A 54,664-nucleotide genomic window follows, 5' to 3' on the forward strand; every position below is an offset into this window, starting at 1 on the left:
CTAAGTATCATTTTAATTGCCTTTGCTGGTGGTATTTACCTTTTCTTTGGAAATACAAAGACTAGTACGTCAAGCTCACAACCAAAAAGCTCAATCAGTTCTTCATCTTCTAGTCAAGCTGACCTAGAAGCTAAAGCCCAAGAATTGTTATCAGCTGCTCAAGCCAATCCATCTGCGGAAGCTGTGACAAATGCGCAAGCGGCTATCAACAAAATCTCTGATGAAGCTAAGAAAACAGATTTTCAATCTCAACTAGATGCTGTTTCTGCTGAAGTAACAAATCAAACAAATGCTGAAAATGCCGTCAAAACTGCTGAAGACAATCAAACCAGCGACAATGTCATTGCTGCTCAAGCTGCGATTGATGTGCTAACTAACCAAGCTACTAAAGATCAACTTCAAGCACGTCTTGACGCTGTTTCTAATGCGATTGCTGCTGCCAATACAGCAACTACAGATACAGCCGCATCATCTGACAGCTCAAATAATACTACTGTTGACCAAAATAACACCTCTCGCACTCCTTCATCAGTTACAACTGATGGTACTTATACTTATTATAGCTATTAATGATATCAATTGGATTTATCTTCTCGGCAATTGGTGCAACTTGTCTAGCCATTTCATCATTTGCTAAAACGAAAAAAACTATGTTAACTTGGCAATTATCGGATTATTTCTTTACGATGATTGCTAATTTTTTACTCGGTGGTTACACTGGAGCCATCTCTATCAGCGTGTCTATCATTCGTAACACGCTAATGATTAAACATTGGGATTCCATCTACACAACCATTATTTTAGTGATAATCCAAGTTTCTGCGGGGACTTACTTTAACAACCTTGGTTTGATTGGCTTTCTTCCCTTGATTTCGTCTGTGTCTTATACCATCATTACCTTTATGACTAGCAAAGTTCAATGGCTGCGCTGGGTTACTGTTGAAAATATGCTACTGTGGTCTTTTTACGATTTCACCATCAAAGCTTATCCTGCTTTAGTTATGGATGTTGTCATCACACTAACGACCTTAATAGCCATTTCAAAATACAGTTCACTTAGTCATAAGAAAAATAAGTCTTGATTTTTCATCAATATAAAACTGCATGAGTTATACTCATGCAGTTTTATATTGACTTACACTGTTTCGTATCCTAATAAAATACCGCCATCTTCACCGTAAAAGCTGCAAAGACCTGATGCGGGGATAAAGCGAATATCAGCTTGTGGGTATTTTTCTTTGATTTTGTCACTCAATTGTTGACAAGCTTTTTCGTTATTTGCGTGAGCAATCATAACCTTGCCACCTTGATAACCTTCTTTGAACATTTCCTCAACGGTTGCTTGAACAGCTTTCTTTTGACCACGCGCTTTGTGAAGAAGTTCCAATTTTCCTTCGTCACTAGCTTTACCAACCATGCGGATATTCAAAAGTCCAACAACTTTCCCGACTAGCTTGCTCAAACGTCCATTTTTGACAAGGTTATCCACACGCGCCAAAACGAAGAGCAATTTTGTCTTTTCTTGATAAGCTGTGATAGCTTCGACCACTTCATCAAAGCTTAAGCCTTTAGCAATCAGACGATTCAATTCTTCGACGATTAAATCAATCTCACCACCTGCAGACAAAGAATCAATAACGTGAACATTGACATTTGGATGTTCCTCCAAAAGCATGTGTTTTGCAACCTGCGCACTATTGTGACTTCCTGAAAGATTACCTGTAATCGTGATGGCAATAACATTTTCAGCGCCTTGGTAAGCTTGTAAAAAAGCATCTGGGCTAGGGCAACTTGATTTTGATGAAACAGGACTTGCGTACATGGTTGTCATCATATTAGCAACGTCCAATCCTTCATCATCCACAAAAATTTCTGAACCAATTTGAATTGTTAGTGGGACATTTTGAAATTCTGTGTGTTCTGCAAGCCCTTCAATACGTCGAAGGTCACAACCTGAATCAGTCACAATTTTCCAAGTCATATCTATTTCCTCCAATCCATTCAAGATTTAAATTCATTTGACAAACAAACTATTTTCACCTAAAATTATATCATTAATGCCTTTATCTTAGTATTAAAAACAATCAGATGTCACAAGTAAGAGGGTTTTGTCATGACGGAAAAGACAATTTCAAAAAAGTCCTTGCAAAATTTGAAAGTTTCTAATAAAGAATCACGAAAATTGACACGTGAAGCGCTAGAAACTGCACTTTTGCTCCTTCTTGAAAAGAAAACCTTGAGCCAAATTACAATTTCAGAACTCGTTGCTAAAGCTGGTGTCTCACGCAACGCTTTCTACCGTAATTATAAGTCTAAAGAAGCTATTTTAGAGTCTATTCTAACCCAAATCGTTCGTCGCATTTTTCGTGGTCTCAAAGCATTTGATTTGAAAAGTCAGCTCTCCCAAGCATGGCTTTTCATTCTGAATGAAGCCAAAAAAGAGGCACAAGTTCTTGGTTTAATTTTTGAACAGCACCTTGAAAAACTCTTGACGGGCATCGTCTCTAAACGTCTAAAAGCTTACCAAAGGTTCAAGAAAAAACATGATTCACGCTACACGAATTCTTTTTGGAGTAACGCCATCATCTCAGTTCTTTCAAACTGGGTAGCTGATGACATGCGTATCCCTGCTGAGGAAGTAGCTGCAATCGGTTTGCCACTTTTCTTATAAGAAGAAAATACCGACCACATTTTGGTCGGTATTTTTATTATTTCAAGACGTAGTCGTAAATAGCCTGAGCTACTCCGGCATTGTCATTAGTTGTTGTTTCGTAGCGACAAATAGATTTGACTTCGTCTGTCGCATTTCCCATAGCAACGCTATGATAAGCAAATTCAAGCATTTCAAGGTCGTTGGCAGCATCACCAAGTGCCATGACTTGCTCTGGTGAGAAGCCAAGTTTTTCTGACAAGGCTTTAAGAGCTGTCGCTTTAGTGTAGCCTTTTGGCATAGCCTCAAAGATGTATTCTTGGCTACGGACCACACTAAATTCTTTAGCCAAAGCTACTTCTTTTGCTTCTTGGAATGGATTTAGTTGCGGAGCTTTTGCCATGTACATAGCTTGGAAGATGATTTCATCAGTTGCTTTCATCTCATCAAGACTAACCGCATGGGCTGTATCAAAGACTAAACCAGCATCGTATTGGACAAGTTCTGGAACTTCTTCACCTACAGCGTAATAATGTTTTTCACCTGTCAAGGTTAAGCAAACATCTGGGTAATTAGCAACAGCTTCATTCAATTTATCTAGCTCTTCATTTGTGACTTGAGCATGAAACACAAGTTCCCAATTTTTGGTATTGTAAATGGTACAACCATTATTCATGATGATGTATTCTTCATCATCCAAGCCCAATTTTTCAAAAAATGGAAGAATTCCTGACTTTGGACGTCCTGTACAAAGAACAATTTTTACCCCTGCTTGAGCTGCTTTTTGGATTGCTTTGACATTTTCTTCAGGAATTTTTTTATCTGAATTAAGTAATGTTCCATCTAAATCGATTGCAATTAATTTAATCATTTTTAGTGACCTTCCGTTTAATTTTTGGCAAATGCCACTGACGCCAGTAGCCTATCATACGTAAGATTGTCAGAATTAAAACTAATACATAATAGCCAGGATCATTATGAACGATTTTAAAATAAATCGCTAGCGCTGCTAAAATTGCCCAACCAGCGTATACTTCACTTCTAAGCACACTTGGTTTTCGACCAGCTAAGATATCTCGGACAATACCGCCACCAGCACCAGTCAAAACAGCGGCAACAATCACAGCGCTTAAAGGTTGATGAAGTTTAACAGCATACATAGCTCCTTGGACACTAAAAGCCGCAAGACCAATAGCATCCGTCAAGACTTCTGCTTTTCGCCAGCCTTTGTGGGTAATGATATTTGGAAATACCATAATAAATAACATGGCTGCCAAGGCAAAATAAAAACACTGACTCTGAGACCAAAGGGCGCTAATCGGCAAACCAATCAAAAGATTACGAATAGCTCCGCCACCAAAGGCAGTCACAAAACCTAGGATAAAAATCCCAAGTATATCAAAATCTTCTTCCATCGCAACAATTGCTCCAGAAAGTGCAAAGGCGATAGAGCCGATGATACTTAATAAATCCCAAACATTCACTGTCATTTTTATTCCACACTAATTTTTTCTTACTAGACTAGTTTATCATTTTTAGGCTAACAAAAAAACAGAGCAAGCCCTGTTTTTCTAAAATTTACCAAAATCCTTTATTTAATTTCTTGACCAAGTGCAAATTTTGTTCCTTTGAGAGCACGTTTTAGGAGAAATTTAAAAGGTCGACCTGTGATGGTTGCTTGTTTTTTCTCTAAATCAACTTTAACAGATTTGACACCTGGAACAGCTGACAATTTTTCAGTCACTTTTGTGACACAACCTTGACATTTCATACCTGTAACTTCATATGTTTTTTCCATGAGAAACTCCTTTATTTTAATTTAATATATTTCAAGCGAAGAGCGTTTAATACAACAGAAACTGAGCTAAATCCCATAGCAAGCCCCGCAATCATCGGATTGAGCAAAGGTCCACCAAAAAGATACAAGACTCCCATCGCAACTGGAATAGCTAGAATATTATAGATAAATGCCCAGAATAGATTTTCTTTAACTACTTTTATCGTCAAGTGGCTGATGCTTAGAGCTTTGAGAATATCTGAGATTTCTGGTTTCATCAAAATAATATCAGCGGATTCAATGGCAATGTCAGCTCCTGAACCTACCGCAATCCCAATATCAGCTACCGCTAAGGCTGGCGCATCGTTAATCCCGTCACCGACCATTGCAACCAGTTTGCCTTGGTTTTGCAAATCCTTGATAGCTTGCGATTTTTGGTCTGGAAGAACTTCGCTAATGACTGTTTTGATACCTGCCTGTTTGGCAATAGCTTGCGCTGTTTTGCTATTATCCCCTGTTAACAAAACCACATCAATGCCCTTGTTTTGTAATTTTGCGACGGTCTCTTTACTGTCTACTTTTAGCAAATCCGCCACGGTTATCACACCTAGTAGTTGTTGATTTGCCGAAATGTAAATTGGAGTCTGACCTTTTTGTGTCGCAGCCAGCACCGCAGCCTCACTTGCACTTAAGTCGACTTGCAACTCTTCCATCAATCTGCGATTACCAATATAGAAAGTTTGCCCAGCAACTTCACCTTGCAATCCTCGTCCTGTTAAAGAGGTAAAATTTTCAACTTCTGAAAAATCAAGTTTTTCAGCGACTGCTTTTTCCACAATAGCTTGACTCAGTGGATGCTCTGAGTATTTTTCAATAGAAGCAACCTTGCTAAGTAGAGATTTTTCATCACCATGGTAAGTGATAACATCAACGACTTGTGGTTTTCCTTGAGTGATAGTTCCTGTCTTGTCAAAAACCATGGTATCAATGTGGTGTGCATTTTCCAAAACGTCACCACGTTTGTAGAGGATACCATTTTCAGCGCCACGTCCTGTTCCGACCATGATGGCTGTTGGAGTGGCAAGACCAAGTGCACAAGGACAGGCAATAACGAGCACTGCAATAGCAACTTGGAGAGCAAAAACAAAACTTTCCCCCATGACAAAATACCAAAAAGCAAACGTAATCAGCGCAATCGTAATCACAACAGGAACAAAAACACCGGCGACTCTATCAGCGATTTTTGCAATTGGTGCTTTAGTCTGTTGCGCATCTTCTACCAATTTGATGATTTGAGCTAGAAGCGTCTCATCGCCGACTCTTTCAGCCTGAATCGTCAGAGAACCTTGGCCATTGATTGAAGCACCAAATACCTTATCATCTGCTATTTTCTCTACTGGAATACTTTCACCCGTCAGCATTGATTCATCGATAGCCGAATGTCCTGACACCACATAACCATCAACAGGAATTTTTTCACCCGGCTTGACCAAGATAAGGTCACCTACTTGGACCTGATCAATTGGGATTGTCTGTTCAACACCATCACGGATAAGAGTCGCCTCTTTAGCAGACAAGGTTAATAATTTTTGGATGGCATCGGATGTTCGACCTTTCGACAAGGTTTCAAAATATTTTCCCAAGGTAATCAAGGTCAAAATCACAGCAACAGACTCAAAATACAACATATGCACGTGATGAACATGACCAAGAATGATGTGGTAAGTGCTGTAAAGGCTATAAAGAAATGCTGCGCTCGTTGCAAGAGCAACTAAGGAATCCATATTAGGATGCGCTTTTAACAAAGCACGAAAGCCATTAACATAAAAACGACGTCCAAAGTACATGACCGGTAAAGTCAAGGCAAGCTGAACCAGCGCAAAAATCAAAGGATGCTCACTCATGCTAATAACCTTTGGCACCCACAAGCCCATCATGCTGCCCATAGAGAGATAAAGCAAAGGAATCGCAAAAGCCGCAGACCACAAAAACTTATGCCACATGTTATGAGTGGCTTCGCTCTGGCGTTCTGATTGGCTCTTAGCTGTTGTCGGGTCAAAGACACAAGCGCCATACCCAGCATCCACAACCGCTTTTTCAATCTCAGCTTCACTGACTAAGTCAGGATTATAGCGTACAGTCATCTTCTCTGTTGTCAGATTAACAACCGCTGAATCGACATGATCTATTTTATTGACAGCATTCTCGACGGTTAAAGCACAAGCCGCACAAGTCATGCCGTCAATGACAAAGACTTCTTCTTTTTCCATAAGTTACCTTTCTATCAGAAATCTCACAAATCAACCATTAAAGACCAAGGTGTTCTTTACAACGACATTGTCCAGGAATACAATTACACGGCACTTCATCCAAAGCTTCTTTTTCTTTAGATAATAGCAGAGCTTGTAAATCAGCAATGTCAGAACGCGTCATCGGTGTTTCTTTTAGCAGATGTTCAAGAATAGTCTTGTGCTTGCGCTGACAGAATTTGTCAAACAAATCATCAGCTTGCTGATTCATGGCCTCTTGCTCAGACAAGAGACTTGAGTAGAGAAAAGCTTTACCAGACCTTTTTCTTGTCAAATACCCTTTATCAACTAGACGTTTCAAAAAAGTCTTAACCGTTGAGGCTGTCCAGCTATTTTTTTCACCTAGAATATCAAGAATCTGGCCACTCGTTGCCGCATCTTTTGTCCAAATCACGCGCATGATCTCCCATTCTGATTTTGAAATTGACATAGCATTCCTTTCTAAATATCTTTTTAGGTTTACATTTGTAAATTCATTATATTTCTATCGTCTACATTTGTCAACTATAACTTCAAAAAAATAGCCCGAAACCTAGCATTTCGGACTTTAAACACAAATAAACTTGTGTTATGAGTAATTAGAAGAGACTTTACACCTTCATTCTAGTTCTTTACGCTAGAATTTGCAAGCGCGACTATTTCTTTTGCCAATCTTTCTTTTTTAAGCGGCCATGGTAAACCGCCATACGATCTTTATCAGCTAAAAAATGTGGAGTTGGTTGGACGACAAAATTAACAATATCATCATCACCACAAGGCAAAAACAACTCCAAATCCCCATCTTTTAGACGTGCTGCTATAGCTGTACAACGTTCTGGGTATTTACTGATAGCATCTCTGGCACTTTGATAAGGAGCTGTGTGCGGACTATGGCAATGCATAAAGACCTGATTTTTAACTTCCCATTGATAATTAGGATATGTTGATTGAAGCTGTTCTTGAATGGCTTTGGTTTTCTCATAAGTCACTTCAGGGTCATAAAAAACAAGATCCAAATCACTCGCATCTGATAAACCTGACTTTCCAGATAAGACATTCCAGACATAATTTCGAAGAGTACCCGCAGCTAACCAAGCATCTGGCAAGTCAAGATCAGCTATTATGGTTAAAATCGCCATCAACTCTTTGTCACTGGCAAATAAAGCCTTAAGATTCATTATTTTTCCTCATTTTGATAAGCTTTTACAAATTCCTGCAAAGCCTTTAAATCATCTACAAAAATGGCCTTGTCACGGTCTTCTTGTCTCAAAAATCCTGTAGTTACCATTTGGTCAAAAAGGGCTTTAAGAGGATTATAATAACCATTCAAATTAAGGAAAAGACAAGGTTTATGATGAAGTCCAATCCGCGCCCAAGAAAAAGCTTGGACAATTTCTTCAAGGGTTCCAGGACCACCTGGAAAAGCCAAAAAAAGCTCCCCGTTATCCATTAAGAGTCGCTTACGCTCATCCATATCAGCCACTAAAGTGAGCTCCGTTAAGTGCAAATGAGCTTTTTCACGCTTTTTAAAATCAAGCGGAATAATGCCATAAACCTCTCCGCCATCAGCTAAAACCGTATCTGCTAAAACGCCCATTAGACCATCTTTGCTGCCACCATAGACTAATTGATGCTTCTGCTTAGCTAGCCAATGACCTAATTCAATGATATTCTCCTTATAAATCGGGTCATTCCCAAAACTTGACCCCAAATAAACCGTAATTTTCATCTTCTCAATATTCCTCGCTAAAACACTTTCATTATATCACACCAAAAAAAGGCCTGCCAAGTGGTAGGACCTTTTCGTCTGTAAAATTTCAGCTTACAGAATATTATTTTTTAGCTTCCAAATCACGAAGCATTTGATCGATTTTATTTCCGTATTCGATTGATTCATCTTTAATGAATGTCAAATCTGGAATTTTGTACATTGTTAAGTTGCGACCAAGTTCGCGTTTGATTGTACCTTTAGCTTTTTCAAGACCAATTTGTGCTTTTTGATTATCTGATGCAAGTTCAGAGTGAATTGTGTAATACACTTTAGCCATTGAAAGGTCTCCAAGCATTTGAACATCAGTAATTGTCACATCTTGAACACGTGGGTCACGAACTTTTTTGTGTAAAATTTCATTGACTTCGCGTTTGATTTCCATACCAACACGGTCGACACGATGATTAGCCATAATTATTTCCTTTCTAATCTTTTTGAAAAAGCTAGGCTAAGCAAGCCTAGCTTTTATTCATTTATAACTGTAACGTTTAGGCAAGGCACTTTAAACTAAAGACAAAGTCTTTTTTGATACTTCCCTTAGGTGGTGTGGTCGGCAGCGACTTCCTTTCGGAATTCCATGCCTAAGTTTTGAGCCCAAAGCCTCAAAACTTCCCGGTGGCTGGGTTAAAAATGCTACAGCCACTTTCACCACAGCGGAAAGTATCCTTTTGTTGCGAGCAATGCTCGCAAATAATCCTAAAATCTAATCGCAGTAATAATAACTTGAAAATGATTTTAGCCCAAAAATAGTTTTGCCTATATTCTAGAGCACCATAGTGCTTGCCGTACAAGTATTAGTGGCTTCAGCCACAATACTTGTTAACGTTTAATTTCTTCCATAACGTAAGCTTCGATAACGTCATCAACTTTGATGTCGTTGTAGTTTTCAATCATCAAACCACCTTCTTGGCCGTTACCGATTTCTTTAACGTCATCTTTGAAGTGTTTAAGGCTGGCAAGTTTACCGTCGAAGATAACAACACCGTCACGGATGACACGTGCGCTAGCATCACGCGTAATTTTACCATTTGTAACCATGAATCCACCGATTGTACCAACTTTAGATACTTTGAATGTTTCACGGATAAGAGCTTCACCGATGATTTTTTCTTTGTATTCAGGGTCAAGCATACCTTTCATAGCATCTTCAACTTCTTCGATAACTTTGTAGATGATTGAGTGAAGACGAATATCTACTTCATCAGCTTCTGCTTGTTCGCGAGCTTGTGGTGTAGGGCGGACGTTAAATCCAATGATGAAGGCATTTGATGCTTCAGCAAGCGTAACGTCTGATTCGTTGATAGCACCTACGGCTGAGTGAACAACTGAAACTTTTACGCCTTCAACATCAATTTTAAGAAGTGAGGCTGCTAGGGCTTCAACAGAACCTTGTACGTCGGCTTTGATGATGACGTTAACAGTCTTAACTTCACCTGCTTTAAGGGTATCAAAGAGGTTTTCAAGACTAACACGTTGAGTGACTTGACGTTGTTTCATCAAAGCACGTTTAGCACGTTCTTCACCGGCTGCACGCGCAGCTTTTTCATCTTCGTAAACCGCGAAGTGGTCACCTGCCATAGGCACATCGTTCAAACCAGTGATTGATACTGGTGTTGATGGTTCTGCCACTTTAACACGGCGTCCAAGGTCATTAACCATGGCACGAACACGACCGAATGTGTTACCAACAACGATTGGATCTTGAACATGAAGAGTACCTTGTTGGACAAGAAGTGTTGCCACAGGTCCTTTACCTTTATCAAGACGAGCTTCGATAACAGTACCGATAGCGCGAACTGTTGGGTCAGCTTTCAATTCTTCCATTTCAGCAACAAGAAGAACTGTTTCTAGCAATTCATCGATGTTTTTACCAAATTTGGCTGAAATTTCAACGAATTCACAGTCACCACCCCAAGCAGTTGAGATGATTCCGTGTTCTGCCAATTCACCGATAACACGTTCTGGGTTAGCGCCTGGTTTATCAATCTTGTTGATAGCAACGATGATTGGGACACCAGCGGCTTTAGAGTGGTTAATGGCTTCGACTGTTTGAGGCATAACACCGTCATCAGCGGCAACAATCAAGATAGTGATATCTGTGATTGAGGCACCACGCGCACGCATTGATGTAAAGGCCGCGTGACCTGGTGTATCAAGGAAGGTAATTTTCTTACCATTTTCAACGATTTGGTAAGCACCGATGTGTTGAGTGATACCACCAGCTTCGCCTGTAGCGACACGTGAATTACGAAGGGTATCAAGAAGGGTTGTTTTACCGTGGTCAACGTGACCCATGATAGTTACAACAGGAGCACGTTCAACCATTTCGTCTGGGTTGAGGTAGCCTTCGTCAGCAAAGAAGCGTTCGATATCAGCTTCGTCAACTTCGACTTTTTTATGAGCTTCAATACCATAATCAACCATCAACAATTCGATTGTATCGCTGTCAAGGGATTGGTTTTGAGTAGCCATAACACCCATCAAGAAGAGTTTCTTAACGATTTCTGCTGGTTCGCGTTTAATACGTTTTGCGATTTCAGCAACAGTCATGCCTTCAGTGTATTCAAATTCTTTAGGTAATTCGTGGAACTTACGCTCTGTTACAGGTTTTGGAGCGTTGTTACGATTGTTATGTTTACCTTTTTTGTTTTTCTTGTTATTATTCCAGTTACTATTTCTTTGATTTCTCACTTGGTTATGATTATTCCAGTTTTTTCTATTCTTGCGTGGTCCATCTTCATTATCACGTTCATAATCACGTGATTTTTCAGGACGAGCTTGTTTCTTACGACGTTTATCTACAGCAGGTGCTGCTTGTTCTGCTACCACATGTTTAGGAGCAGGCGCTGCAGTTTTTGCTGTTTTTGCTTTGTGTTCTTCAGCCTTAGCTTTAGCTTCCACACGAGCTTTGTGCTCTTGTTCTTTGGCTGCTTTTGCTTTACGCTTAGCGGCTTCTTTTTCGTGAATGCGATTTTCGCTTTGGCGAGAATACTCAGCATTTTGTTCTGCTTTCAATGCAGCTGCACGTGCTTTGAAATCGATACGTGGTTTTGCTGCTTGATTGCGATCGTTTCGTTGATCTCTTTGGTGATTATCACGCTGTTGATCTCTTCGATTATGATTTTGAGAATTGCGATCGCGTTGTTTGCGATTATTTTGGGCATTCTCTTGTCTGTCACGATTAGAACGATTGTCGCGTCCTTGGTTGTTATTGCGCTTTTTATCGCCACCTTTAGCTCGTTTTTCAGCTTCGGCTTTAGCACGCGCTTCACGTTCCGCCTTGAAATTACGGCTCTGAGGTTTTGCAGGAGCTGCTTTAGGAGCTTCTGCAACTGTTTTCTCAGCTGCTTTTTCAACTTTGGCTTTTGCCGCAGCTGGTTTGGCATTTCCTGAGAATTTCGCCGCAATTCGTTTGGCATCAGATTCGTCAACGCTAGAAGAATGGCTCTTCACATCAAGTCCTAGCTCTTGAGCATAGTCAACAACTTCTTTGCTTGATTTGCCCAATTCTTTAGCGATTTCATATAATCTTTTCTTTGACAATTGATGTCCTCCTATTCTGTTAGTTCATAAGAGTCCTCATTTTCTTTGAAAATCCAGCGTCTGCTATGGCAACCACTTTACGTGGTTTACCAAGCGCAGCACTTAATTCCAGTGTGTTAAACACTGTGGAGACTTCTACTTTGTAATAATGACTTTTATCAGTTGTTTTCTTTGTCAAATTATCACCAGCATCATTTGCCAGAAAAACAAGTTTCGCTTTGCCAGATTGGATGGCCTTAATGACCAATTCTTCTCCAGAAATCACTTTTCCTGCACGCTGTGCCAGTCCAATTAAATTTGACAATCTTTGGTGGTTATTCAAGACCTAACTCTCTTCTTTTGACTTTGTGATCTACGTAAGCAATCAATTCATCATAAAATGATTCAGGAACTTCCATTGAAAAGCTACGGTTAAAGACGCGTTTTTCTTTGGCTTGAAGAGCTTCTGCATTATCAAGTTTGATGTAAGCGCCACGTCCGTTTTGCTTACCAGTTGGATCGATAAAAATCTCACCTTCCTTATTTTTAACAATGCGAAGTAAATCACGTTTATCAATCACTTCACCTGAAACAACTGATTTTCTTAAAGGTATTTTACGTGTTTTAGCCATGAAACACCTCTATCTTTCTTATTCTGCGTCGTTTGCTACAACTTCTGTATCAGCAGATTCAACAACTTCCTCAGCTGGTGCTTCTTGTGCTTCAGCTGCTTTTGCTTCGCGTTCAGCTTCAAGAGCTTCATATTCTGAAGCAGATTTAATGTCGATACGGTAGCCAGTCAAGTGTGCGGCCAAACGAACGTTTTGTCCACGACGACCGATAGCAAGTGACAATTTGTTGTCAGGAACAACAACTGTAGCGCGTTTGCTGTCTTCTTCATCGAAAAGAACCATATCAACTTCAGCTGGTGCGATAGCGTTGTAGATGAATTCAGCTGGATCTTCAACCCATTGGATAACGTCAATGTTTTCTTCAACAGGAACTTCTACGCCAGCTTTAGCATCATAACGTTTTGGATGGAATTTGCTGATAACTTTTTTAATGTTGCTTCCACCACGACCAACGATTGTACCGATAGCATCAACGTTTGGATTGTGGCTGCGAACAGCAACTTTTGTACGATCTCCAGCCTCACGTGAAACACTCATGATTTCAACAGTTCCGTCAAATACTTCAGGAATTTCTTGTTCCATGATACGTTTGATGAATTGAGGGTGGCTACGGCTTACAAAGACGTTAACACCTTTTGGATTGTTTTCAACTTTGTAAACGTAAACTTCGATACGGTCATGTGATTTCCATGTTTCACCAGGAATTTGATCTTGGTGTGACAATTGAGCTTCAAGTGAACCAAGGTTAACATAGATGAAACGTTGGTCGAAGCGTTCAACAGTACCAGTCATGATTTCGCCTTCGTGTTGTTTGTACTCATTGTAAGTCACTTCACGGATTTGACGACGCATTTTTTCCATGATTGTTTGTTTAGCTGATTGAGCAGCCACACGACCAAATTCAGCAACAGATTCTTCAAAGCGAATTTTGTCACCTAGTTCGTAAGCTGAGCTAATTTTCAATGCATCTGACAAGCTGATTTCTAGACGGCTATCAAAAACTTCTTCAACAACTTCACGAACTGTGTAGACTTTAAAGTCACCTTTTTTGTCGTCGAATTCAATAACACATGATTCAGATTGACCATAACGACGTTTATAAGCTGATTTCAAAGATTCTTTGACAGCGTCGATGATATCGTCTTTGTTAATGTGTTTTTCTTCTTCCAAAATACGGAAGGCTTCTAGCATTTCTTTGCTCATTTTTTTCATTGCCCTGCATGGCTAAGCAGGACGTAATCCTTTCGTTTATATCTAAGTAAAATCAGATTGTAGTTTGTTATAGTAGTTTGACTACAATTTCACTGCCAAACGCGCTTTTGCAACTGTTGAATATGGAATTTCAACGGTTTTCTTGCGTGTTTTGTCCAAATAATCAATAGTCAATGTTTCACCATCAAAAGCTACAAGGTCTCCTTGGAATACCTTAACTTTATCAATAGCTTTGTAAAGACTAACATTGACATAAGAACCTACAGCTTTTTCAAGAGCTTCTTTAGTCTTCAATGGACGCTCTAAACCAGGGCTAGACACTTCCAACATGTATTGTTCTGGGAATGGATCTGGTTTGATGGCATCAAGTAGAGGACTAATGATTTCAGTCAAATCAGCTGTATCATTTACGGTGATCCCTCCTGGTTTGTCAATCAAGATACTAAGGACATAATCGCTGCCCATTTTTCCATACTCAACATCAACCAATTCGAACGGATCTTTAATAGCAGGCGCAACTGCTTTGGTAACCAATTCAATGATTGTATTTGCGTTTGCGATAAGAATCCCCTCCTTCTTCTATCAATATCAAAATAGAAAGTTCATCACATTGGCTCACTTGTCGTAAAACCAACGGTATTAGTAGCATGTGTTAAAAGCTTATCCGTCAACAAAATGACTCTAAGCACACACAAGAGGCGAAGTCACAAACTCCGCCTCCTTCTACTTATTTTATATTATAGTAACATAATTTAAGGTCTTTGACAAGTCAAAAGCTTGATAGAATGGGAAATATCATCCTTTACCCGCAAGAATATCAGATGTCTTGTAAACTCCTGGAGCATAAGTACGTCCAAAAAGTTTCTTCGTCAAAGCATTGAAGGTGTAGTGGTCATCCAAAATAACAACTTCATCATAAGTTTTTAGCATGGCAATAAAATCTTTATCCGTAAAGGTGAAATCATCCCTTGCTTCAATATTTTCATTCCAAAGGTAATAACTTGTTGCGTTGTTACTGTAAGACTTCATCAATTCAAGAAATTCCTTATCTGCTTGGACAAAGTTTTCTCTGGCATCAACGTTAACGTCCCAAAGATAATAACGACTAGCATATTGTACAAAGAAACTATCCACGTGCTCCTTATCAGCTGTTACCACAAGAATTCGTTTTTTAGTCGAATCCATATTGTTACCTGTTAATTTATGGAGCTCTTTAGAAACTTTATTGGTTTCTTGGTTGTTGTTAAAGACAATGCTGTTGTTTTCAGATAATAGCATTCCCACCGCATAAATGGCTAAAACAAGCGTTGCGTATTGGTAAAGCCGTTTATTTAACAAAGTCTTATAAGACTTGGCGTTACGCTTGCTGAGGATTTGCTCATAAAGGCACTCATCCATTACCCAAGCAAGCGCCATGACCATGTAACCAAAAGCAAAGATAACCATACTTGACGCATAGCGTTCAAAACCAGCTAATTGTAGAGCCTCGTCTGTCGGCATAGCTGTCAAATACATCAACAAAATACTAATGTAATAAGTCACAATGGAAATATCAATGAAAAGCCAGGTCAACAAAACATCTTTTTTATGTTTCAAACGAATGCCAAGAATGATAAAGGCGACTAACAAAATCACATTGATGATGATAATACCTTGAGTTGATAAACTAGTCACATCAAAGACTGACTTGATAAAGAGCTTGATGATTTTTTCTGGCACCCCTCCTGAAACATGACCAGTCAAGATTTTACCCAAGTCAGCCATTGACACCGCGTGTTTAGCACTTGCTGCATTAGGAAAATTATTAGACACATGTTTTTGCCAGATGATAAACGGCAAGAAACTTGCCAAAATAGTTGTCACCATCATGATAAGCGCTTTTAGACGTGCTCTTTTACGGACTAACAAACGTACAACGCAAGCAATATAAGCAACTAAAGCTAACAGAACAAAAAAGAGTCCGCTAACTTTGACAATGCTAAGCAGTCCAAGAACAACCGCCGTATGAAGCGACATCATCCAGAAACGATTACGGTAGGCAAAGCAACCTGCTATAGCCGCCAAGGCAAGTGCTGGTAACAAGAAATCAACCAGCAAATTATTTAATCGAATGGCAACGTTAAAGGTATTAAAGACTGCAAATGAAGCAAATACCATAGCAACCATCAAGACACGACGTTCGTCACGCAAAGCGCCAAACATAGCGTATAGACAGGATGCAATAAGGAAGAATTGTCCAACTAGCATACTGCCTTCCGAAAAACCAACAATAGTCGTAAAGAAATAAATAAAGAGTGAACTACCAACAGGATAAGTATAATAACTGATAATCGTATCATACTGTGTCGGAAGAGCATTATTGATATGGAAGAATTTTACGATAGTCGCCCAGTGGGTGAAATTATCATAATGTAGAATTGGAGAATTCCAAAGGGTCATCCCAAATAAAAGCAGGTAAAAAATCATGCCAATAGAGATGTAATCCAACCTACGAACCTTAACCTTTTTCTTCCAAACCGACCATAAATAGTAAAGACTTAATAGACAGCCGACAGCAGATAAAGCGTAAACCGTCTCAAGCATCTCACCAACTAAACTACCAAGATGCAAGACCAAGGTAATAAATGCAAAAGTAAAGACCCAAGTCAATCGGCGATTCATCTTCAACCCATTACGGAAAAAGGCATCATACCCCATGGTAATAGCAAAGAACAAAAGTAATCTCAAAATAGTTATCATACTTTTTCCCTCCATTCATTTGCTAAAGCTTTAAAAGCAGGTAATTTTTCCAGAGCTGGAAGATTCACTACTTGGTAAAGTGACTCATCTCTATCAATGTCATAAGAAACAAAAGCAAGTTTAAAGAACATGTCATGATAGATAAAGTCGACAATCGGCTTTCTTCGTGGGTTTTCAAGTTGCCCAGAGAAAGTCATGTAGTAATAATTCGTCTTTCTAAGTTGACGTTTTTTGCCATCGTATAAGACCTCTTCATTCAAACGAACTTTTGGCAATGCAATCTGGTCATATGCTGAGACAGGACGTTCATTACTTTGGAAACGTCGGTTAAAGTTTTCAAATAAGTCATCCCAAGTCGTCATCCAAGAATCCTTGTGCGTTGGCAAATTGTGATTAATTCGGTCATAAATGTATTGGTAGAATTCACGGATATCAGCTGGATTAACTTCCGTAAATTGCACACCGTAGCGCCAGCATTTTTCACCAACCGCAACACGAACCACATGACCTTTAGCCTTCGCACGATAATCACGTGATTGCAAATGAAGTGTTATTTCTTTCGTCTTTGGCAAATAAAGTGGCAAATTAGTAATAAAGGAAATACCTGTTTCTGAAATATCACAAACCCTCACTTGGTAAGAATCATTATCAACCTCGATAGTCATCGGTTCATCAACAGGGAAACGTTCGCTTCCACGGTAAAGAGGACGACCAATCGCACAGAAAATGGCAAAGGTCAAGTTAACAATGTGATAAAAAAGCCAGAAACTAATGATACTACCATAGAAAAGTTCTGAACCAAATTTACCATAGTTAAAGGTCACCAAACCATACATGGCTAAAAGCCAAAGAACCGCATAAGGAATGGCATACAGATACAAGGTCCATGAAGAGTCATTACCTTTTCTGGTAACCTTAAATTTCTTTTCACTAATACCGAAAGACTCCATCATCAAAGGAATCACCAAGTAAGGTGCAAAAATGGTTTCAACAATTTCACCCCAAACTTGCGTACGATATTCTTTGGAAACCTCCCGCATGGATAGACGCGTCAAAGCATAACTTGGCAACCAGAAAAAGAAGAGCAACCAAATGTTTGACACCACCACGCGCACATGAAAGACTGTGTACAAAATCGGAGCCAAGATGTATAACAAACGTCTAAAGAATGACCACCAGTATAGATAACCGTTGATGTAAACCAAACGTTGTCCCTTGGTCAAGTTTTTATTGAAGAAGACGTTCATGTTATAACTACTCTTAATAACCCCACGTCCCCAACGAACACGCTGCTTGATAACACTCTTTAAATCTGTCGGTGTTAAACCACTAGCCATTGGACGTTTCGTTGAATAGTTGACATAACCTGCCGCATTCATTCGAACCCCAAGTTCAAAATCTTCGGTAATGGTATCTGTCGGAAATCCACCAACATCTTCAATAGCCTTACGGAAAATAACCGTGTTTGAACCAGTGTAAACCGCTGCACCACGCGCATTGTTGAAAACATTGATTTCTTTTGAAAAAAAATCTTGTTCATTAGGCAAAGTTTCTTCTGAGAACAGATTGTATTGGAAAATGTCTGCATTGTAAAAACTTTGTGGAGTTTGAATCAAGCCAATTTTTGGTTTGTCATACTTGTCACCTCTTTCATAAGCCTCAACTTGCTCAATGAAATATGGCACAGCTTCCATCAAAAATTCACGGTATGGAATCATATCCGCATCAAAAGTTGCCACAAGCGGAGCTGATGTTTTACTAAGCGCATTATTGTAGTTTCCTGATTTAGCATCTTTATTATCAGATAAACCAAAATAACCAACACCAAGTTCTTCTGCGATTTTAGCAACTGCTGGACGATTGGTATCATCACAGACAAAGATGCGAACCTTTGATTTGTCAGGATAATCTAAGTAAGTACAGGCATTAATGGTCTTGTAAAGCAAATCAGGATCTTCATTATGCGTGGCAATCAGGACATCAACATCAGGATAACGGTCATAAGGAATATCTGGTTTTTCCAGCTCGAAGTTCTTCTGCTTATTCAAAATAAGAATGTATCCTGTAATCGCCGAGACCACTTCACTAAGCCATAACAAAATCCCAAAAATCAAAGCAAACCAAGAATCATGCCATGGAATCGTCGCAAATAAACGCCAAGTCAAGTAAAAGACCGTGGTGGCAAAGGCGGCAATATATAGTAAGTTTTTAAGCTTCTTCATTTCCACCTCCACTAAAGACTAAATGTTTTTGAATAAAGTAGCTCACAAAGAAGAGCAAACCATCGACAACAATTTTAACGATTGAAATCGGAACAGCTGTCAAGGCATTTCCGACTATGGTTACCAAAAGACTTGATACCATGATTTGCACAATGACAAGAATAAAGTACTTAATGGCGCTGCTGGCTTTACCTTTCTTGAAAACAACCTTGTGATTCAAGAAATAATTCACCACTGATGAAATGGCGCGTGCCAAAACCGAAGCAAGGGTAACAGCACTAAGACTTAAGCCATTAAAGAGTGAAATCAAAATCGTAAAAGCAACAATATCTACTAAGAATGAGAATAGTGATGAAAAAATATACTTAAAGAATACCTTATAAATGCGAAGTGAATCACGAATAACATCAAAGTGTGACGATTGATTTTCATCGAGATAAATCGTTGCAATACCAACTTCACGAATTGGAATACCATCTTCCTTAGCTGCTAAAAGCATGTTCATCTCAAATTCATAACGTTCTCCTTCTACGTCAAGCATTCTTTTTAGCCAAGCCATCGGCAAAACACGAAGACCCGTTTGAGTATCAGAGACTTTCATACCCGTAAAAGCATCCAAAACATCACGCGTCAAAAGGTTACCAAATCGGCTGCGGAGCGGAACAGAGTTTTCGAATTTTCTAACCCCAAGTACCAAGCTCTCTGGATATTTTAGAAATTCATCCAAACATTTAAGTGTATCTTCATAGGTGTGCTGACCATCAGAATCAATGGTAACAATCCCTTTAGCTTGTGATAAATGCTCAAGAATGTAAGAAATAGCTGTTTTTAAAGCACGCCCTTTACCTTTATTTTCAGCGTGAGTTAATAAATGACAAGCGTATTTTTCTTTGGCTTCAGTAAATAAAGCTTTATAAGCAGCACCGCTACCATCATCAACAAGGACAATTTCAAAAGGCTTACTTTCGCGCGCTCGAATATCTCTTAACAATTCTAGCATGCGTTGATCAGGTTCAAAGGCAGGAATAACAATAACAACATCTTGATAGATCATAAGCTTTATCCTTTCTGATTTTTATCACGATACATTCTCTCATCAGCACAAGCACAAAAATCAACAAATGTCTTATGAGCTTGATAAGAATCTGTATAAGAACCGAGCGAAGCCGTTACCGGCATATCTTTTACCATCATTTCGATTTTAACCAGATTGATTAAAAAATCAGCCTGACGCATCGAAACTCCGGGGAGTAAAACAGCAAATTCATCGCCACCAAGCCGTGCAACTACAGCATTTTCTGGCATTACCTTAGTTAAAATCTCACCATACTCAATCAATATCTGGTCACCACAAGAATGACCATAAGTATCATTAGCTTCCTTAAATTTATTCAAATCAGACATGATAACCGTAATTGGATTTGTCTTATTTAACACACATTCATCAAAGGCCAGCTCAATGTAGCGACGATTATGAACTTGAGTTAAGACATCCTCATACGCCAATCTCTGCATTTCGAGTTCTTGTTTTCGTTGCTCCGTCACATCAACAACAATCGAAAAAGCGCCAATAATTCTCTTTCTTCGATTATATATCGGAGAGAACATATTTTGCCAATAAAGTGTCTTACCATCATATTCGATAGTATCTAAGGACGTAAAAGTCTCACCTTTCAGTGCTCTATCGACATTAGCTTTTAGCTCTGCTGATCTTTCAGCATCTAAATGCCGTAGCGGACAATCACCAATCTTTGGAGTGAAGTTAAAGATTTCTTGCATGAGACGAATATCATTTCGATTGATAGCCATAAAACGATAATTCAAATCAAGAGCATACATATTGATATACTCAGAACTCTCAAGGATAAAGTAGGATAACATGTGACGTCTTCGATTGAGATAAGATGCCAATAAACTCACACCTAATATAATAATTGAAATGAGTAGTTCCACAGGATTCTTATGATTAATAACAATCTCATCATAAGCCAGCTTCAACATCAAATTAAATGCTACCAAAGCCCCAAGATAGGTCAACCAGCCTTGATACTTATATAATAATTCTTTTATTCTACCTAAAAGCATACAGCCTCACTATTCTAAGCAAGTTTTCCCACATTAGGCACTTGCCGCATCACCTAAATAACGATTTATAAGGATATACCGCCATTAACTCCAGTGAGTTTTTCTTTTCATAATCTTATCCCCTTTTTTCTTATTTAATCGCTAAAACCATTAAAGAAGCAAAAAACGCCCCAAACATTCAGATTTGTTTAAAAAATCAAAGGACGTTTCTTTTTCTATTCAATTGTGTAAGGAGAGGAAGGGAATCGAACCCTAAAAGCCTAAGAATTTCTTACGCCTATCCACTAAGTACCTCTCCAACAGAAGATTAGCAAACTAACTTCTTTTTATAACATCAGCGAATCACTGAAACTGTGCTTCCACACGATAAATGACTTGACCTTTTTTAGAAAATTTCTCTTCATATTCAGTCATGACATTTCCTTCAAAATCACTAGCATGCAAATCAAGCCAAACTTGTTTTAAAATCATGCCGTATTGTGAGAAGCTTGCCAAGCTGTATTCGAACAAGCCACGGTTATCAGTTTTAAAGTGAATTTCACCGTGTTCAGGTAAGATTTGACGGTAAGTATCTAAGAATGTTTTGTAAGTCAAACGACGTTTTTCGTGACGTTTCTTAGGCCATGGATCTGAGAAATTCAAATACATCAAATCAATTTCGCCATCCGCAAAATAATTTGTCAAATCAGAACCATCAACTAGCAACAAACGAACATTTGGTGCTTGACTATCTAAAACTTTATCCAAAGCGTAGCTAAGTACTGATACTTGAATGTCAATTCCGATATAGTTAATATCTGGATTTTGCAAAGCCATTCCTGTAATGAATGCTCCTTTTCCTGAACCAACTTCGATGTGGATTGGGTTATCATTACCAAAGACTTCACGCCAATGTCCTTTTGCTTCTTCTGGATTTAAGATAACATAGTGTGGGTTATTTTCTAAGTGCTCCTCAGCACCCTTACGTTTTCTAACTCGCATTATTTCTTTTTACTAACTAACTCCCTAAATTTTCGTAAGCCGTAAATTTCTTGATTGACGTGTTCCATATCACGTTTGTCAAAACATTTCAAAATCTGTGATAGATATGAAAATTGTCCGTACCAAGCAACTTTACTGCGTACTTTTTCATTGTCTTTATAGCCATAATAATTCAACCACTCACCCCAACGTGTGTAAGGAATGTAGTGACTCAAAAGAAAGGCTACATCGTACATTCGATCCGTCAAACGAACTGAATCCCAGTCAACAAGGTAAATCATACCACTTGTTGTGATAACCCAGTTACTGTGTTTGATGTCCCCATGTACAATGGTCGCAACTTCAGAACGAAATTCTGGTAAGCTACGTTTTAGTTCTTTTACAATACCTTGCAAATACGTATTTTCACGAATTTGCAACGGTGCATTTTTTTCCCAGTCAACCAACAAATCATATGGATTTTCAATCTTATAGTTTAACTGTAACAATTGGTTAACCAATGGTCGTGACTTGTGTAAACGCAAAAGAATATGGACAATCTGTTTACTACCCATATCCTCTTTAGTCAAAATTCTTCCATCAAGCCATTCTTGTGCACTCATTGTATCGCCATTACCAGTGCGACGCACCCACAACAATTGTGGCGCAATCTGCTCTTTAGCAAGAGCTGGTAAAATTGGTGTCGTGTTAAACTTGATAAAGATTTTTTCACCATTCGGATATTGACCAATAAAGGCTTTCCCACTTTTTCCTCGAAGTGGTGTCATTGTCAATTCCTGATCTGATACTGTTGTCACCTGTCTGCCCTCCTTTTCTTTCATATATAATACGTTAATACTTTTCTTCACTTTTATTTTACTTGTTTTACAGTCCCTAGTCAATCATCTTCGCAATTTTGTAAGGAAGATACCATTCTGTAACAATTACAGTAATCAAAATCAAAAGCCCTGCAGCCTTCAAAGAAAAACATAATAACACATCAAGCAAGCAAATCATATAAGATAAAGTTCGTAGCAAAGCCTTTAAATTCGCCATTTTCTGCGCTTCTGAAATGGGGTATAAGCGTGTTAAATATTGATACTCAAAATGTTGAGCAAGTCCTAACAACTGAAACAGTAAAAGATAATTAAAAATTAAAGCAAGGCCTGCTGCTACCAGATGATTTGGAATAAACAGCAAAGCAAGAACACCTAATAAAACCAGACGCAAAGTTAAAGCAAGATAATCCGAACTACGAAGAAAGGCCCTGAGATAAAGGTTTGACCATGTTTTATCGTGACGTTTCTTAACCAAACCAAGCATCTTATCTAAGTAAATACGACGTTTGACACTTGCCGAAATTCCCTTAACCGTTGTGAAGAGGGCAAAGAATTTCAAAATAGATTGACGGCGTTTGGTTTCATAAGTAATGGCAGTTTCCCAAGAAAAATGACCATTTCTAAAAAAGACTTTTTCTTTTCTTGCCATAATCACCCACTTGATACCAAGTAAAATTAGCAAAAGTACCGCAAAAACTGGAACTGAGAAACCTAATTTAAAGAAAATAGGTGCTAGCAACAAGAAAACAGCTGTTTGTAGCACTGCCCAAACACCAAAAGACCGAACCCTAGCTTGATGAATCCAAGCCACCACTTCTTCTTCCTTCGGCAAATAAAATAGCTTATCTGGTGCCTCAATATAAGTTGCAATTTTACCAAGACTAAGAAGAGTAAGCGTCACAATGACCAAAATGACATCAATCCACCAATGTTGCTTTGGAAAATGCTTTAATAACTCACCATATTGGACCATCAAAAAGCCTGACAAGAAAAGTAAGACCAAGACAAAATGATCATTTAAGACATAACGCAAGTATTTCAGACATTGCCCTAAAAAGAGGCTACGTCGTTTTTGAAAAACTTCTTTCATTTTTACCCCTCTTTAGTTAAAGCCATGTAGATATCGTTCAAACTAGCATCTTCTTTTCCAAAAGCTTGACGCAATTCAGCTAGATTTCCCATCGCACGCACTTGACCATGATGCAAAATCACAAAACGGTCACACATTTTTTCAGCAGCATCTAACACGTGTGTTGACATTAAAATAGCTTTGCCTTTTGCTTTTTCCTGCGCTAGCAAATCCGTCAAATCAGAAATCGCCAAAGGGTCTAGTCCCAAGAATGGCTCATCAACGATAAACAAATGCGGATCAATCATAAAAGCACAGACAATCATAACCTTTTGCTTCATCCCTTTTGAAAAATTAATCGGGAACCACTCAAGCTTATCAGACAAACGGAAAATTTTTAGCAATTCCTTGGCACGCGCCATTGCTTCATCAAAATCAAGGTCATAAGCCATGGCAACTGTCTCTAAGTGTTCACGCAAAGTCAACTCTTCATACAAGCTTGGCGTTTCAGGAATAAAACCAATCTTTTTGCGGTACTCTGCTTGATTATCAGCCAAAGTCAAACCATCAAGGGTAATTTTTCCTTGATAAGGTGTCAAAAGCCCGATGACTTCATTAATGGTTGTTGACTTACCAGCACCATTTAGCCCAATCAAGCCAACCAACTCACCGTCACCAACTTCAAAAGAAATATTTTTTAAAACAGGGATATTAATGTATCCACCTGTGACATTTTCAATTTTTAACATAAGCTACCCACATTTTTTTGATATAATAATTATAACAAAATCAAAGGATTATAGGTGATTCAAATGGAAAATTGCATCTTTTGTAAAATTATCGCAGGTGACATTCCGTCATCAAAAGTTTATGAAGACGATAAAGTCTTAGCTTTCTTAGACATTTCACAAACAACTAAAGGACACACTCTCCTCATTCCAAAAGAACACGTTCGTAACGTCCTTGCTATGTCTGAAGAAACATCACAAGAACTCTTTGCGCGCTTGCCAAAAGTTGCGCGTGCTGTTCAAAAAGCGACTGGAGCTGTTGGCATGAACATCGTCAACAATAACGAAGAAGTTGCTGGACAAACAGTTTTCCACGCTCACGTTCATCTCATTCCACGTTATGCTAACGACGACGAATTCTCACTTAACTTCACAGAACACGAACCAGATTTTGAAGCTCTTGGAAAATTAGCAGAGCAAATTGTTAAAGAGGTAGAAGCATGAAATTAAGCTCTTTTATCGCCTTAGTCCTAGCTGGATGCGCTGGATTTACAGCTTACCAAGCTTACCAAAAACGCGAAGAGATTAAAGACGATATCGCTGATGCTAACGATATCAGTGACAAAATTGCTGCAGATATTACTAAAATCAACCAAGCGATTGATAATATCAACCAACAATTACCAAAACTTGAAAGCATTAGCCAAGAATTGGACTACAAACGTCGCTTATTTGAACAAGAAAGCAATAGCCGACTTGAACAAATCAAAATGACACTTTCAAAATACCAAGAATTAGAACAATAACAAAAAGTACTGGAAAATTCCAGTACTTTTTGTATGCCTCTCAAATCTAAAATGAAAAGCCGACCAAATAGTCGACTTTTTTATGTTAATATGCATAAGCACTTGCATCTTGTGAATAAGTATCGGTTGAGTAATCACTGTAGCCACTGTTGCTATAATCACTATAACCGGTGTCATAACCTGTGCTATAGCCACTATCATAACTGCTATAATCGCTACTGTAATCACTACTATAATAAGATGAAGTACCGTAAAGATTCTCAGAAAGAACTGCTGTTGTTTTTAATTCTGTGCTTTCTTCTAAACCAAGTTGTTTCTTAATACGATTTTGCACTTCAAGCAAATGATCAGAACTTACGATTTGGTAAGAAATTTCATTAATCGTTTGTCCTTCACCCTCTAACTGATACGTTTCAATATTTTTTAGAGAATCCGCATAACCAAGAAGACTTGGAATGGTACGTGATGAAATTTCAACGTTTGTTTGCATGTTCTTACTTACAGCAGATAGAATTTTCTTGTAAGATGACACACTATCAAGAGCTAAAATTTTCTTAAGCACTTTTTGGATAACTTCACGTTGACGTTGTTGACGACCGTAGTCTCCTTTTGGATCTTGGTGACGCATACGTGCGTATACCAAAGCTTGGTCACCATTAATCTTGTGAGTTCCAGGTTCAATTGATGACGTGTATTCGGGCTCTGTCTCTTCAATTGAGATTGGGAAATCAAAATCATTTGTGACTGTGATACCACCTACGGCATTAACTAAGTCAACCAAACCTTGCATGTTGATTTGCATGTAGTAATCAATCTTAATATCAAGCAAATCTTGGATGGTCATGATAGCCATTTGGGCTCCACCTGAAGCATAAGCAGCATTCAATTTAGCTTGAGCACCATTCATATTATTGTCTTCAGGTCCTGTTAATTCAATAAGAATATCACGTTCAAGACTTGTCATTGTTGTTGTCTTCGTCTTAGGGTTAACAGTTACCAAAATCATTGAGTCACTGTTACCTTCCCAAGTTGAATGACGTTCAGAATCCCCTGTATCAACCCCCATCAAGAGAATTGAGAAAGGTTTTGTCTGTTTAATAGCATTGCTACTTGAACCAGACGTCTTGTAATCCTTAAACGTTTTTGAGAGCTCACTTGTCGAGAAATTGTAAGCACTTGTAATATAAACACCTAATGCAACAACTGTTGTCACAACGATTGCTGCTATCATAAGCAGAATTTTTTTTCCGAGTTTCATTTGTTTACTTTTAGTCTATCAACCTACTCATCAAGTAGACGTCAAGAAATTCTCCATCTTTAGTTTTTGCGCCACGTTCTTTAGTAGCTTCAATCTTAAAACCGAACTTTTCATAAAGGTGAACAGCTCTGCTATTTCTAGCCTGAACCGTCAACTCCAAACGACGAATCACTGGCGTGTGGCAAGCCCAATCAAGAGCAACTTCCATAAGAAGCGAACCGAGACCATATCCCCAGTATTTTTCTTGCACAGCAATGAAAATATCGCCGATATGATTAGTTTGTGGTGAGCTAGTGCTGGATACATTTAAAACACCAGCCAACTCTTTACCAACTCTTACGACCAAGCAAATTTCATTAACAGACTCAAGATGTCGCTCCAAGAAAATCTTCATATCTTCTTGTGACAAAATCGTTTCTGCAACCACAAAATCTGTCTCTTGACTAACCTGACTAAGCAAGTCAACCAAGGCTTTGGCATCAGAGAGTTGGGCTTCTTCAACGATTACCTCTTGTTCAGCCACGTTCTATAGCCTCCGAAAGCTCCTTACTTCGTGGGCCATTAGATTGTAACTCAATGTCACGACCATCTCCTGAAGGAGTGATAATGATTTCTAAATAATCGCCAAGTAAATCTTCTTCTAAAAGTTCACCCCATTCGATGACAGCAACACCATCACCATACAAGAAATCATCCAAATCAATAGAATCTGGGTCATTTCCAATACGGTAAACATCTAAATGATAGAGCGGTAAACGCCCCTCGTATTCCCGAACAATCGTATAGGTAGGACTCTTAATCATCTGATCGATATCAAGGCCCTTTGCGATTCCTTTTGTTAATGTCGTTTTACCAGCACCAAGATTTCCAGTCAAGACCAGAACATCTCCTGCTTGTAACTTTCGACCGAGTCGATAACCGTAAGCCATCAACTCATCTTCATTATGACTATAAAACATGAGTCCATTATATCAAAAATCTGCTTACCTTCCAAGTCTCGCCAGTTTTTACAATTTTAAATTTTTATTAAAAATGTCATTAAGCTAGCACCACATTGCGCTCTAGCCTTAAAAATTCTTAAATAAATTTCTTTTCAAATTTTCGAACATTCTTTTCAAATATAGCTAAATTCGTCTTTTGAATCCCCCAGCCAATAGCTACTACCAAAATAAAAATTCCAATATCCCCTAGGAAGAAATTTCCAATTTCCCAATCAACAACATTACTACCACTGATTCCTACTCCCCAAGCAAAAATAAATTGCAAAACATACATGGTAAGTGAAACTTGACCAACTTTACTAAATAATGATATTAATTTTGGAAGTTTGCTTTCTAAATAAAGCAGGGTAGCAATAAAAATAAGACAGCCCCCAGTTCCGATTAATAATTCGAAACTTGATCCACCTTGAGGGGCATCAACAAATAACATAGTCCAATTGATTTGACCAACATTATTTGGCCAAACTGCAAAATCACTGGCTGTTTTATCATAATTTGTCATCGTTATTTTTTCTGTAATTCTGAATAATTTTGGAAGTACATATAATGCAAATGATTTTGCTGGAATTAAAATTGTTGTTCCAAAAATTAAAAGATTTTTTTGGATTTTGGGATTATTTAACTCCATACGACCTATTAAAATACCCAAACTAAAGACAGGGAGCCAAGCCACTGCAGATAGTGGACCTCCAGCAATATCTGCTAAAAGGACAGAACCTGATAAATAACTAAGTCCAATAACCATGATAATCGGACAAATAATATAACTTAATGAAATCCACAAAGTTAGCATTTCATCATCCATATCCAGAAATGGAATTGAAATTAAATAAAGTATTGCATAAGCTGGTAAAACAACTCCAAAAGGTGCATTAAGCAAAATAATACCATAGCCTATTAAATCAATGAAAACTGATCTTACCAATATTTTTACTCGAAAAACTTTTTGACTTCCTAAGTGACCATATTTCTTAAACATAAGGCTATAGGAAATTCCCGAGCACAAAACAAATAGAATCATTGTATTGCCAGATACAAAGGCATTTGTACTATTTGAAGCAAAATGCTGAATATACATACCAATAACAGCAAGTCCTCGAATAGCATCTAAAGCTAATAACCGTTTATTTGAAGGCATTTTTTTCCTCTTTCATCAGTTTTTATCAGTTGTTCAACCTGATATAGCTATTATAAAATCTTGTTATTATCTTCTTTTTCAAAAGTTGTAAAATATTTGTAAATAAAAAATAAGTAGCCATATAGCTACTTATCCTTTTGATAATAAATAATTTTTCCTGTTGCTTTATCCAGTCCCATTTCAGCGACAGTCTCTCTATTATCATTCAATACTAAATATAAGGTATCTGCCTCATCTTCTTTCACCGTTTCCTCTATAGATGCACTTGTAAATTTCACCTCTGACAATTGCCAAAAATCGGTTGCAATTTTATCGAGTTCCTCACCAGTTTTTTCAGATTCTCCACCTGTAATTTCTGCATTAAGAGTAATAATTTTTTGTGTTTCCATGTCCATTGATAGTTGATATTTTTCTTTTTCCTTGCTGACCGTTAGCATCCAGTAATTCGAATGATTCTCAATATTTGAAATATCAACTGTATAGGATTTCTGCGAGAATTTTTTATCATAAATTTTCTCAAGAACTTGAAGCATTTTTTTCTTAATAATTTCTGTCTTAATGTTGTTATTAGAAGCAATCAGTATATCATAATTTAATTCCTCATGATAAACCTTATTTAGTGCCATTGGTTGAAACATCATCATACCAAATAAAAATAGCAAAAAAACTATTGCTCCAACTATTTTCTTAAGCATGCTCAAACTCCTTTTGACGAATTTTAACTCTCGTTCCCTTATTTAACTCACTATTGATAGTAATATCAAAATCTAAAAGTTCAGCAATATCATGAACAAGACTCATTCCTAAACCAAAACCATTTTTCAAGGTAGAACGAGACTTGTCGACAGTATAAAAAGGTTCAAAAATCTTTTCTAAATCCTCTTCAGAAATACCATTTCCGTTATCACTGATGATAATTTCATTTGGCGATAGCTTAACATTAAGTAAACGTTCCTGTTTCTCACGACTTGCTTTAATACCATTATCAATAATATTCAATAAAAGTGTCCGTAAGAGAAAAGCATCTGTTTCTAGATAACATTTTTCACCCTCAACAGTAAATTGTATGTCTTCCCTTTCTATGACTTGTTTTAGACTAGCTTGAATATCTTCCATAAAACTTAAAAGTTCTATCATCTCTAGCTTAACTTCACTTTTATCAAGAGAAATTAAGCGGAATAGATTCTCTGATAACTGCTCAATGCGTTTACCATTTTGATAAATCTGAGTAAAGACGTAAGGAAGTTTATCAACGTCGTTTACCTTTTCTTGTCCCTTATACAAACTAGAATAACCAATAATTGCAGTTAAAGGAGTTCTAATTTCATGCGTTAACGCACTTATAAAACGTTCCTGCTGCTGATTTTTTAATTCTAAAGCATTTACATGGTAATTGATCTTATGTGACATATCATTTACTTGATCACTCAACGTTTGAATTTCTTCTATTTCTGAGATGGTTTCAATTTCTCCAGTGTAATCTTGTTTGGCTAAATTCTGAATTTTTTTCAATAAATCACTTAAAGGGCGGCTAATTTGGATACTTAATTTTCCAATAATAAATCCTGCCACCAACAATGAAAAGATATTAAAAATGAGTAAGTAAAAAAAGAATAAATAGCGTTGTTGATAACTACTTTCAACATTAAGATAGTAAACTAAATGATATGTTTGATTTTTTAATTCTAATTTTCTTGATAAAATCAAAAAATGATTTCCATCTTCCTTGGTAAGAAGATAAGAAATATCATTTCCTTTTGCCTTTAGCAAATCCTTGGGCACTTTGTAATTATCATTGCTCTGATAAATACTCTTCCCTTTTTGATTTAAAAATTCTAACTCTTGTTGATAACCATTTGTAGTAAGATTCAAATAACTATATGCTCTCTCACGAATGATTTCTTCTGCAGTCATGTAAGATGATTGTTTATTTTCATCATTGACATAAGCATAGATATTAGCAAATGTTTGAAAAGCGACAGTTTTATTTTGATTAAAACTATTAATAAACAAAATTTGAATCAGCAACAATGAAAAGACATTTAGCAAAACAGCAAAGAGACAAGTAATTTTTACAAAAAGATAGCGATTCAATTTCATAATTTCACCAACTTATATCCTACTTTATAGACTGTTTGTAATTCTTGACTCAAATCTAACTTATCGCGTAATTGTCTAACATGAACATCTACCGTTCGAGTGCCACCCATATAATCAAAATTCCAAACATCCTCTAACAATAAATCACGACTTAGTGCGATATTTTGATGTTGTAAAAAATAAACCAACAAATCAAATTCTTTAGCTGTTAAATCAACTAGGTGTCCATTCTTTTTAACCAAGCGCTCTTGTTGTTGAACCTCAATATCTTTGTAAATTAGAGAAGTACCTATTTCAACCTTTGGTCTTCTCCTCAAAATAACTTCAATCCGAGCTAAAAGTTCAATTGGCTCAAAAGGCTTAACAACATAATCTTCCGCCCCTAGCTTGAGTCCCATGACACGATCTTGAACAGATACTTTTGCTGTTAAAAAAAGAATTGGAATATCAATATGTTTACACTTCATCTCTTGCAACACTTGATAACCATCCTTCACAGGAAGCATGATATCAAGCAAAATTAAATCAAAATGTTCCTTTTCAATGAAATCTAATGCTTCTTGACCATCAACCGCTTCTTGAAAAGTATAATTTTCTAATTGTAAAGTCATCTTGATGACATCGCGAATTGACTGTTCATCATCAACAATTAAGATATGTGCCATAGTCTCCTCCTCGTGTTCATTTTACCAAAAGCACTTCTATTTTACACATAATTCACTCACTTTCTGCTGTCGAAAAAACTAAAATCCAGAATTGTAAAATAGTGTATCCTAAAACAAATTGCAATCCATTCTGAGGTAAAACATCAATCAACTCTTTTACAACTAATAAAGGATTACTAATGATATCCCACGAATTAAGACGCGCATAACGTCCAATGTGAATTGCAAAACTCGATAGTAACGAAAGCCCAACAAAAAAGAAAATGCGGCCTTTTCCCCAATACAGAGGGTAAAACTTCAAAAACTCTTTAATACTTTCAATGCCACAAAATACACCAAATAAAATGCTTGAAATAAAGGCAAAATAAAGAGCCAAGCAAGATGAATCTGCCAAAATATTACCAACAAATTCCATATGAACAATATCTGTTAGCATGTAAAAAGTATTTGGATAAAAGAAAAACCAACAGACAACTAAGATCCGCGCAAATACGCTCGTCTGATGTCTTATCGCATTTGCTACTAGTATAAAATAATAAGCCACTGCTGATAAAATCATATTCCACACCAAATCTGGACCATAAAAATCAATAAAGTTAATATAAAAAGCATTACCGATTAAAATAATTGGAATTAAATACCCTATTTTTAGTTTAAACAATAATATATCCTCTTCATTTCATATTTTTTAATCAAGGCAAAGGATAATATAACCAAAAGAAATACCAAACTGATTTTTAATATGTAAAAAAGTTGTAAAATATTTCGCTACACAAAAAAAGCTGAAGGCGAGAGAACGATACCTTCAGCTTTATTGAAAACTTTTATTTTATAGAATTGCCAAGCTAACAAAGTTAAGAATAAACAATGCATCTAAAACCCACATAACAGCGTGAACTTCTTTTGCTTGACCTCTTACAATTTTAACAAGTGTGTAAGTGATGAATCCAGCAGCAATACCATAAGTAATGCTGTAACTGAATCCCATAAAGATTGATGTGAAGAATGCTGGCACTGCTTCTCCAAGATCATCCCATTTAACATGTTTAAGATTTGAAAGCATCATGATACCAACAATGATAAGAATTGGAGCAGTTGCTTGTGTAGGGACGATTGAAACAAGTGGACTAAAGAAACTTGAAATAGCAAATAGTACAGCAACTGTAAGAGCAGTCAAACCTGTACGACCACCAGCTCCGATACCAGCTGCTGATTCAACGTAAGTTGTAACGTTTGAAGTACCTGCGATAGCACCCAATGTTGTACCAACTAGGTCAGAGTAAAGCGCACGGTCAAGTTTTTTAGATTCTTTATTACCACCAGTTGTTGTGATAATACCAACTTTTGCACCAGTACCAACAAGTGTACCAATTGTATCAAAGATATCTGTCAATGAGAAAGCAAGGATTGCCATCAAGACACCTGGAATACGTGAAGCATCTGAGAACAATGAACCAAGACCTTGACTACCTAGAGCAACACCAAAGATTTTTTTCAAATCATTGATTGATGCAGATAGATTAGTTGCTTCCCAGTCGACTGAACCAAGGTCAACAACACCGATTAAAATACCAATAATAGTTGTTGCTGCGATTGAAAGAATAACGCCTCCGCGAACCCCTTTAACAATAAGCAAGATTGAAATTGCAAGTCCAATCAAAGCAAGGATAACGCCTGGGTTATCAAAAGCGACCAAACCTGGCGTAGCTGATGAGTTAGCTGTAATAGATGCAAGACCTTTATCAGCTCCAGTACCAGCTACTGTGTATGTACCAGCATCAATAGAGAATTTCAAGAAACCAGCATTTTTAATTCCAACATAAGCAAGGAAAATACCGATACCAGCTGAAATAGCTGATTTCAACGCTGCTGGAATTGATTCAATAATCAATCGACGAATTTTAGTTACTGTGATAAATAGTGAAATGAGACCACAGATGAAAACCATAGCAAGTGCTTCTTGCCAAGTATATCCGAGGGCAAAAACAACTGTATATGTGAAGAAGGCGTTAAGTCCCATACCTGGTGCTTGCGCATATGGAAGATTAGCGTAGAAGGCCATCATCAATGTACCTACAACAGCACCGATAATTGTAGCAAGGAACACACCTTGTGTAGGCATTCCAGCTTGTGAAAGGATTGATGGGTTAACGAACAATACATATGACATTGCAAAGAATGTTGTTAAACCAGCAGTTACTTCTCTACGAACATTTGTACCATGTTCTTTAAGTTTAAAAAACTTTTCCATTTTTAAATGGTTTCTCCTTTTAATAAGGTTAATGATAGTCGCTTTTTCTTCTATTTCCGAACGACTTATATATTCTATCAAAAGATTGTTCAGTTTTCAATAACTTTATTTAAAATTTTCACGATCTAAAAAAATAAGACATAAAACCTGTAAAAAAGTAAAGCCAAGCACGAAATGAATAGCATTCCAGCTAATCACATTCAAGATTTCATCAATCACTAGGCCAGGTCTAGTGAAAATATCCCAAGAATTTAGCCTTGCATAACGTCCAATATGAATCGCAAAACTCGAAACAAAAGATAGAATTAAGATAAAAAACATTCGGATATAATAATTTTTCAACTTAAAAGTCACCACAATGTTCTTCACACTTTCAATGCCACATAGAACTCCAAATAAAATACTAGACACATACAACATGTACAGAATCAAGCTAGTTTTATTCCACAAGACCGAATCGGTAAAATTCATATGAACAATATCAGTTAACATGTAAAAAGTGTTCGGATAGAAAAACAACCATAAGAGACCACTTACCCATCTCATCACTTTGTGTTTTGTATAATAGGAAAGAAGTGAAAAATCAAGAGCTAGCAGCGCCAGAAACATGTTCCATACCAGATCTGGACCTTGCAAATGATAGTAATAAATGCCAAACGAAATGATTCCAAAAAAGATGTGGATCAAAACATTCTTTTTAACCATATTTTCTCCCCCTTTCTTAAGGCCTATTATAGCAAAAAAGCCCTAAAATTACCCTTTAAAACAAGTAATGGAGACGAGAATACCTCGCCTCCATTTTTCTATTAATCATTATCAAGAACAACAAACATCATGACCTGAACGACCATCAACCCAAGAATAAAAGGCATGTTAATCGTCGATAAAGCTTTCGCTGCTTCCTCAAAGATATTCAAGTGTTGGTTAATAATTACCTTCCACGTAATTCCTAATGTTCGGAGTACCTGAAAAAGTAAACTTGCAAAGAATGCTACTCCCATCACAAAGAATACTTGAATATACTGATTTAATTTCAAAGGTTTTAAAATCATTCGTAAGCTTAGTGTCCCTGCAACCAATGAAAATACTAGCACTGCCAAATAAATCATAAATGATGTCATCCCATCAGCAGACCATAAAACGGATGTCGCCCATGATCTATCTGCCACACTAAACAAAACATTTAAATTATTCGGGTAGAAAAAACACCATAAGACAAATGCTGCCACTCGTAGAACAATGTGCTTAAAATAAAAAACGAAAAATCCCATTTCCACTGTTAACAATGAAAATAGCACATCATTCATCAGCCCATTACTGTCTGCATGAAAGAAAGTAATGCTTAAAATGATCCCTAATGCAAACACATGACTCCAAAAAATTTTATACATTATCGCAACCTCATTTTTTATTAAAACCATTATATCATACCTACTTTTCTTTTTCTTTGCCACTCTTTTTTGTTATAATAACACCTATGACAAAGAAAAAAATGATTGCTCTTGATTTGGATGGCACGCTGCTACGCAGTGACAATACCATCTCAGATTATACTGTTGATACGATTAAAAAAATACAAGAAAAAGGTCACAAGGTCGTTATTGCGACAGGTCGTCCATACCGCATGGCTCTTGAGCACTACCGCCGCTTACAACTTGAAACACCTATGATTACCTTTAACGGTTCCTTGACACACCTTCCCGAAAAAAAATGGGACTTTGAACACAGCGTCACTATCGATAAACAATACCTGCTTGATGTCCTAGACATCCAAAAAAGTATCCAAGCAGACTTTATCGCTAGTGAATACCGTAAAAAATTCTTCATCAGTGCCGATAATCACGACATCATCAATCCACAACTTTTTGGTGTTGATAAAATCACCGATAAAATGACACTTGATGTAACAAAAATTACCGAAAATCCAAATGGTCTTTTGATGCAAACTCATCACGAGGACAAATACGCTCTTGCCGATGAAATGCGCAAATACTTCAACCACGAAATCGAAATTGATTCATGGGGCGGACCACTTAATATCTTGGAATTCTCACCTAAAGGCGTCAACAAAGCCTATGCTCTCAAGTACTTACTAAAAACTCTAAACATGAACCGAGAAGACTTGATTGCCTTTGGTGATGAACACAACGACACTGAAATGTTGACCTTCGCTGGGACAGGCTACGCCATGAAAAACGCTAGCGATGTTCTCCTACCATTTGCTGATAAACAAACAGACTTCACCAATGAAGAAGACGGTGTTGCGAAAGAATTAGCGAAAATTTTTCTATAAATTTCTGAAAAACTTCTTTTTAGGAAGTTTTTTCTTTTTTTCATCGTTTTCAAAACCTTTTCATGATTCTTTCAAAAAACATAGCATTTTTCCCGAACATTATTTTGCGAATTATACAATTTAATCGCTTTATTTTGCGGGTTTCTGAAAATTTTTCATGATTTCTGTTATTTTTTCTCAAAAAGCTATTGCATTTTTTGTGAAAACGTTTTACAATAATATCGTTCTTAAAATTTCCTTGGAACGGAAAAGAATTGCCGAGCTTGCTCGGAAGGAGATTATTCTTTTTTGTTTCAACGAAAAATAATCATAAGGAGGAAGAACAAGAATGGGTATCGGTATTATTATTGCCAGCCATGGTAAATTTGCTGAAGGTATTCATCAATCAGGTTCTATGATCTTTGGTGACCAAGAGAAAGTTCAAGTTGTAACTTTCATGCCAAGCGAAGGACCTGATGATTTATATGCACACTTCAACGATGCTATCGCACAATTTGATGCTGATGATGAAATCCTCGTACTAGCTGACCTTTGGAGTGGTTCTCCATTTAACCAAGCTAGTCGCGTAATGGGTGAAAATCCAGACCGCAAGATGGCTATCATTACAGGTCTTAATTTGCCAATGCTTATCCAAGCCTACACTGAGCGTATGATGGACGCAAATGCAGGTGTTGAACAAGTTGCCGCAAATATCATTAAAGAGTCTAAAGACGGTGTTAAAGCACTTCCTGAAGAACTCAACCCAGCTGAAACAGCTGCTGCAGCGCCTGCCGCACAAGCTGCTCCTCAAGGTGCTATCCCTGAAGGAACTGTCATCGGTGATGGTAAACTTAAAATCAACCTCGCTCGTATTGACACACGTCTTCTTCACGGACAAGTTGCAACAAACTGGACACCAGCTTCCAAAGCTGATCGTATCATCGTTGCATCAGACACTGTATCTAAAGATGAATTGCGTAAAGGCTTGATCAAACAAGCAGCACCAAACGGTGTTAAAGCAAACGTAGTTCCAATCAAGAAATTGATTGAAGCTTCTAAAGACCCTCGTTTTGGTAACACACACGCACTTATCTTGTTTGAAACACCTCAAGAAGCTCTTGAAGCTATCGAAGGCGGTGTGCCAATTAAAGAACTTAACGTTGGTTCAATGGCTCACTCAACAGGTAAAACAATGGTTAACAACGTATTGTCAATGGACAAAGATGACGTTGCTACATTTGAAAAATTACGTGACCTTGGCGTAACATTCGATGTTCGTAAAGTCCCTAATGATTCTAAAAAAGACTTGTTTGATCTAATCAAAAAAGCAAACGTTCAATAATTTTTGAATTGAGCTTCCAGCAGGGCAAAAAAGAAAGCGTTTCTATGAAGGGCTTTCATACGTCTTGCAAGATTCAAACTTTCCTGTTTTTATCCAAAACATGTAAGCCTTGGTTTCTGGCTTACAATTGCACATTGAAAACTTTTATAAACGAAAGGAACTAGAATAATGTCAGTTATTTCTATGATTTTAGTCGTTGTAGTTGCCTTCTTCGCTGGTCTTGAAGGTATCCTTGACGAATTCCAATTCCACCAACCACTAGTTGCCTGCACACTTATCGGTCTTGTTACTGGTAACCTTGAAGCAGGTATCATCCTTGGCGGTTCTCTACAAATGATCGCTCTTGGTTGGGCTAACATTGGTGCCGCTGTTGCGCCTGATGCTGCCCTTGCTTCTGTAGCTGCTGCTATCATCATGGTTAAAGGTGGAGACTTCACTTCTAAAGGTATCGCAGTTGCAACAGCAACAGCTATCCCTCTTGCCGTTGCAGGTCTTTTCCTTACTATGCTTGTTCGTACTGCTTCTGTTGCCCTTGTTCACGGTGCTGACGCTGCCGCTAAAGACGGTAACATCGCTGCAGTTGAACGTACTCACTTGGTAGCTCTATTCCTTCAAGGTCTTCGTATTGCTGTTCCTGCTGCTCTTCTTCTTGCAGTACCAACTTCAGCAGTACAATCTATCCTTAACGCTATGCCAGACTGGTTGTCAGGTGGTATGGCTGTCGGTGGTGGTATGGTTGTTGCCGTAGGTTACGCTATGGTTATCAACATGATGGCTACAAGCGAAGTATGGCCTTTCTTCGCTATCGGTTTTGCCGTTGCCGCTATCTCTGACCTTACTCTTATCGCCCTTGGTACAATTGGTGTTGCTCTTGCATTCATCTACCTTAACCTTTCAGAAAAAGGTGGAAATGGTGGCGGAACTGTTTCAGGTTCTGGTGACCCAATCGGCGACATCTTGGAAGACTACTAGAAAGGGGTACAAACATGGCTGAAAAACTTCAATTATCAAAATCTGATCGTCAAAAAGTTTGGTGGCGTTCTACTTTCCTACAAGGTTCTTGGAACTACGAACGTATGCAAAACTTGGGTTGGGCATACGCTTTGATCCCTGCCATCAAAAAACTTTATACATCTAAAGAAGACCGAGCTGCTGCTCTTGAACGTCACTTGGAATTCTTCAATACTCACCCATACGTTGCTGCTCCAATCATCGGTGTAACTCTTGCCCTTGAAGAAGAACGTGCAAATGGTGCTGAAATTGATGATACAGCTATCCAAGGGGTTAAAATCGGTATGATGGGACCTCTTGCTGGTGTTGGTGACCCAGTCTTCTGGTTTACAGTTCGTCCTATCCTTGGTGCCCTTGGTGCTTCACTTGCTATGGCAGGTAACATCGTTGGTCCACTTCTATTCTTCTTCGGATGGAACATCATCCGTATGGCATTCTTGTGGTACACTCAAGAACTTGGTTACAAAGCTGGTTCTGAAATCACAAAAGACCTTTCAGGTGGTATCATCCAAAAAATCACTAAAGGTGCTTCAATCCTTGGTATGTTCATCTTGGCTGTCTTGGTTGAACGTTGGGTATCAATTAACTTCACTGTTGATCTTCCTTCAACTAAACTTTCAGAAGGTGCTTATATCGAATTCCCTAAAGGAAACGTAACTGGTACTGAACTCCAAGGTATTCTTGGTAAAGTGGCTGATGGACTTAGCCTTTCACCAGAAAAAGCTAACACACTTCAAGGTCAATTGAACTCATTGATTCCTGGTTTGATGGGACTTGCTCTTACATTCCTTTGCATGTGGTTGCTTAAGAAAAAAGTTTCTCCAATCACAATCATCATCGGATTGTTCATCGTTGGTATCATCGCTCGTTTCTTCGGAATCATGTAATGAAAGAAAGGAAGGATTTCGGTCCTTCTTTTTTTATTATGTTATAATAGACTAAAAGCTAATTCAGAGGAGATTACATGGCACAATCACTTAACTCTACCGTGGAATTAACGACTACTGGTGTTTCTTACCTTGGCATGGGAGGAAAAGTTGGCAAATTCCTTCTCGGTAACAAAGGTCTTGAATTTTATAGCGACGCTAACGTCGAAGATTATATCCAAATTCCTTGGGAAAACATCGAAAAAATCGGCGCTAACGTTTCTCGTAACAAAGTCAGCCGTCACTTTGAAGTCTTCACAGACAAAGGAAAATTCCTTTTTGCTTCAAAAGACTCAGGAAAAATCTTAAAAGTGGCTCGCCAGCATATCGGAAACGACAAAGTTGTTCGTATGCTTACACTTGTTCAAGTCCTTATGAAAAAACTAACAGGATTTGTCAAAAAGAAATAAATCTAGTATAATAAGTAGTACGGATAAGTAAGAGTGGAGCTCTTTCAGAAAGTCTGCGGTTGCTGTGAGCAGATAGAGCGACAGGTCTGAAATTCTACCGTTATATCAATTAAAAATAGAAATTAAGTGCACAGGATGTGAAGCTGGATGGAACCGCGCGATTGCGCTCCAGCAGTTAACATGCTGTGCTTTTTGTTCATCTGGGCACAGCTAACCCTATGAGCGCTAAAAAAACTGGAGGAAACTTATGTTAGACATCAAACGTATTCGTAACGATTTCGACGAAGTCGCTAAAAAATTAGCTACACGTGGCGTTGCTGCTGAAAAACTTGCTGAACTTAAAGAACTTGACGACAAACGTCGTGAATTGCTTGTTAAATCTGAATCAGCTAAAGCTGAACGTAACACTGCTTCTGCAGCTATCGCTCAAGCAAAACGCAACAAAGAAGACGCTTCTGAACAAATCGCTGCAATGCAAAAATTGTCAGCAGACATCAAAGCTACTGACGCTGAACTAGCTGAAATCGATGAAAAATTATCTGAATTCACAGCAACACTTCCAAACATCCCAGCTGCTGATGTTCCTGTTGGTGCTGACGAAGACGAAAACGTTGAAGTTCGTCGTTGGGGAACACCTCGTGAATTTGACTTTGATATCAAAGCTCACTGGGATCTTGGTGAAGACCTTGACATCCTTGATTGGGAACGTGGTGCAAAAGTTACTGGTTCTCGTTTCCTATTCTACAAGGGTCTTGGAGCTCGCCTAGAACGCGCTATCTACAACTTCATGTTGGATGAACACGCAAAAGAAGGCTACACAGAAGTTATTCCTCCATACATGGTAAACCACGACTCTATGTTTGGTACTGGTCAATATCCAAAATTCAAAGAAGATACATTTGAATTGGCTGATTCTGACTACGTTCTTATCCCAACTGCTGAAGTCCCACTTACAAACTACTACCGTGGTGAAATCCTTGACGGTAAAGAACTTCCAGTTTACTTCACAGCTATGAGCCCATCATTCCGTTCAGAAGCTGGTTCAGCTGGTCGTGACACACGTGGTTTGATTCGTCTTCACCAATTCCACAAAGTTGAAATGGTTAAATTCTCTAAACCAGAAACTTCATACGATGAATTGGAAAAAATGGTTGCTAACGCTGAAAACATTCTTCAAAAACTTGGTTTGCCATACCGCGTTATCACACTATGTACTGGAGACATGGGATTCTCAGCTGCTAAAACTTACGACCTAGAAGTTTGGATTCCAGCTCAAAACACTTACCGTGAAATCTCAAGCTGTTCAAATACTGAAGACTTCCAAGCACGTCGTGCGCAAATCCGTTACCGTGACGAAGCTGATGGTAAAGTTAAACTTCTTCACACACTTAACGGTTCAGGTCTTGCAGTTGGACGTACAGTTGCTGCTATTCTTGAAAACTACCAAAACGAAGATGGTTCTGTAACAATTCCAGAAGTACTTCGTCCATACATGGGTGGAGCTGAAGTTATCTCACCTAAATAATAAACCTAAAACACCTACTAATCACTTGATTAGCAGGTGTTTTTTTGTATAAGAAAAAATCCCCTTTGAACCATCCTCAAAATCAAGAAAATGATTTCTATGACTTGAGGCTAGTACAATGTGGGATTTTTAAAATTTTCTAAAGCGTTGATAACGATTTTCAATTAATTGGTCCAAAGGAAGTTGGCTAAGCTCCTCTAGTTCAGAAATAAGATTTGTCTTAATCATCTCAACGATTTCACTTGAGAAATAACCATGTTCTGGAATCACTTTATCGATAACTCCCATATTGTAAAGTTCTCCAGCTGTTATTTTCATCAGTTCTGCTGCTTCAGTTGCACGTGAACCATCTTTCCAAAGGATTGAGGCAAAGCCTTCTGGGCTCAAAATCGCATACATGCTGTGTTCAAGCATCCAAACCTTATCAGCTACAGCGAGTGCTAAAGCACCACCAGAGCCGCCTTCTCCAATGATAATAGCAATAATCGGCACCTTAAGATCGCTCATCTCAAGCAAGTTACGCGCAATTGCTTCACCTTGTCCGCGTTCTTCCGCACCAACACCTGGATAAGCTCCAGCAGTATTGATGAAAGTAACGACAGGACGACCGAATTTTTCAGCTTGTTTCATCAAGCGAAGCGCCTTGCGGTAACCTTCTGGATTCGGTTGACCGAAATTGCGTTTTAGATTCTCCTGTAAATTTTTCCCTTTTTGAATACCAATAACTGTCACAGGACGACCTGCAAGTCGAGCAATTCCCCCAACGATTGCTCCGTCATCAGCAAAATGACGATCTCCATGAAGTTCCATAAAGTCATCAAAAATCAAATTAGCATATTCCAAGGTTGTCAAACGCCCTTGATCACGCGCTTCTTTCAAAATTCTTGATACGTCGCTACTCATTTGGCACCTCCATGAAACGCAACTAATTTAGCAATTGTGTCTGGCATTTCTGTACGTTTAACAATGGCATCCACAAAACCATGTTCCAAAAGAAACTCTGCTCTTTGGAAATCTTCAGGTAAGTTTTCGCGCACTGTTGTCTCAATAACACGACGACCGGCAAAACCAACCAAGGCTTGCGGTTCTGCTAGAATAATGTCACCTTCCATGGCAAAACTTGCTGTCACCCCTCCTGTTGTAGGGTCAGTCAAGATTGTCAAATAGAATAAACCAGCTTCAGAGTGACGTTTAACAGCAGCTGAAATTTTTGCCATTTGCATCAAACTCATGATACCTTCTTGCATACGAGCACCACCTGACGCTGTAAAGATGACAACAGGTAGTTTTTCAGTAGTCGCCATTTCAAATAAACGCGTGATTTTTTCGCCGACGACTGTTCCCATTGAAGCCATGATAAAGTTAGAATCCATGATAGCAAGCGCTACTTTTTCCCCTTTAATCATAGCTTTACCAGTCACGACAGCCTCTTCAAGACCAGTCTTTTCACGCATTTTAGCTAATTTTTCCTGATAACCAGGAAACTTAAGTGGGTCACTTGTTTCAAGCCCAGTAAAGTGTTCTTCAAAGCTCCCTTCATCTACTGTAATCGCCAAACGTTCTTTAGCAGAAATACGGAAGTTATAAGAACAAGCTGGACAAATCTTTGCAACCCCTAAGTCTTTTTGATAAATCATGTGCTTACAAGCTGGACACTTAGCAAATAATTCATCAGGAACCTCAGGAACTTCGCGAGGTTCCGCTTGTTTAATAGAGTTATTGGGAGTAATTCGGATGTACTTATCTTTTTTACTAAATAAAGCCATGAAATCTCCTAATCATTTTCCTTATTGTAGTTTGGTAAGAATGTCTCCATCAAGAATGAAGTATCATAATCCCCTGCAATCACATGCTCATCACAAATCAAATCCATTTGGAATTCAACGTTTGTTGTCACACCTTCAATTTCCAATTCATAAAGGGCACGTTGCATTTTCATCAAAGCATCAAAACGATTTTCACCATGAACGATGATTTTTGCAATCATACTGTCATAATATGGTGGAATAGTGTAGCCATGATAAACCGCAGAATCCACACGTAAGCCCACACCACCGCTTGGCAAATACAAGTCAGTGATTTTACCAGGACTTGGTGCAAAGTTAAATTTCGGATTTTCAGCATTGATACGACATTCGATAGCATGACCAGTGATTTTAATATCGTCTTGTGTCACAGACAATTCTTGCCCTGCTGCAATACGAATTTGTTCTTTGACAATATCAACACCAGTGACGAATTCTGTTACAGGGTGCTCAACTTGAACACGTGTATTCATTTCCATGAAGTAGAATTGTGATGTCTTTTCATCAAGCAAGAATTCAATCGTACCAGCATTCTCATAACCAACGGCTTTCGCTGCACGTACGGCTGCATCACCAATCTTACCACGAAGGGTTTTACCGATAGCAATGGATGGACTTTCTTCAAGCACTTTTTGGTTATTACGTTGAAGCGAACAGTCACGTTCACCAAGGTGAACCACATTACCGTGAGAGTCCCCTAAAATTTGAACCTCGATATGGCGAGCTGGGTAAACCACTTTTTCAATGTACATGGCACCATTACCAAAAGCTGCCAAAGCCTCCTGTGAAGCTGACTCAAAAGCTGGAACAAGGTCTTGAGCTGATTCAACTTTACGGATTCCTTTACCGCCTCCACCAGCTGAAGCTTTTAGCATCACTGGATAGCCAAGTTTTTCAGCAACTTCAAGCGCTTGATCTGCCGTAAAGACTTCACCGTCTGATCCAGGAATAACAGGGACATTAGCTGCGATCATTTCAGCACGGGCATTGATTTTGTCCCCCATTTTATCCATGATTTCAGCACTTGGTCCGATAAATTTGATGTGCATTTCTTCACACATAGTTGCAAATTTTGAGTTTTCACTCAAAAAACCAAATCCAGGGTGAATGGCTTCAGCACCTGTTACAATAGCAGCTGACAAGACGGCATTCATATTAAGATAAGAGTCTGTCGAACGAGCTGGACCGATACAAATTGCTTCATCAGCCAAAATCGTATGCAAAGAATTTTTATCAGCTTCAGAATAGACAGCTACCGTATTGATTCCCAATTCACGTGCCGCACGAATAATTCGCACCGCAATTTCTCCACGATTGGCAATTAATATCTTTTTAAACATACGTCTGCTTTTTCCTCCTATTTGGAATGCCTTAGCATTCCAGTCAAAATTCTTTTTTTGTCACAGTTTACGTTAAACTACTATTTCTTAACTACCAATAGCAAACGTCAATGTGCCAGAAGCTGCTAATTTCCCATCAACTTCTGCTTTTGCCTCAACCACAGCAATAGTGCCGCGGCGTTTGACAAATTTCGCTGTCATAATCAATTGGTCACCTGGAACAACTTGTTTTTTGAAACGAACTTTATCCATTCCAGCGTAAAAGACCAATTTCCCTTTATTTTCTTCTTTTGAAAGTTCTAGAACACCTGCTGTTTGAGCAAGAGCTTCCATGATGAGAACCCCTGGCATAACAGGGTATTCTGGAAAGTGACCATTGAAAAATGGTTCATTGATTGTCACATTTTTTACAGCAACAATTTCATCATCACTCACTTCAAGCACACGGTCAACCAAAAGCATTGGGTAACGGTGTGGTAGAGCTTCACGAATTTGTTTAATATCAATCATTTAATACGTACCAATCCTTGTCCAAATTCAACAACGTCTTCGTTATTTACCATCACTTCTGTCACGATACCATCTTTTGGAGCTGGAATTTCATTCATGACCTTCATAGCTTCAATGATTAACAAAGTTTGACCTTTTTTAACAGCATCACCAACTGATACAAAGGCTGGTTTATCTGGAGCTGGTGCAAGGTAAGCTACCCCAACAAGTGGGCTTGGTACTTCTTCACCTTCAGCAAAAATATCAGTATCAGCTGCTACTTCAGCCTCAGCAGGTGCTGCTGCTTGTGGTGCTTGTGCCGCAGCCACTTCAACAGGAGCTGAAACAGGTGCTGCTGCAGCAACTGGTGCTACAGGCGCAGTGTATTCATTTTTACTAAATGTTAATTCAGACTCACCTGTTTTAAATGAGAATTCACGTAGGCTTGACTGGTCAAATTGAGCCATCAAGTCTTTTACTTCAGAAATATTCACGCTTAAGCCTCCCAACGTTTAAATGCTAGAACAGCATTGTGTCCGCCAAATCCGAATGTATTTGAAATGGCATATTCTAATTCTGCTTCTTGACCTTGTCCATAAACTACATTTGCTTCGATGTCTTCTGATAATTCACGAGTACCAGCAGTCATTGGAATGTAGTTGTGACGAATAGCTTCGATAGTTGCGACAGCTTCAACAGCACCAGCAGCACCAAGAAGGTGTCCTGTGAATGATTTTGTTGAAGATACTGGAACATCTTTACCAAGGACAGTTACGATAGCTTTGCTTTCACCTTTTTCATTAGCTTGAGTTGATGTACCGTGTGCGTTAACATAGTCAACATCTTCTGGTGAAATGCCAGCTTCTTTGATAGCCAATTCAATAGCTTTTGCCGCACCAGATCCATCAGGAGTTGGTGTTGTTTGGTGGTAAGCATCACAGTTGCTACCATAACCAACAACTTCAGCAAGAATTGTTGCACCGCGTTTTTGAGCATGTTCAAGACTTTCAAGAACAAGCACACCAGCACCTTCACCCATAACAAAACCATTACGATCTTTATCAAATGGAATAGCAGAGCGAGCTGGGTCTTCCGTTGTAGAAAGGGCAGTCAAAGCATTGAAACCACCGATACCAATTTCATTAATAGTAGATTCAGCACCACCAGCAAGAATCACATCATGGTAACCGAATTTGATTTCACGGAATGCTTCACCAATAGCATCGTTAGATGAGGCACAAGCAGTTGTGATTGATTTACATACACCACGCGCACCAATACGAAGAGCAATGTTACCAGCAGCCATGTTTGACAAAGCTTTAGGGATGAACATTGGTTGAATACGTTTGATACCTTTTTCGTGCATACGAATGATTTGCTCTTGCATTTCTTGCAAACCACCGATACCAGATGATACGATAACACCAGTACGATCACGATCAACTGTATCCATATCAAGTTTTGCATTTTCAAGAGCTTCTAAAGTCGCATAAATCGCATAAAGTGAGTATTGATCCATGCGGTTTTTATCTTTCCGAACAAAATATTTATCAAAAGGAAAATCATGGATTTCCCCAGCATTATGAACTGGGATTTCAGAATTATCAAATTTAGTAATTGGTCCGATACCAATTTTACCATCATGAAGATTGTTCCAGAATTCTTCTGGTGTATTTCCGATAGGGGATGTTAAACCGTAACCTGTTACTACAACTCTATTTAATGTCATTTTTGTCTCCTTTTAAGAGAAATTATACTTCTAATTTTAAACTATTACAGCAAAGCAAACAATAGTTTACATTGCCATACCACCATCAATTGCAATGACTTGTCCAGTCAAGTATTCTTGCTCAGCTAAGAAGCTTGCTACTGTTGCCACTTCCTCAGCTTTACCGATACGTTTCATCGGAATTCCTGCCAAAATAGCTTCTTGCATTTTTTCAGGAATCGCATCTGTCATATCTGACTCGATAAATCCAGGAGCAATGGCATTGACGCGAACTCCGCGTGCTGCAACTTCACGCGCAACTGATTTTGTAAAACCAATCAAACCAGCTTTTGAAGCTGCATAGTTTGCTTGACCTACATTTCCTGTCAAACCAACAACGCTAGACAAATTAATGATAGCACCCTGACGCGCTCTCGTCATCGGTTTCAAGACTGATTGCGTCATGTTGAAAGCACCTGTCAAATTAACTTTAAGCACTGATTCAAAGTCAGCCTCAGTCATTTTCAACATCAATTTATCATTTGTGATACCAGCATTGTTAACCAAAATATCAACAGAACCAAGTTCCGCGATAGCTTCATCAACCATGCGTTTAGCATCATCAAATTGTGACACATCACCAGAAATGGCAACAACTTTCACTTGATAATCTTTAAAACTATCAATCAATTCTGCTGAAATTTCTGAACGACCGTTAAGCACAACGTTAGCCCCAAGGCTTGCAAAACGGTGGGCAATAGCTAAACCAATTCCGCGGGTTGACCCAGTTACAAAAACATTCTTATTTTTGATATCCATGACTATCTCCTATTTTTCTAGCAAAACACTTAAGCTTGCTTCGTCTTCAACACTTGCCGTTGGAATACTTCTGTCAATTTTACGAAGGAAGCCACTCAAAACTTTACCTGGACCAATTTCAATAACTTCTGTCATGCCAAGCTTACGCATTGTCTCGATAGAATCGTAAAAGCGAACTGGTTCTTTCACTTGTCTAGCAAGCAAAGCTTTGATATCGCCGTACTGCATAACTTTAGCTTCTGTATTTCCAATCAAAGGAATTTCAAAATCAGAAAAAGTCACTTTATCAAGTACTTCTGATAAACGTTTGCTAGCAGGTGCCAACAAAGCAGTGTGGAAAGGTCCTGAAACTTTTAAAGGAATCAAGCGTTTCACACCAGCTTGCTTAAGCAATTCCACAGCATAATTCACAGCTTCAGTTTCACCACCAATCACAATCTGTGCTGGTGTGTTATAGTTAGCTGGTGTCACAACACCTTTAATAGAAGCTTTTTGACAAATCTCTTCAATAAGAGACGCTTCTGTATTCATGACAGCAACCATTTTCCCAGTTCCAGCTGGAGCTGCAGTTTCCATAAATTCTCCACGTTTTGCCACCAAAGCAACAGCATCTTCAAAGTTTAAAGCTCCTGAAGCTACCAAGGCTGAATACTCACCAAGTGAAAGCCCAGCAACCATGTCTGCTTTAAAGCCCTTCTCTTGCAATAAACGATAAATCGCAACAGAAGTTGTCAAAATAGCTGGCTGTGTATAGCGTGTTTGATTTAATTTATCTTCTTCCTTATCAATTAAATCACGAAGATTATAGCCAAGAATAGAACTAGCTTGATCAAAAGTCTCCCTTACAATAGGATATTTTTCATATAAATCACTTGCCATTCCAAGTTTTTGAGCCCCTTGACCAGCAAATAAAAAGGCAGTTTTCGTCATTAAATCCTCCCAAACGGAATTTGATTTTTATTTAAATAGAAATTTTAATCTTTCTCAATATCAGCCCAACGTTTAGCTTCTTCTAAGATAACTTCTTGAGCTCCATAGTAGAGATCTTTTAAGATTTCTTCACAAGTTTCTTCTTTACGAATCAAACCTGCGATTTGTCCTGCCATGACTGAACCAGTCACAACATCACCATCAACAACAGCATTACGCAAAGCACCTGCTCCCAATACTTCGATATCTTCTTTTGTCTTGCGACCAGCCAAGAAATCTTTCTCTGCGTGGGCATATGATGTTGTCAATTTATTTTTAACGGCACGAACTGGATGTCCAACAACGGATGCAGAAATAACCGTATCAATATCTTTTGCTTTTAAGATTTTGTCTTTGAAGTTTTGGTGAGCATTAGATTCTTTGGCAACAGCAAAGCGAGTTCCCACTTGAACGGCTTCAGCACCAAGCATAAAGACAGCTGCTACACCGCGTCCATCAGCGACACCACCAGCACCAATAACTGGAATATTAACCGCATCAACAACTTGACGCACAAGAGTCATTGTTGTCAATTTACCGATGTGACCACCAGCTTCCATACCTTCAGCGATAACGGCATCCGCACCAAGTTTTTCCATACGTTTTGCAAGCGCAACACTAGGAACAACTGGAATAACAGTGATACCTGCTTCGTGGAAACGTTCCATGTATTTACCTGGGTTACCAGCACCAGTTGTGACAACTTTGACCCCTTCTTCAATCACAAGATCAACGATGTCATCAACAAATGGTGACAAAAGCATAATATTAACACCAAAAGGTTTATCAGTAATTTGTTTAACCTTATCAATATTTGCTTTAACAACTTCTTTAGGGGCATTACCACCACCGATAATACCTAAACCACCAGCGTTTGAAACGGCACCAGCCAAGTCACCATCGGCAACCCAAGCCATACCTCCTTGAAAAATTGGATATTTGATATTTAATAATTCTGTAATACGTGTTTTCATGTTAAACCTTCTTAGTCTTTACCAAATAATAATTTGATAGTCAAACTATCATAATAAGAAGAGAGGGAGTAAGATAAGTTTTCGCTTACTAGCAACCTATCCCACAGCCCTTTCTACTAAATATATAGTGGAGTTAGTTTTTAATCCCAACTCCAGCCATGTCATTATTTTGTTTTTTCTTCAACGTAAGCAACCAAGTCACCTACAGTGTTAAGACCTTCTTCAGTTTCGATTTGGATATCAAATGCATCTTCGATTTCAGAAATTACTTGGAAAACATCAAGTGAGTCAGCATCAAGTTCATCGAAAGTAGTTTCCAATTTAACTTCTTCTGCTTCTTTACCAAGTTCTTCAACGATAATTTCTTGTACTTTTTCAAATACTGCCATGATTAATTTCTCCTTAATAAATATATATAATATCTCATGCTATAATGCACAAGTTTGTAACTAGATTTTAACAATTAGACTTCCCCATGTCAAACCTCCACCGAATCCAGATAGAAGAATTGTCTGAGAACCGTCTAATTTGATAAGTCCCTTATCCACTGACTCTGATAAGAGAATTGGAATACTTGCCGCACTGGTATTACCATATTCCATCATATTTGCCAAAAATTTATCTCGGTCAATAGACATTTTTCGAGCCATTTTATCCAAGATACGAATATTAGCTTGATGCAAAAGCAAGTAGTCAAGGTCTTCAGCTGAAACCTCAGAAGTTTCAATAAGTGCCTTGATACTCTTAGCCACATCTCTGATTGCAAAATCAAAGATAGCTCTACCATCCATTTTCAAGAATTTATCATCCTCTTCTTTTTCAGAAAATGGTGAAGACAAGCCAACTTTGGCTGATGTCAAGCTAAGACCACGACTTCCATCAGTATTTAAAGATTCTGCTAGGAAATGTTTTGTTTCTGTTGCTTCAAGCAAAACGCCACCAGCTCCATCACCAAATAAAACAGAAGTACTTCTGTCTGACCAGTCTAGTGTTTTTGACAATGTTTCAGCACCAATGACAATACCACGTTTGTAAAGACCTGATTGAATAAATTTATCCGCAGTCGAAAGAGCAAACACAAAGCCACTACATGCTGCTGTCACATCCATGGCAAAGGCATTAACAGCACCGATATTTCCTTGAACACGAGCTGCTGTTGACGGCATCAGACTATCAGGGGTAATTGTTGCAACAATGATGAAATCAATATCCTCAGCTGACAAACCAGCTTTTGAAAGTAGTTGCTTGGCAACTTGCGTCCCTAAATCACTAGTTGTTTCATCTCGAGTGATATGTCGTCTTCTAATTCCCGTACGTGATGAAATCCATTCATCACTGGTGTCCATGATTTCAGACAAATCATCGTTTGTAATCACTTGTTCAGGGGCATAGGCTGCTGCCTGAGCAATTCTTGCAAATACCATTATTACATTAACTCCTCAAGAAACTTGTGAAGATTTTTAAGCCCTCTCAAAAGAGCTTCTAGTTCTTCTTCATTCATATCTTCAGCGATATGAGAAACCATATTTTTATGGAATTTATGATGAAGCCTATCTAATAATCTTCCTTTTTTTGTCAAAGTTAAATGAACCACACGACGGTCCAGTTTTGAACGTCGTCTTTCAATATAACCTTTTGCCTCAAGCTTATTTAAACTAGTGGTTATTGTACCGAGGGTCAACATCAACTCACGTGCAATATCACTTGGAGTCACATTAGAATTCTTACCAATAATTTCAATGGTATGCATTTCCTTTAATGAAACATCGTTGAATTGACTTGTTCGCAAACTAGTCTCTTCGATAACCTGAACACGATTAAAAATATCAACCAAATATTCATTAATTCTATTATAATCCAAGATTTCACCTCCTAAATAAACTTTGACAATCAAAGTATATCAAACATCAAAATATTTTGCAAGGTATTTCGGGTCAAACTGGAAAAATAATTTGAAAATCAAACTATTATTTACATTATTTTCCTGAAAATTTCGGACGGCGTTTTTCAGCAAAAGCACGAACACCTTCTTTGAAATCTTCCTTAAATGCTAATTCTTCTTGAAGTTGCAATTCAAGTTTTGTATAGTCTTCCCAGCCTTCATATTGGGCTTTCCAAGACATTTCTTTAATGGCACGGTATGAATTAATTGATCCGCGAAGCAGGCGTTTCGTTAACTGATTTGTAGTACGTTCAAGTTTTTCAGACTCACACAAACGATAAACGATTCCATAGTCGAAGGCTTTTTCAGCATTTACTCCTTCACCAGTCATAGCTAGCTGAACAGCACGCGTTGTTCCAATAGCACGACTCATCAAGAAAAGACCACCAGCATCAGGAGCAAGCCCAACTCCGACAAAAGCTTGAATAAATTTGGCTTTTTCACTTGCGACCACAAAATCCGCCGCAACAGCCATATTAGCTGCCGCACCAGCAACTGCACCATCTACGCTCATAATAACTGGCTTTGGTAATTTTTTCATGGCAAAAGAAATTTTATTAACCAAGCTTGCAATTTCAACCAGTGATTCAACATTGTCAGATTCAACAGCACGTTGCATTTCTGCTAAGTCACCACCAATTGAAAAGACTTTACCAACTGCCTTGATGACCAAAATTTTCACAGCATCATCTGCTTTTGCAAGTTCTAAAACCTCAAGGATTTCTTGACAAGTTGGAATATTAAAACCATTCGAAATATCTGGGCGATTCAGGGTCAAAGTTGCAACTTCTCCCTTTTCATAAATCACATTATCGAAAGACATCTACCTACCTCCATCAGATGTGATAAAAATAGTTTGATTATTAAACTATTTAGCACCAGCTATTTTAGCACACTATTCCTTTATAAATCAAGAAAAAATGGCATTTTAAGCAATTTACTTTGATTTTTTAATATTTTAAACATCAAACTATTATATAAAAAAAGTAGGATTAATCCTACTTTGACATCATTATTTGGATAAGTCTTCGATAACTTGAGTCAGATTATCTACCAGACGACTTGCCTTACTCTGGTTCATATCAAATAACTGATCTTCAATCGCCCAAACCTCTAAATCGGCAGAAACACCAGCCTGAATTCCTTTTTCGCTGTCTTCAATAACTAGCGTTTCGTCATTGTTAAAACCAAGTTGTTTTCTTGCCTCTTGATAAATCGCAGGATGTGGTTTTCCTTTTTCAAATTCTTCACCAGACAAAATCACTGAAAAATACTCTCTTAAGTGTGTTTCCTCAAGAGCTTTCAAAATATCATGTTTAGTTGAGCTAGAGGCAAGCCCTAAACGGTACCCCTTCTCAAAAAGCCCTTTGACCACTTCAAAAGTATCTTCAAAAATCAAGTCTTTATAAGGAAGCGGATGCGTTTTTTTGTAAATAGAATACTCTTTTTGCAGCTGATCAGTATCCCATTTGTCCAAATCATCACGCAAAATATCAGGCCAAATTTGTTTCATATTGCCGCCGATAAAGAAACTAGGTGGTAAATGCTTTATACTAATCCCTTTGTCAGCCAAAAACTTCTCACGACGACGATAATAAAAGGTTTCAGTATCGAATAAGACACCATCCATATCAAAAATAATTGCTTTAAATTTTTCCATTCCTCTATTATACTATCTTTTTATTTGAAAAACTACTGACAAATTTTCAGAATTTTGCTATAATTGTATACAAATTTTAGAAAAGTGGAGAAGGTCATGAAAGTAATCAAATTTGGTGGTAGTTCACTGGCTTCGGCTGAACAACTGAAAAAAGTTTTGAATATTGTGAAATCTGATAGCGAACGACGTTTTGTTGTAGTATCAGCACCCGGAAAACGTAACGCAGAAGATACTAAGGTAACCGATGCTCTTATTAAGTACTACAAGAACTACACCTCAGGTGATGATGTCACTGCTGCACAAGAATGGATTATCAACCGTTACCAAGCTATCGCAGATGAACTTGGTCTTAGCTCATCAATCATGAGCAAAATTGCAGGTGCGATTACAACTCTAGCGACACTTCCTATTGAATGTAACGAATTTCTATATGACACATTCCTAGCAGCTGGTGAGGATAATAACGCTAAACTCGTAGCAGAATTTTTCCGTAAAAACGGCCTCAATGCACGCTATGTTCACCCTAAAGAAGCAGGTATCATTGTTTCAAGTGAACCAGGAAATGCTCGTATTCTTCCATCAAGCTACGATAAACTCGAAGAATTACGTGATTCAGAAGAAATCCTTGTTATCCCTGGTTTCTTTGGTGTAACAGTTGATGGTCAAATCTGTACATTCTCACGTGGTGGTTCAGATATTTCAGGTTCTATCGTTGCTGCAGGTGTTAAAGCAGACTTGTACGAAAACTTTACTGATGTCGATGGTATCTTTGCAGCCCACCCAGGAGTGGTTCACAAACCTCACACAATCCAAGAATTAACATACCGTGAAATGCGTGAACTTGCTTATGCTGGATTTTCAGTGCTCCACGACGAAGCACTTATTCCTGCTTACCGTGGTAAAATTCCTCTCGTCATCAAAAATACAAACAACCCTGAGCACCCAGGAACTCGAATCACACTAAAACACAGTGGACCAACTGTTCCCGTTATTGGTATCGCAGCAGATGACGAATTTGCAAGTATCAACTTGTCTAAATACCTTATGAACCGAGAAGTCGGTTTTGGTCGCAAAGTCCTTCAAATTCTTGAAGACCTAAATATCCGTTGGGAACACATTCCAACAGGTATCGATGACATGTCAGTCATCGTTCGTGAACGTGAACTTACACCAATCAAAGAACAAGAAATCACTTCATATCTAACTCGTGAACTTGGCGTTGATGAAGTCGATATCGAGCACAACCTGTCAATCATCATGATTGTTGGTGAAGATATGAAAAACCACATTGGTGTCACTGCAACAGCAACCAAAGCACTCTCAGATAAACACATTAACTTGGAAATGATTTCTCAAGGATCAAGCGAAGTATCTGTTATGTTCGTTACTCAAACAGAACACGAAAAAGAGGCCGTTCGTGCCCTTTACAAATCCTTCTTCCGAGCAGAAGAATAGACAAAAGACCAGAATCCTCTGGTCTTTTCTTATGGTCTAAAATCTGAGAAATAGGGTTTGATGCTTTTTAAGAAGGCTTTCTTCCCTTCAAAACGTTCCCCACGAATCACTTTTTCCAACTTCTGTCGCTCTTCTCTTCCCAATGTTCTTCGTAAACGAGCTAAGCTATCCTGATAAGCCACGTAATCCGCCACTTCAAAGAAAGATACCTGGGGCACACAGTGACTAATATCACCGATTTCCTCATAAGGCATGCGATTAAATTTCCGTTTAAAGGATTCCTGATGGCGGATAGTGTCTTTAA

General features: G+C 38.3%; 59 protein-coding genes, 1 tRNA gene and 1 pseudogene (1 of these 61 running past the window's edge). 12 read left to right on the forward strand and 49 right to left on the reverse strand.

Annotation, left to right across the window (positions count from 1 at the left end; genetic code table 11):
* Together BLR83_RS08875 and BLR83_RS08880 are read left to right on the forward strand one after the other, a co-directional pair.
* On the forward strand, window positions 1-570 hold the 3' portion of the coding sequence (locus BLR83_RS08875; RefSeq protein ID WP_074561313.1) for a peptidase. The gene continues 36 nt to the left of window position 1, outside the view; the window shows 570 of its 606 coding nt (coding positions 37-606); the start codon falls outside the window, past its left edge; its stop codon occupies window positions 568-570.
* Window positions 571-572: 2 nt separating this feature from the next.
* Complete coding sequence (locus BLR83_RS08880; RefSeq protein ID WP_081341015.1) at window positions 573-1,082, forward strand: YgjV family protein; 510 nt, start codon at window positions 573-575, stop codon at window positions 1,080-1,082.
* 53 nt (window positions 1,083-1,135) lie between these two features.
* Here the strand turns inward: BLR83_RS08880 and BLR83_RS08885 are convergent, their stop codons facing one another.
* Window positions 1,136-1,981, reverse strand: a complete 846-nt coding sequence (locus BLR83_RS08885) for a DegV family protein (RefSeq protein WP_074561315.1) — start codon at window positions 1,979-1,981, stop codon at window positions 1,136-1,138.
* Between the two features lie 132 nt (window positions 1,982-2,113).
* Here BLR83_RS08885 and BLR83_RS08890 point away from each other — a divergent pair, with 132 nt between their 5' ends.
* Entirely contained in the window at window positions 2,114-2,671 is a 558-nt protein-coding gene (locus BLR83_RS08890; protein WP_039695925.1) for a TetR/AcrR family transcriptional regulator, read from the forward strand.
* Window positions 2,672-2,708: 37 nt separating this feature from the next.
* Here BLR83_RS08890 and BLR83_RS08895 read toward each other — a convergent pair whose 3' ends face one another.
* From BLR83_RS08895 to BLR83_RS08995, 22 genes are all read right to left on the reverse strand, one after another.
* Window positions 2,709-3,521 carry a Cof-type HAD-IIB family hydrolase gene (locus BLR83_RS08895; protein WP_074561316.1) on the reverse strand — a complete coding sequence of 271 codons (813 nt, stop codon included), beginning with the start codon at window positions 3,519-3,521 and terminating at the stop codon, window positions 2,709-2,711.
* Window positions 3,514-4,140, reverse strand: a complete 627-nt coding sequence (locus BLR83_RS08900) for a trimeric intracellular cation channel family protein (RefSeq protein WP_074561317.1) — start codon at window positions 4,138-4,140, stop codon at window positions 3,514-3,516. The genes BLR83_RS08895 and BLR83_RS08900 overlap by 8 nt, the downstream gene beginning before the upstream one ends.
* Window positions 4,141-4,241: 101 nt before the next feature.
* The gene (locus BLR83_RS08905; RefSeq protein WP_021141738.1) at window positions 4,242-4,448 is read right to left on the reverse strand and encodes a heavy-metal-associated domain-containing protein; all 207 of its coding nucleotides are present in this window, start codon (window positions 4,446-4,448) and stop codon (window positions 4,242-4,244) included.
* 11 nt (window positions 4,449-4,459) lie between these two features.
* On the reverse strand, window positions 4,460-6,697 hold the full coding sequence (locus BLR83_RS08910) for a heavy metal translocating P-type ATPase (protein ID WP_074561318.1): 2,238 nt from the start codon (window positions 6,695-6,697) through the stop codon (window positions 4,460-4,462).
* A 37-nt stretch (window positions 6,698-6,734) separates the two neighbouring features.
* Complete coding sequence (locus tag BLR83_RS08915; RefSeq protein WP_074561319.1) at window positions 6,735-7,166, reverse strand: CopY/TcrY family copper transport repressor; 432 nt, start codon at window positions 7,164-7,166, stop codon at window positions 6,735-6,737.
* 205 nt (window positions 7,167-7,371) lie between these two features.
* Window positions 7,372-7,893 (reverse strand): nucleotidyltransferase family protein, encoded by a 522-nt coding sequence (locus BLR83_RS08920; protein ID WP_081341013.1) that lies wholly within the window; start codon window positions 7,891-7,893, stop codon window positions 7,372-7,374.
* The gene (locus tag BLR83_RS08925; RefSeq protein WP_074561321.1) at window positions 7,893-8,444 is read right to left on the reverse strand and encodes an LOG family protein; all 552 of its coding nucleotides are present in this window, start codon (window positions 8,442-8,444) and stop codon (window positions 7,893-7,895) included. The genes BLR83_RS08920 and BLR83_RS08925 overlap by 1 nt, the downstream gene beginning before the upstream one ends.
* 103 nt (window positions 8,445-8,547) lie before the next feature.
* A complete protein-coding gene (gene rbfA / locus BLR83_RS08930) occupies window positions 8,548-8,898 on the reverse strand; it encodes a 30S ribosome-binding factor RbfA (RefSeq protein WP_003067449.1) in 351 nt (116 codons plus the stop codon).
* 407 nt (window positions 8,899-9,305) lie between these two features.
* The gene (infB, locus tag BLR83_RS08935) at window positions 9,306-12,029 is read right to left on the reverse strand and encodes a translation initiation factor IF-2 (RefSeq protein ID WP_074561322.1); all 2,724 of its coding nucleotides are present in this window, start codon (window positions 12,027-12,029) and stop codon (window positions 9,306-9,308) included.
* Window positions 12,030-12,048: 19 nt separating this feature from the next.
* On the reverse strand, window positions 12,049-12,351 hold the full coding sequence (locus BLR83_RS08940; protein ID WP_006531118.1) for a YlxQ-related RNA-binding protein: 303 nt from the start codon (window positions 12,349-12,351) through the stop codon (window positions 12,049-12,051).
* Window positions 12,344-12,640 carry an RNase P modulator RnpM gene (rnpM, locus tag BLR83_RS08945; protein ID WP_006531117.1) on the reverse strand — a complete coding sequence of 99 codons (297 nt, stop codon included), beginning with the start codon at window positions 12,638-12,640 and terminating at the stop codon, window positions 12,344-12,346. The genes BLR83_RS08940 and rnpM overlap by 8 nt, the downstream gene beginning before the upstream one ends.
* Before the next feature lie 18 nt (window positions 12,641-12,658).
* Window positions 12,659-13,843, reverse strand: coding sequence for a transcription termination factor NusA (gene nusA, locus BLR83_RS08950; RefSeq protein ID WP_039695996.1), 1,185 nt, complete (start codon window positions 13,841-13,843; stop codon window positions 12,659-12,661).
* 90 nt (window positions 13,844-13,933) lie between these two features.
* The gene (gene rimP / locus BLR83_RS08955; protein WP_039695938.1) at window positions 13,934-14,395 is read right to left on the reverse strand and encodes a ribosome maturation factor RimP; all 462 of its coding nucleotides are present in this window, start codon (window positions 14,393-14,395) and stop codon (window positions 13,934-13,936) included.
* A 252-nt stretch (window positions 14,396-14,647) separates the two neighbouring features.
* A complete protein-coding gene (locus BLR83_RS08960; protein ID WP_074561324.1) occupies window positions 14,648-16,591 on the reverse strand; it encodes a hypothetical protein in 1,944 nt (647 codons plus the stop codon).
* Window positions 16,588-18,813 carry a glycosyltransferase family 2 protein gene (locus BLR83_RS08965; protein ID WP_074561325.1) on the reverse strand — a complete coding sequence of 742 codons (2,226 nt, stop codon included), beginning with the start codon at window positions 18,811-18,813 and terminating at the stop codon, window positions 16,588-16,590. The genes BLR83_RS08960 and BLR83_RS08965 overlap by 4 nt, the downstream gene beginning before the upstream one ends.
* Complete coding sequence (locus tag BLR83_RS08970; RefSeq protein ID WP_074561326.1) at window positions 18,800-19,867, reverse strand: bifunctional glycosyltransferase family 2/GtrA family protein; 1,068 nt, start codon at window positions 19,865-19,867, stop codon at window positions 18,800-18,802. The genes BLR83_RS08965 and BLR83_RS08970 overlap by 14 nt, the downstream gene beginning before the upstream one ends.
* Before the next feature lie 5 nt (window positions 19,868-19,872).
* Complete coding sequence (locus BLR83_RS08975) at window positions 19,873-20,898, reverse strand: GGDEF domain-containing protein (protein WP_074561327.1); 1,026 nt, start codon at window positions 20,896-20,898, stop codon at window positions 19,873-19,875.
* A gap of 230 nt (window positions 20,899-21,128) precedes the next feature.
* Window positions 21,129-21,196: transfer RNA gene (locus BLR83_RS09930), tRNA-OTHER, on the reverse strand.
* Between the two features lie 44 nt (window positions 21,197-21,240).
* On the reverse strand, window positions 21,241-21,879 hold the full coding sequence (gene trmB / locus BLR83_RS08980; protein WP_039695961.1) for a tRNA (guanosine(46)-N7)-methyltransferase TrmB: 639 nt from the start codon (window positions 21,877-21,879) through the stop codon (window positions 21,241-21,243).
* A complete protein-coding gene (gene ccrZ / locus BLR83_RS08985) occupies window positions 21,879-22,676 on the reverse strand; it encodes a cell cycle regulator CcrZ (protein WP_374220336.1) in 798 nt (265 codons plus the stop codon). The genes trmB and ccrZ overlap by 1 nt, the downstream gene beginning before the upstream one ends.
* A 76-nt stretch (window positions 22,677-22,752) precedes the next feature.
* Window positions 22,753-23,787, reverse strand: a complete 1,035-nt coding sequence (locus tag BLR83_RS08990; RefSeq protein WP_074561328.1) for an ABC transporter permease — start codon at window positions 23,785-23,787, stop codon at window positions 22,753-22,755.
* Between the two features lie 2 nt (window positions 23,788-23,789).
* Entirely contained in the window at window positions 23,790-24,515 is a 726-nt protein-coding gene (locus tag BLR83_RS08995) for an ABC transporter ATP-binding protein (RefSeq protein WP_074561329.1), read from the reverse strand.
* A gap of 63 nt (window positions 24,516-24,578) precedes the next feature.
* Between BLR83_RS08995 and BLR83_RS09000 the strand changes: the two genes are divergently transcribed.
* Window positions 24,579-24,998 carry an HIT family protein gene (locus tag BLR83_RS09000; RefSeq protein ID WP_039695965.1) on the forward strand — a complete coding sequence of 140 codons (420 nt, stop codon included), beginning with the start codon at window positions 24,579-24,581 and terminating at the stop codon, window positions 24,996-24,998.
* Window positions 24,995-25,300: a hypothetical protein gene (locus tag BLR83_RS09005; RefSeq protein WP_074561330.1), complete on the forward strand. Its 306-nt coding sequence runs from the start codon at window positions 24,995-24,997 to the stop codon at window positions 25,298-25,300. Before BLR83_RS09000 ends, BLR83_RS09005 begins: the two co-directional genes overlap by 4 nt.
* A gap of 85 nt (window positions 25,301-25,385) precedes the next feature.
* Here BLR83_RS09005 and brpA read toward each other — a convergent pair whose 3' ends face one another.
* From brpA to BLR83_RS10055, 11 genes are all read right to left on the reverse strand, one after another.
* A complete protein-coding gene (gene brpA, locus BLR83_RS09010) occupies window positions 25,386-26,558 on the reverse strand; it encodes a glycopolymer--peptidoglycan transferase LytR (protein ID WP_074561331.1) in 1,173 nt (390 codons plus the stop codon).
* Between the two features lie 10 nt (window positions 26,559-26,568).
* Window positions 26,569-27,081 carry a GNAT family N-acetyltransferase gene (locus BLR83_RS09015; RefSeq protein ID WP_074561332.1) on the reverse strand — a complete coding sequence of 171 codons (513 nt, stop codon included), beginning with the start codon at window positions 27,079-27,081 and terminating at the stop codon, window positions 26,569-26,571.
* A complete protein-coding gene (gene tsaE, locus BLR83_RS09020) occupies window positions 27,074-27,517 on the reverse strand; it encodes a tRNA (adenosine(37)-N6)-threonylcarbamoyltransferase complex ATPase subunit type 1 TsaE (protein ID WP_074561333.1) in 444 nt (147 codons plus the stop codon). The genes BLR83_RS09015 and tsaE overlap by 8 nt, the downstream gene beginning before the upstream one ends.
* Window positions 27,518-27,635: 118 nt before the next feature.
* On the reverse strand, window positions 27,636-28,697 hold the full coding sequence (locus BLR83_RS09025; protein WP_074561334.1) for a DUF418 domain-containing protein: 1,062 nt from the start codon (window positions 28,695-28,697) through the stop codon (window positions 27,636-27,638).
* A gap of 125 nt (window positions 28,698-28,822) precedes the next feature.
* Window positions 28,823-29,392: a hypothetical protein gene (locus BLR83_RS09030; RefSeq protein WP_074561335.1), complete on the reverse strand. Its 570-nt coding sequence runs from the start codon at window positions 29,390-29,392 to the stop codon at window positions 28,823-28,825.
* Window positions 29,385-30,797, reverse strand: a complete 1,413-nt coding sequence (locus BLR83_RS09035) for a sensor histidine kinase (protein WP_074561336.1) — start codon at window positions 30,795-30,797, stop codon at window positions 29,385-29,387. Before BLR83_RS09035 ends, BLR83_RS09030 begins: the two co-directional genes overlap by 8 nt.
* Complete coding sequence (locus BLR83_RS09040; RefSeq protein ID WP_074561337.1) at window positions 30,794-31,462, reverse strand: response regulator transcription factor; 669 nt, start codon at window positions 31,460-31,462, stop codon at window positions 30,794-30,796. The genes BLR83_RS09035 and BLR83_RS09040 overlap by 4 nt, the downstream gene beginning before the upstream one ends.
* 52 nt (window positions 31,463-31,514) lie before the next feature.
* Window positions 31,515-32,123, reverse strand: a complete 609-nt coding sequence (locus BLR83_RS09045; protein ID WP_074561338.1) for a DUF1361 domain-containing protein — start codon at window positions 32,121-32,123, stop codon at window positions 31,515-31,517.
* Window positions 32,124-32,291: 168 nt separating this feature from the next.
* Window positions 32,292-33,713 (reverse strand): NCS2 family permease, encoded by a 1,422-nt coding sequence (locus BLR83_RS09050; protein WP_074561339.1) that lies wholly within the window; start codon window positions 33,711-33,713, stop codon window positions 32,292-32,294.
* A 105-nt stretch (window positions 33,714-33,818) separates the two neighbouring features.
* A complete protein-coding gene (locus tag BLR83_RS09055) occupies window positions 33,819-34,418 on the reverse strand; it encodes a DUF1361 domain-containing protein (RefSeq protein ID WP_074561340.1) in 600 nt (199 codons plus the stop codon).
* A gap of 101 nt (window positions 34,419-34,519) precedes the next feature.
* Window positions 34,520-34,882, reverse strand: coding sequence for a hypothetical protein (locus BLR83_RS10055; protein WP_234793141.1), 363 nt, complete (start codon window positions 34,880-34,882; stop codon window positions 34,520-34,522).
* A 308-nt stretch (window positions 34,883-35,190) separates the two neighbouring features.
* Here BLR83_RS10055 and BLR83_RS09065 point away from each other — a divergent pair, with 308 nt between their 5' ends.
* From BLR83_RS09065 to serS, 6 genes are all read left to right on the forward strand, one after another.
* Window positions 35,191-36,006 (forward strand): Cof-type HAD-IIB family hydrolase, encoded by an 816-nt coding sequence (locus BLR83_RS09065; protein WP_074561341.1) that lies wholly within the window; start codon window positions 35,191-35,193, stop codon window positions 36,004-36,006.
* 328 nt (window positions 36,007-36,334) lie between these two features.
* On the forward strand, window positions 36,335-37,327 hold the full coding sequence (locus BLR83_RS09070) for a PTS sugar transporter subunit IIB (protein ID WP_074561342.1): 993 nt from the start codon (window positions 36,335-36,337) through the stop codon (window positions 37,325-37,327).
* A gap of 168 nt (window positions 37,328-37,495) precedes the next feature.
* Window positions 37,496-38,299, forward strand: coding sequence for a PTS mannose/fructose/sorbose transporter subunit IIC (locus tag BLR83_RS09075; protein ID WP_074561343.1), 804 nt, complete (start codon window positions 37,496-37,498; stop codon window positions 38,297-38,299).
* A gap of 14 nt (window positions 38,300-38,313) precedes the next feature.
* Window positions 38,314-39,225, forward strand: coding sequence for a PTS system mannose/fructose/sorbose family transporter subunit IID (locus BLR83_RS09080; RefSeq protein ID WP_039695974.1), 912 nt, complete (start codon window positions 38,314-38,316; stop codon window positions 39,223-39,225).
* Between the two features lie 77 nt (window positions 39,226-39,302).
* Window positions 39,303-39,674: a DUF956 family protein gene (locus BLR83_RS09085; protein ID WP_003067503.1), complete on the forward strand. Its 372-nt coding sequence runs from the start codon at window positions 39,303-39,305 to the stop codon at window positions 39,672-39,674.
* Window positions 39,675-39,921: 247 nt separating this feature from the next.
* Window positions 39,922-41,199, forward strand: a complete 1,278-nt coding sequence (gene serS, locus BLR83_RS09090; RefSeq protein WP_039695976.1) for a serine--tRNA ligase — start codon at window positions 39,922-39,924, stop codon at window positions 41,197-41,199.
* Window positions 41,200-41,328: 129 nt separating this feature from the next.
* Here the strand turns inward: serS and BLR83_RS09095 are convergent, their stop codons facing one another.
* From BLR83_RS09095 to BLR83_RS09160, 14 genes are all read right to left on the reverse strand, one after another.
* Entirely contained in the window at window positions 41,329-42,102 is a 774-nt protein-coding gene (locus tag BLR83_RS09095; protein ID WP_074561344.1) for an acetyl-CoA carboxylase carboxyl transferase subunit alpha, read from the reverse strand.
* Window positions 42,099-42,965: an acetyl-CoA carboxylase, carboxyltransferase subunit beta gene (accD, locus tag BLR83_RS09100; RefSeq protein ID WP_074561345.1), complete on the reverse strand. Its 867-nt coding sequence runs from the start codon at window positions 42,963-42,965 to the stop codon at window positions 42,099-42,101. The genes BLR83_RS09095 and accD overlap by 4 nt, the downstream gene beginning before the upstream one ends.
* Before the next feature lie 8 nt (window positions 42,966-42,973).
* Complete coding sequence (locus BLR83_RS09105; RefSeq protein ID WP_074561346.1) at window positions 42,974-44,344, reverse strand: acetyl-CoA carboxylase biotin carboxylase subunit; 1,371 nt, start codon at window positions 44,342-44,344, stop codon at window positions 42,974-42,976.
* Between the two features lie 87 nt (window positions 44,345-44,431).
* Window positions 44,432-44,854 (reverse strand): 3-hydroxyacyl-ACP dehydratase FabZ, encoded by a 423-nt coding sequence (gene fabZ / locus BLR83_RS09110; RefSeq protein ID WP_003067515.1) that lies wholly within the window; start codon window positions 44,852-44,854, stop codon window positions 44,432-44,434.
* A complete protein-coding gene (accB, locus tag BLR83_RS09115; protein WP_074561347.1) occupies window positions 44,851-45,327 on the reverse strand; it encodes an acetyl-CoA carboxylase biotin carboxyl carrier protein in 477 nt (158 codons plus the stop codon). Before accB ends, fabZ begins: the two co-directional genes overlap by 4 nt.
* 2 nt (window positions 45,328-45,329) lie before the next feature.
* Entirely contained in the window at window positions 45,330-46,562 is a 1,233-nt protein-coding gene (gene fabF, locus BLR83_RS09120; RefSeq protein WP_006531083.1) for a beta-ketoacyl-ACP synthase II, read from the reverse strand.
* 66 nt (window positions 46,563-46,628) lie between these two features.
* The gene (gene fabG, locus BLR83_RS09125; protein ID WP_074561348.1) at window positions 46,629-47,360 is read right to left on the reverse strand and encodes a 3-oxoacyl-[acyl-carrier-protein] reductase; all 732 of its coding nucleotides are present in this window, start codon (window positions 47,358-47,360) and stop codon (window positions 46,629-46,631) included.
* Between the two features lie 9 nt (window positions 47,361-47,369).
* Complete coding sequence (fabD, locus tag BLR83_RS09130) at window positions 47,370-48,290, reverse strand: ACP S-malonyltransferase (RefSeq protein WP_039695984.1); 921 nt, start codon at window positions 48,288-48,290, stop codon at window positions 47,370-47,372.
* Between the two features lie 44 nt (window positions 48,291-48,334).
* Entirely contained in the window at window positions 48,335-49,303 is a 969-nt protein-coding gene (gene fabK, locus BLR83_RS09135; RefSeq protein ID WP_074561349.1) for an enoyl-[acyl-carrier-protein] reductase FabK, read from the reverse strand.
* Window positions 49,304-49,467: 164 nt separating this feature from the next.
* Window positions 49,468-49,692 carry an acyl carrier protein gene (locus tag BLR83_RS09140; RefSeq protein ID WP_006531079.1) on the reverse strand — a complete coding sequence of 75 codons (225 nt, stop codon included), beginning with the start codon at window positions 49,690-49,692 and terminating at the stop codon, window positions 49,468-49,470.
* A 60-nt stretch (window positions 49,693-49,752) separates the two neighbouring features.
* Entirely contained in the window at window positions 49,753-50,727 is a 975-nt protein-coding gene (locus BLR83_RS09145; RefSeq protein ID WP_074561350.1) for a beta-ketoacyl-ACP synthase III, read from the reverse strand.
* 2 nt (window positions 50,728-50,729) lie between these two features.
* Window positions 50,730-51,164 (reverse strand): fatty acid biosynthesis transcriptional regulator FabT, encoded by a 435-nt coding sequence (locus tag BLR83_RS09150; protein WP_039695988.1) that lies wholly within the window; start codon window positions 51,162-51,164, stop codon window positions 50,730-50,732.
* A 115-nt stretch (window positions 51,165-51,279) separates the two neighbouring features.
* Complete coding sequence (locus BLR83_RS09155) at window positions 51,280-52,068, reverse strand: enoyl-CoA hydratase (protein ID WP_074561351.1); 789 nt, start codon at window positions 52,066-52,068, stop codon at window positions 51,280-51,282.
* A gap of 189 nt (window positions 52,069-52,257) precedes the next feature.
* Window positions 52,258-52,905, reverse strand: a complete 648-nt coding sequence (locus BLR83_RS09160) for an HAD family hydrolase (protein ID WP_074561352.1) — start codon at window positions 52,903-52,905, stop codon at window positions 52,258-52,260.
* 96 nt (window positions 52,906-53,001) lie between these two features.
* On the opposite strand from BLR83_RS09160, the gene BLR83_RS09165 reads away from it, so the two are divergent.
* Window positions 53,002-54,360 (forward strand): aspartate kinase, encoded by a 1,359-nt coding sequence (locus BLR83_RS09165; RefSeq protein WP_074561353.1) that lies wholly within the window; start codon window positions 53,002-53,004, stop codon window positions 54,358-54,360.
* Between the two features lie 29 nt (window positions 54,361-54,389).
* On the opposite strand, the pseudogene BLR83_RS09170 reads toward BLR83_RS09165, so the two are convergent.
* Window positions 54,390-54,664, reverse strand: a pseudogene (locus BLR83_RS09170) (sigma-70 family RNA polymerase sigma factor); the annotation flags it as partial.

This window comes from Streptococcus equinus (assembly GCF_900101445.1).
In the GTDB taxonomy this organism is placed as follows: Bacteria; Bacillota; Bacilli; order Lactobacillales; family Streptococcaceae; genus Streptococcus; species Streptococcus equinus_B.

Coding starts and splice junctions, on each gene's coding strand:
- fabF (WP_006531083.1), bottom strand. CDS start 46,562: ATGACATTAAATAGAGTTGTAGTAACAGGTTACGGTTTAACATCCCCT.
- BLR83_RS08995 (WP_074561329.1), bottom strand. CDS start 24,515: ATGTTAAAAATTGAAAATGTCACAGGTGGATACATTAATATCCCTGTT.
- BLR83_RS09035 (WP_074561336.1), bottom strand. CDS start 30,797: ATGAAATTGAATCGCTATCTTTTTGTAAAAATTACTTGTCTCTTTGCT.
- BLR83_RS09005 (WP_074561330.1), top strand. CDS start 24,995: ATGAAATTAAGCTCTTTTATCGCCTTAGTCCTAGCTGGATGCGCTGGA.
- nusA (WP_039695996.1), bottom strand. CDS start 13,843: ATGAGCAAAGAAATGCTAGAAGCCTTCCGTATTTTGGAAGAAGAAAAA.
- trmB (WP_039695961.1), bottom strand. CDS start 21,879: ATGCGAGTTAGAAAACGTAAGGGTGCTGAGGAGCACTTAGAAAATAAC.
- BLR83_RS09075 (WP_074561343.1), top strand. CDS start 37,496: ATGTCAGTTATTTCTATGATTTTAGTCGTTGTAGTTGCCTTCTTCGCT.
- BLR83_RS08900 (WP_074561317.1), bottom strand. CDS start 4,140: ATGACAGTGAATGTTTGGGATTTATTAAGTATCATCGGCTCTATCGCC.
- rnpM (WP_006531117.1), bottom strand. CDS start 12,640: ATGGCTAAAACACGTAAAATACCTTTAAGAAAATCAGTTGTTTCAGGT.
- BLR83_RS09050 (WP_074561339.1), bottom strand. CDS start 33,713: ATGGAAAAGTTTTTTAAACTTAAAGAACATGGTACAAATGTTCGTAGA.
- BLR83_RS08990 (WP_074561328.1), bottom strand. CDS start 23,787: ATGAAAGAAGTTTTTCAAAAACGACGTAGCCTCTTTTTAGGGCAATGT.
- BLR83_RS09095 (WP_074561344.1), bottom strand. CDS start 42,102: ATGAGTAGCGACGTATCAAGAATTTTGAAAGAAGCGCGTGATCAAGGG.
- BLR83_RS09160 (WP_074561352.1), bottom strand. CDS start 52,905: ATGGAAAAATTTAAAGCAATTATTTTTGATATGGATGGTGTCTTATTC.
- BLR83_RS08965 (WP_074561325.1), bottom strand. CDS start 18,813: ATGAAGAAGCTTAAAAACTTACTATATATTGCCGCCTTTGCCACCACG.
- BLR83_RS08895 (WP_074561316.1), bottom strand. CDS start 3,521: ATGATTAAATTAATTGCAATCGATTTAGATGGAACATTACTTAATTCA.
- BLR83_RS09070 (WP_074561342.1), top strand. CDS start 36,335: ATGGGTATCGGTATTATTATTGCCAGCCATGGTAAATTTGCTGAAGGT.
- BLR83_RS08925 (WP_074561321.1), bottom strand. CDS start 8,444: ATGAAAATTACGGTTTATTTGGGGTCAAGTTTTGGGAATGACCCGATT.
- BLR83_RS08905 (WP_021141738.1), bottom strand. CDS start 4,448: ATGGAAAAAACATATGAAGTTACAGGTATGAAATGTCAAGGTTGTGTC.
- BLR83_RS08910 (WP_074561318.1), bottom strand. CDS start 6,697: ATGGAAAAAGAAGAAGTCTTTGTCATTGACGGCATGACTTGTGCGGCT.
- accD (WP_074561345.1), bottom strand. CDS start 42,965: ATGGCTTTATTTAGTAAAAAAGATAAGTACATCCGAATTACTCCCAAT.
- BLR83_RS08885 (WP_074561315.1), bottom strand. CDS start 1,981: ATGACTTGGAAAATTGTGACTGATTCAGGTTGTGACCTTCGACGTATT.
- BLR83_RS09085 (WP_003067503.1), top strand. CDS start 39,303: ATGGCACAATCACTTAACTCTACCGTGGAATTAACGACTACTGGTGTT.
- BLR83_RS08915 (WP_074561319.1), bottom strand. CDS start 7,166: ATGTCAATTTCAAAATCAGAATGGGAGATCATGCGCGTGATTTGGACA.
- BLR83_RS09105 (WP_074561346.1), bottom strand. CDS start 44,344: ATGTTTAAAAAGATATTAATTGCCAATCGTGGAGAAATTGCGGTGCGA.
- BLR83_RS09000 (WP_039695965.1), top strand. CDS start 24,579: ATGGAAAATTGCATCTTTTGTAAAATTATCGCAGGTGACATTCCGTCA.
- brpA (WP_074561331.1), bottom strand. CDS start 26,558: ATGAAACTCGGAAAAAAAATTCTGCTTATGATAGCAGCAATCGTTGTG.
- tsaE (WP_074561333.1), bottom strand. CDS start 27,517: ATGTTTTATAGTCATAATGAAGATGAGTTGATGGCTTACGGTTATCGA.
- fabD (WP_039695984.1), bottom strand. CDS start 48,290: ATGACGAAAACTGCCTTTTTATTTGCTGGTCAAGGGGCTCAAAAACTT.
- fabZ (WP_003067515.1), bottom strand. CDS start 44,854: ATGATTGATATTAAACAAATTCGTGAAGCTCTACCACACCGTTACCCA.
- BLR83_RS09040 (WP_074561337.1), bottom strand. CDS start 31,462: ATGGCACATATCTTAATTGTTGATGATGAACAGTCAATTCGCGATGTC.
- BLR83_RS08920 (WP_081341013.1), bottom strand. CDS start 7,893: ATGAATCTTAAGGCTTTATTTGCCAGTGACAAAGAGTTGATGGCGATT.
- BLR83_RS08975 (WP_074561327.1), bottom strand. CDS start 20,898: ATGCTTTTAGGTAGAATAAAAGAATTATTATATAAGTATCAAGGCTGG.
- BLR83_RS08970 (WP_074561326.1), bottom strand. CDS start 19,867: ATGATCTATCAAGATGTTGTTATTGTTATTCCTGCCTTTGAACCTGAT.
- fabK (WP_074561349.1), bottom strand. CDS start 49,303: ATGAAAACACGTATTACAGAATTATTAAATATCAAATATCCAATTTTT.
- BLR83_RS09025 (WP_074561334.1), bottom strand. CDS start 28,697: ATGCCTTCAAATAAACGGTTATTAGCTTTAGATGCTATTCGAGGACTT.
- BLR83_RS08960 (WP_074561324.1), bottom strand. CDS start 16,591: ATGATAACTATTTTGAGATTACTTTTGTTCTTTGCTATTACCATGGGG.
- serS (WP_039695976.1), top strand. CDS start 39,922: ATGTTAGACATCAAACGTATTCGTAACGATTTCGACGAAGTCGCTAAA.
- BLR83_RS09140 (WP_006531079.1), bottom strand. CDS start 49,692: ATGGCAGTATTTGAAAAAGTACAAGAAATTATCGTTGAAGAACTTGGT.
- BLR83_RS09065 (WP_074561341.1), top strand. CDS start 35,191: ATGACAAAGAAAAAAATGATTGCTCTTGATTTGGATGGCACGCTGCTA.
- BLR83_RS09155 (WP_074561351.1), bottom strand. CDS start 52,068: ATGTCTTTCGATAATGTGATTTATGAAAAGGGAGAAGTTGCAACTTTG.
- BLR83_RS09145 (WP_074561350.1), bottom strand. CDS start 50,727: ATGGTATTTGCAAGAATTGCTCAGGCAGCAGCCTATGCCCCTGAACAA.
- fabG (WP_074561348.1), bottom strand. CDS start 47,360: ATGGATATCAAAAATAAGAATGTTTTTGTAACTGGGTCAACCCGCGGA.
- BLR83_RS08890 (WP_039695925.1), top strand. CDS start 2,114: ATGACGGAAAAGACAATTTCAAAAAAGTCCTTGCAAAATTTGAAAGTT.
- rbfA (WP_003067449.1), bottom strand. CDS start 8,898: ATGGCTAATCATCGTGTCGACCGTGTTGGTATGGAAATCAAACGCGAA.
- BLR83_RS09055 (WP_074561340.1), bottom strand. CDS start 34,418: ATGGTTAAAAAGAATGTTTTGATCCACATCTTTTTTGGAATCATTTCG.
- BLR83_RS09030 (WP_074561335.1), bottom strand. CDS start 29,392: ATGCTTAAGAAAATAGTTGGAGCAATAGTTTTTTTGCTATTTTTATTT.
- BLR83_RS09080 (WP_039695974.1), top strand. CDS start 38,314: ATGGCTGAAAAACTTCAATTATCAAAATCTGATCGTCAAAAAGTTTGG.
- BLR83_RS09165 (WP_074561353.1), top strand. CDS start 53,002: ATGAAAGTAATCAAATTTGGTGGTAGTTCACTGGCTTCGGCTGAACAA.